Source organism: Flavobacterium sp. GNP010 (assembly GCF_056428945.1).
The window spans coordinates 1-57,671 of sequence record NZ_JBWJVK010000007.1; the positions used below are offsets into that span (position 1 = coordinate 1).

Sequence of the window (57,671 nt, forward strand, 5' to 3'; positions counted from 1 at the left end):
ATTGACGTTAATAGCCTTGAGCAACTCTTTTCAAGTTTTTAAAATAATTATTTTACTGTTTAAAATAAGCTATTCCAAAATGAAATTATCGACTTATTTACTTCTTTTTCTAAACATTACTTTTTCGACTACATGTTTCGCTCAAGAGGAAAAACTCAAATTCTTGCAAGACACAATTGTACCCGTAACCACACTAAAAAATAAGAATAATTTATTATTTGTCCCGCTTCAAATACAAACCAAAACACACTATCTTCCATTTTCTTTTTGGAATAAAAAAATAGTCTCGGATTTGATATTTCCGAAGTTGCCTTTGTGAACTGGAGTGCAGGAGGTACAAGTTCGATTTCAGGATTGTTTAAAGGTAAATTTCATCGAGTGTATACTCGAAGTAATTACAATTGGTCCAATGAATTGATTGTTAAATATGGTTTGAATAAACAAGACGGGATTGCCATCCGAAAAACAGAAGATGCCATTCAGTTCAATTCGACTTTTGGATATCGAAAAGACACGATTTCGACATGGTATCATTCAGCAAAATTAAGTTTCAACACTCAATTTACCAATGGTTTTGCGTATCCAAATACTGAAAAAGCAATCTCAAAACCCTTTGCTCCAGCTTATATTTTTATGGGAGTAGGTGCTGAAAATATCGATAAAGAAAAAAGAAGAGTATTTTATGTATCGCCTTTTACATTAAAAACAACTTTAGTTTTAGATCAACAATTGGCAGATCAAGGCGCTTTTGGTGTTGCAAAAGCAACTTATGACGAAGCAGGAAATCTAATCACCAAGGGACAACAATCAAAGATGGAACTTGGCTTTTTAATCACAAATAAATATAAAAAAGAAATTTTCAAGAATATTAATCTAGAGAATCGCCTCAGCCTATATTCTGATTATATCAACCGTTTTGGAAATATAGATGTAGACTGCGATTTACAAGTAGAGCTTATAGTAAATCAATATGTAAAGGCAAATATAGGCGCACATGTTATTTATGACGATGACATTAAATCCAAAAGAGAAATAGAGGGCGTTCAGGTAACCGAAGGTCCAAAAACTCAATTAAGACAAGCGATTGGAGTAGGGATTGAGTATTTATTCTAAATAAAAAGACCTGAAATATTTGTTATATTTCAGGTCTTTTTTTGTTAACTAATTATTTTAGTTTATAATTATTTTGTCTACATATTTCAAACCTTCTCCCGCAATATCAATCATGTATATACCAGCGCTAAGTTGACTTAAATCAAATGATTTTTCATTACTAAAGGTTACTTTATCCTCGCTATATACTACTCTACCATTAAGATCAACTACTTTTACAGCCACTAATCCGTTATAGTTGTTAATTCGAACTGTTATATTCCCAGTTGATGGATTTGGATACACACGCATCACATTTTCTTGATTAATATCTACTATTCCTAGTGTACAATTTGCTCCTGCAGCAGGTCTGGTAAAGTCTTCCGCTTGATCATTCCCTACATTATTGTCTCCTGCAGATGCGTTTACTCCTAGTCCTCTTGCAGCAAAAACCTCCCAAATCAAACAGAAATCCTTACCCCCGGTAGTAGCTTGATCTGCCGCAATAATAGCATCTCTAGCATCTACAAATGTTGGACTACAAGGTTGTAATTTAAGTCCATCAAGTACAAGTCGCATAATTTTATTGTTCCCTCCAACTCCCGTATATTTGTTATCATCATATCCGTATTTATTGATATACGCCCAAGTTAAATCCCATAACATAGTAGCCCATACCGAACCAACACCGTGAACAGAAGTTTGCACTACGCCTTTGTCGTCTGTAAATTGATAGTCATTTGTATTTATGTAGGTCATTGGGTTCAAAGTCCGATCTGTAGAGTAAACGTAATCTCTAATACCAAGTCCATTTATTGGCTGCGAAGAAACGAAAGTACCAATTCCTCTTTTAGCACCTGGAACATCACCTGGTTTTAATTGCATCATTAATGCGAACCAGTCAGACCAACCCTCACCCATCTGATCCTTATTATCCAAACAAGAAGAGATATTTCTTCCTCCTGCTAAACGAATCGAAATACCATGACCGTATTCGTGAGCAATGATTCCATTATCAAAATCTCCATCAGAATTTATAAACGGCGAACTTCCAATTTGTAATTTAACATTTACAGCAGTACTTTGCATCTGCACAATAATTGAGTCTCCTATTAATTTTGAAACACTTATTGCAGGGATAGTAATTGTAGCATCACTTCCGGACATGGTAAATTCACCATCAGCGTTATTGACAATAATAACTGCAATTGCACCTGCATCTTGAGCCGCTTTGGCCTTAACCACAAAAGTACAAGTCCCTCTCTTCAAAATGACAATTTTTCCATTCATAGCTGCAGAATTCGTAGGAACAGAGCAACCTAGGGAAGTAGAGCCAACATTATCTTGGTATAACACTAAATCAGACTGTAGAAAGGCTGGTGCCACTGGCAAGTCAACTCTCCCTGGGTTGAATGCATTTTGAGTAGCAGCGTAACTCCCCACTAAACTTTCTGGTGAATTAATAATAATTGGCTTAATACTCGGGCTACTATTCCATAAATACATTTGCATTCGTGGTCTTGTACCGTCTTCTGTTTTTGAAAAATTCGCATTATTTAACTTCATTTCAGTAGCCAAAGAACCATCTTGAGCATCGCCTAACACATAATCTAAAGGGGTACCGCCCCGCCCATAATTATTGTTTTGAAAATTTCCATTTACTTCGTCAAAACCATATTGGTACCAAACATCATGCATTATATTATTCATATAAAATAAATTGGTATTTGCAGCATCGATATAACTTGAAGCACTAACACCCGTTCCTCCATACGGAAAATCAAATAATAAATCGGAACCGCCATCTGGACTTAATCCAGAAGTAGAATTATTCCCAAAAAAATCATCTTTAGCCCAAACATTGTTGCCTCTTGTAATCGTATACTCTACACCAGCGGAGCCATTTGTATCATGCCATCCATGAGGCGATGCTTTAGCGTTTGATGGATTCGTAATTAATTGAAACGAACTGTGATCGGGACTAGTCGCATTAAACGGTATAACACGGTATGATCCATTCTGTACTTGAGGAGCGACTGGTGAAAATATTTGCTTGTACGCGACATTAGAAACAACAGAAGATACAGTATTCTCAGCTTTATAACTCTTGTTGTGATCAAAACTACAAGAAATGACTTGGTTATTTTTTTCTAACATTTTACCATTCAAAGCATCTATTCGAACACTCCAAATTGCATCATGTGTGCTTGTATGTATTGTAAAATTCCAAGCTAACCTTAAAGTACCATCATTGGCTTGGTGGTAAACTAAATTGGTTGCAACTGGATCTTCTATCCCCAACCCATTACTAAGCTTGAATTTATTTCCACTTGATTTTTCTAGAATTGTAGGTGGACTTTTTGCCGTTATTCCTAGTTGAAAATATGCTTTTCCTAATGCATCTGTTGCCGACAATACAGGTGAAATTGCATTGACCTTTTTACTAACATCACTTACTAACTGCTTTTGAACATTGATGACTTTCCCTTGTTTGATTAAGAAATTAGATACTCTTCTAAATATCTCTATCCCATTATACCTTTGTACTACGAAACAATTATCAATATTGGTAGTAGATGAGGAATTCTCACTTTGAATCTCCCAATCACTTAATTCGCGATTCAAATTACTACTTCTGGCCTCAGGACCATTTAAATAATTTTGAATTATTTGCTTATTCGATTGCGAAAAAACTAATAATGGAGCTATAAAAACAAGGAAAAGTAAAATTTTTTTCATAAAAAACCATAGATAAGTGAATAGTTTACAAATCTAAGTGATTTATCCAGAATAACAAATATTTTAATAGCGCACAATTGTTAATTTTTAGCTGCAGTGATCGTTTTGTAATACAATAGTGCATTTCCGTCTGTCAATAGCGAGATAAAATGGCAAATGTGTAATAATCTACTATACAAGTCCTCTTTCTCTAAATGATGTTTCTCAGGCAGTATTTTTAAAATGAGAGCATCGTAATTTGATGCATTCTCGTTGTATTTATTATTAAAAGCGGTAATAAATTTATCTAACAACGTTTGTATAATTTGATAGCCTACAATTTCTTTTTCGACGACTTCGCGACTCTGATAAATATTATTCACACTAATCTTTATAATATCGTCCATTTGTGCTTTGTACTTGCTTTTATCCATAATTGCAAAAGGAAATTTCCCTTCCAGAATTAATGCTTCATTTTCGACAAATACTTTTACAGCATCATTAATTAAACTTCCTATTGCTAAGGCGCGCAAATAGCTAATTCGATCTTCTTTAGTCTCAAGTGTTTTGTACTTGGAAGTGTCAATACTGTCTTTGACAAGTTTTATCAAATATTCTAAAGCAAAATCTTCAGAAACGAGTCCTAAATTGATACCATCTTCAAAATCGATGATGGTATAACAAATATCATCTGCCGCCTCAACGAGATACGCCAAAGGATGGCGTTCATACCCCATATCTAAGCCTGATTTATTCGGAATCAAGCCCATGTCCTGTGCTACTTCTTGAAAAAAAGCTTTGTCTGTTTGAAAAAAACCATATTTTTTGTCCGCAATATTTTTGGTTGGTTTTTTAGGCAAACTCTCTTTTGGATATTTCATAAAAGCACCAAGAGTAGCATACGAAATACGAAGTCCTCCTTCAATTCCAGGACGACTTGCGGTAAGTACCGAAAAACCATTAGCATTGCCTTCAAAATCAATTAAATCTTGCCACTCTTTTGCCGTAAGTTGATCTTTGTATTTTTGTCCGTTTCCTATCGAAAAATACTCTCCAATAGCTTTTTCACCCGAATGTCCAAAAGGCGGATTCCCAATATCGTGCGCCAATGATGCTGCAGCTACAATTGCCCCAAAATCATTCATGTGATAACCGTGTACTTCTTTTAAATGAGGGTATTTTGCAATGATTTTTTTTCCTACCAAACGACCCAGAGAACGGCCAACGACTGATACTTCCAGACTATGTGTTAATCTAGTATGCACAAAATCAGTTTTGGATAATGGAATAACTTGTGTTTTATCTTGTAAACTTCTAAACGCCGAAGAAAAAATGATTCGATCATAATCTACCTCAAAACCCAAACGGGTATCGTCTTGTTCTACGCGTAATCGTTTGCCTTTGTCGCCTTGACGTTTAAGTGATAAAAGTTGTTCCCAGTTCATCATTGCTACTGTAATTTTCTAGTTTTTAAGGAGCGAATATAAAGAAAAAGAACCCAGTAGAAACAAAAAAAGCAGTCTAAAATAACTGCTTATATGCCCTAAGAACAACATTACAGGTTTACAATTTCGCCTTTGCTAAAAATTCATGCTTATTGACCACATAAGTTACGGATAGTGTATCATGCCAACCTCTTGAATTGCTGTTAAAAAATGAGAATATTTCAACAGGAATAAATCGCACTAAGGTTCTAATAAGTGTACTTTTTAGATTTGGTTTGCCGCCATTATGCTTTACAACTAGTGTTTTAGTAAAGTACTTCCCAAAAGTTCTGGATAAATAAAACTCCATAATGAAATAGTAAAAAAACATCACTATCAGTCCAAACAAGGCGTTTTCTGTGGGTGACAAACTGACAATCCAATCTGCTACTTGATAATTCCCTGTTACAACTCCTATCCCGTTTATGAGCGCTCCAATTCCTATTGTGAACAAGTAAACAATAAACAAATCAATGAGCACGTTTAAAAATCGCTTGGTTTTGGAAGCTAATAAATCCGCCGAAATAGTTAGTTCTGTAGTTTCCATGGTTATTTTTTTAAGGGTATTTTGCTACTTCGTAAAGTAATGTGGCAGTTTTGCAGTTAAATATGTGTTATATATGTACAAAGGTACACCTACATACAACTCATGAAGTTACACTATTTTAAGAGAGTGTTTCGAAATTCGCACTTTAAGGTTCTAAAACCAATCCTTTTGCGAGACTCCAACTCAAAACACGTATCACTATAACTATCAAAGGCCTTTTCAAAATCCTCAATTCTTAGCCCTGATAGCAGTGGAAATCCTTATATGCCGGTCCCGAAACCTCGGGATGGCGTATAAGATTGTAACGAATAGCAGGAAATAGCTCCAAAAAAAAATCGCCCTCCTTACATATTAAGGAGAACGATTTTATTAAAACTTTGACAACAGTACTATGTCTTGGTTTAGTATTTAACTACGATCCACACATTTCACAATCTTCTGGACCTGCATTTTTAGCTAGTTCGATCATGGCTCTGTATTCCGCTGCAGTCATTTCTACAGGTTCGGCTACAACAGGGATAGCAATGGGTTGTTCTTTAATAACAATAGGTTCTACTTTTTTATCGTTGTTTAAGGTAAATTTAATAGCATCAACGGCAGCTTTTGTTCTTAAATAATACATTCCGGTTTTAAGACCTGATTGCCAAGCATAAAAGTGCATGGAAGTTAATTTTGCATAATTAGCATTTTGCATGAACAAGTTCAATGATTGCGACTGATCTACAAAATACCCACGCTGGCGTGACATGTCAATGATATCCTTCATAGACATTTCCCAAACGGTTTTGTAAAGGTCTTTTAAATCCTGAGGAATATCAAGCGCTTGCACCGATCCGTTATTACGCATTAACTCTTGTTTCAGGGTTTCGTTCCACAAGCCACGCTCTACTAAATCGTGAAGCAAGTGTTTGTTTACCACAATAAACTCACCCGAAAGTACACGTCTGGTATAAATATTTGAAGTATAAGGCTCGAATGCTTCGTTGTTACCCAAAATTTGAGATGTAGATGCGGTTGGCATTGGCGCTACCAATAAAGAGTTACGAACACCGTGCTCCATAACTTCTTTACGAAGCGAAGCCCAATCCCAACGTCCTGATAAATCACCATCGGTTAATCCCCATAAATTGTACTGAAATTCTCCTTGCGAAATAGGCGATCCTTCATAACTTGAATATGGTCCTTCTTCTTTAGCCATTTCCATTGATGCTGTTACTGCTGCAAAGTACATGGTTTCAAAAATCTCTTGATTCAGTTTTTTAGCCTCGTCACTTGTAAATGGCATACGCAACATGATAAATGCGTCTGCAAGTCCTTGCACACCTAAACCAATTGGACGGTGGCGTTTATTAGAGTTTTCTCCTTCTTTAACCGGATAATAATTCCTGTCAATTACTTTATTTAAGTTACGCGTTACACGCTTAGTTACTGTATAAAACAAATCGTGATTGAATGCTCCGTTTTCAACAAACATCGGCAATGACAACGAAGCCAAGTTACATACTGCAATTTCATCTTTAGAAGTAAACTCCATAATCTCAGTACACAAATTCGACGAACGAATAGTACCTAGATTTTTTTGGTTTGATTTGCGGTTGGCTGCATCTTTATACAACATGTAAGGTGTTCCGGTCTCAATTTGCGACTCTAGGATTTTCTCCCACAATTCATGCGCTTTGATGGTTTTTCTACCTTTACCTGCTTTTTCATAATCAGTGTACATTTTTTCAAACTCTTCTCCATGCACATCATACAAGCCCGGACATTCGTTAGGACACATTAAGGTCCATAATCCATCTTCTTGCACACGTTTCATGAATAAATCCGAAGTCCACATCGCAAAAAACAAATCTCTTGCACGCATTTCTTCTTTTCCTGTATTCTTTTTCAAGTCTAAGAAATCAAAGATATCAGCATGCCAGGTTTCTATATAAATAGCAAAACTTCCTTTACGTTTTCCGCCTCCTTGATCTACGTAACGAGCCGTATCATTAAACACACGCAACATCGGAACAATCCCGTTTGAGGTTCCGTTAGTTCCACGAATGTACGATCCTGTAGCTCTTACGTTGTGAATTGAAAGTCCAATTCCACCTGCTGATTGCGAAATTTTAGCCGTTTGTTTCAACGTATCATAAATCCCATCAATACTGTCATCTTGCATTGCCAATAGGAAACAGCTCGACATTTGAGGTTTTGGAGTACCCGCATTAAATAAGGTAGGCGTAGCATGGGTAAAGAATTTTTTCGACATTAAGTCGTAAGTTTCAATAACCGATTTCAAGTCATCTAAATGGATTCCCACCGATACACGCATCAACATATGCTGCGGACGCTCTACAATTTTACCGTTTATTTTAAGCAAATACGATCTTTCTAGTGTTTTAAAACCAAAATAATCGTAGTTGAAATCTCTGTTGTATATAATGTGCGAGTCTAAAAACTCAGCGTTATCCATAATCACTTTATGCACTTCCTCAGATAGTAACGGAGCGTATTGACCGTTTCTTGGGTTTACATAATTAAACATATCATTCATCGTCTCAGAGAATGATTTCTTAGTATTCGAATGTAAATTTGAGATCGCAATACGAGCCGCCAACTGTGCGTAATCTGGGTGCGCAATGGTCATTGAGGCAGCAGTTTCGGCAGCAAGATTATCTAATTCTGATGTTGAAACCCCATCATAAAGCCCTTCAATAACACGCATTGCTACTTTTACAGCATCTACTAAATCATTCAAACCATAGCATAGTTTTTTAATCCTATCTGTGATTTTGTCAAACATCACTGGCTCTTTGTGCCCGTCTCTTTTTACTACGTACATACTTTTTCTTTTTTTTAAAACAGAAAATCCCTTCGCTGTTTTTAGTTATTTGTTTATTATTTCGCAGCATGACCACCACAACTTTTGTGGCAGCAACTACTATTGGTGGGTACTGATTTGGCATAAAGTTCAGTTTCTTTATTTTCGGGAGCTTATCCCGCTGTCATTCCAATCTTTTTAGTCCTGAGAAAAATCAGGACTAGAAAGGATTTTCCCTTCCATCGGGGCTAGGAAGGTAGTAGGTATATTCAAAACCGATTAAAAATCGGCGTCGAAGGTAATTTTTTGTGCTTCTTCATCGGTATTCATTACACCTGCTTTTTGGTATTCAGCTACTTTTTTCTCGAAGAAATTGGTTTTTCCTTGCAATGAAATCATATCCATAAAATCAAAAGGATTCGCTGTGTTGTATTCTCTGTCGCAACCTAATTCTACTAATAAACGATCCGCCACAAACTCCAAGTACTGTGTCATCAATCCTGCGTTCATTCCTATTAAAGAAACCGGAAGAGACTCCGTGATAAACTCTCTTTCAATATTCAAAGCATCCACAATAATTTCTCTAATTCTATCTTTTGGCACTTTGTTAACCAAGTGGTGGTTGTGCAAGTGCACGGCAAAGTCACAATGCACCCCTTCATCACGAGAAATCAACTCATTCGAAAAGGTGAGTCCTGGCATTAAGCCACGTTTTTTCAACCAGTAAATAGAACAAAATGCACCTGAGAAAAAGATACCTTCTACCGCTGCAAAAGCAATCAAACGCTCTGCAAACGAATCCGATTCAATCCATTTCAAAGCCCAGTCTGCTTTTTTCTTAATAGCAGGAAAAACTTCAAGTGCATTGAACAACTCATCTTTCTCTGCTTCGTCTTTCACGTAAGTATCAATTAATAACGAGTACGTTTCGCTATGAATGTTTTCCATCATGATTTGAAAGCCATAAAAAAACTTTGCCTCAGCATATTGTACCTCGTTTACAAAATTCTCTGCCAAATTTTCGTTTACAATCCCATCCGAAGCAGCAAAAAATGCTAATATGTGTTTTACAAAATAACGCTCCTCATCCGAAAGTTTGTTATTCCAGTCATTCAAATCTTGTGATAAATCGATCTCCTCCGCAGTCCAAAAACTAGCTTCCATCTTTTTATACCACTCCCAAATATCATGATGTTTGATCGGAAAAATCACGAAACGATTCTTATTCTCTTGCAATATTGGTTCCACTTGTGTCATTTTATTTTTTTATTTTGTTGTGATTTTAACGAAATTTTATGCTTTCTGGGGATTACAAAGGTTGTAAAATATTGCCGGAATTGAAAGCCAAACTTATCCACAATCGCCACTAGTTTTTAACAAAGAGAAAAAAAAGTCAGCGAAATTTTATAAATTATAAAAAACTGAAAATCAGTATTTTATAATTCACAAAGGGCTCTTAAGTACTGTAAAATATAGGATTTTAAAATAGAAAACAAGAACTTTTTTATCTATTTTGAATTGTTTTTATACTCTTCTGCAACCGTTTCTAACTCCGCGTACCAGTCCTCACCAAATTTTCTAACCAACGCTTCTTTGACAAATTTATAAACAGGTACTTCCAACTCCTGACCTAAGGAACAGGCCGGATCACAAATATCCCATTTGTCATAATTAACGGCAGCAAACTCCGTGAAATCTTTTACACGTATTGGATACAAATGACAGGAAACCGGTTTTTTCCAATCGATTATCCCTTGATTGTAGGCTTGCTCGATCCCACACAAAGCGGTTTTGCCATCAAAAATGACATAAGCACAATCTTTATTATCAATAAGTGGCGTTTCAAGATCACCATCGGTACCTACGGTCCAAGTTCCTTGCGCTTCGATAGCAGCAATTCCTTGTTTGCGTAAAAATGGTTTTACCTTAGGATAAATTTCTTCTAAGATCTTGGTTTCCTCCACGCTCAAAGGAGCACCCGCATCCCCATCAACGCAACAAGCACCTTTACAGGCCGACAAATTGCAAACAAAATCTTTTCCGAGTATGTCTTCTGAGACGATGGTTTTTCCTAATTGAAACATTCTTTTGGGGGAGTGAGATTATAAAGTGCAAAGGTAATCAAAGTAACTTGTAAATTTCTGGGAACAAACCAACTTTAACTTTTAAAAAAACCAGAGAAAAAATTAAATTACAATAGGACACAACCCAATAATAGTACCCATTACAAGAATTCTAAAGCCCCGATTTGTCCAAAAAAAAGTCTCTAAAAAAAGGAATCAGAATTAGTGTAATAAAATATAATTGTTGTCAAAAATCTAGTGAAAATCGTAACTTTGCAAACAAAAAAGCTATGTTTAACATCGATTTTAGAGAAATAATTACAGTTGGAATGGTGCTTTTTGCAGTAATTGATATCGTAGGAACTATTCCTATTATTGTTGATTTAAGATCAAAGCATGGGCATATTGAATCTGAAAAAGCGTCTATCGTAGCTGGTATTATTATGATTGTTTTCCTTTTTGTGGGAGAAGAATTATTGAACTTAATAGGAATTGATGTGAACTCATTTGCCGTTGCTGGTTCTTTTGTGTTGTTCTTTTTGGCACTCGAAATGATTTTAGGTATTCGTATTTACCGTGATGAGGAAGCGAGCTCTGCCTCTATTGTGCCATTAGCATTCCCACTTATTGCTGGAGCAGGAACAATGACAACTTTACTTTCCTTACGATCTCAGTTTTCGACTATAAACATTGTTATTGCCATATTTTTAAATATTATCCTCGTTTACATTGTATTGAAATCATCTTCTAAAATCGAAAAAATACTTGGAGAGAATGGGCTTGGAGTGATCCGAAAAACATTTGGAGTAGTACTTCTGGCAATAGCTGTTAAATTATTCGCCGCGAATGTTAAAGGTTTGTTCGTATAAGATAAATTTTTATAAATTTACTCCCTAAAATATTTTCAAAAGAAAATTCAATTTTCGATTCAAAACTTTTTTACATCAAAAAAACAAAACATATTATGAAAATTTTCACTAACATCTTGGTGTTATTAGCAGTAGCGCTAATCATATTTAATGTTACTTTATTGGATTATAGAAATCCATTTCAAGGAGATAGCGTAGTTGCTTTTATTGGAATTGCAGCTTCTTTATGTGCTGTTTTGATTCTTTTAATTTTAAAAACAGCCAAAAAGATTGAAGAGAAATCAAATGAGCAACTGTAACACTATTTGATGTTCTTCTAATCAACACAGGCATTTTAGAAATAGTGTACACACTGGTATTGGGCTCTATAAAAACAGATCCTTTATCACGCACAAAAGGTTTGGCCTATTCAATTATCAAAAAATTTCTTCGATTTAAGACACACTTTTTGATATTTCGAAACTTGGGGTTTCGTTGTTAATCATTATCAAAAACCCAACAGCATAGTAAAGGCACCATACAACCCCTTCGAACTTACTATATTTCTTTCTGAGAAAAATAAGGCGGACAATTATTTGACAGTTGCCTTAACCATCGCGTCTTCTTTTAAAATAATTTGATAATAATAGCTTTCCCCGTATAATTGTCGAGCAAATTCAGCAGCCAAATATCTTTTGACCAACGACTTGCTTTTTCCAAAATTCAAATCCAAGCCGTTTCCTGAAATAAATTTCTGAAACAAATTAAAATACACATCGGTTTGATTCATTTTTACTTTGAATTGCTCAAAGCTAAGACCATTAAAAGCGCTTCTATTTTTATCTAATTGTACAAAAACAAAATTACCCAGAATTCCTGACTGCAGTAAGTAAGCCGTACTTTCATTACCATGCTCTACTTCAAGCGGTACAAAAACATCAGGCACTATTCCTCCGCCGCCGTATACAATTTTACCTTTTTTTGTCTTGAATTTTAATGTATCAGCAACTTTAATGCTATCTTTTTCATACAATTCTCCATTTCCAAAACGAGACTCTGATTCCTTAAAGTAAGCCTCATTGCCTTTCGAATAGGGCTTTTGAATAGAACGTCCCGTTGGTGTGTAATACCTTGCAATGGTCAATCGAACCGCTGAACCATCCGCAAAATCCATTTCTCGCTGTACCAATCCTTTTCCAAAAGAACGACGACCCACTATGGTTCCTCGATCATTATCCTGAATGGCTCCTGCAAGAATTTCACTGGCCGAAGCGCTATTTTCGTTTATTAAAACAAATACATTTCCGTTTTCAAAACTGCCTTTTTTGGTTGCAAATGTCTTGTCTATCTTCCCATTTTTATTTTTGGTGAAAACTATCAATTGCTTATCCATTAATAGCTCATCGGCAATAGCAATCGCTTCTTCCATGTAACCACCACCATTATCTCGCACATCAATTACAAGTGATTTTGCCCCTTGCTTTTTGAGTTTAGCCAAACCTGCCATAAACTCTCTGTAGGTAGTTTCTGCAAATCTATTTATTTTTATATATCCCGTTTGATTGCTCAACAGTAAGGCTGCATCTACACTTTTCAGCGGAATAACATCTCTTTTTATTTTTATTTTAAGTTTTTTGCCTTCTGATTTTCTGAAGATCGTAAGTTCAATATCTGAACCTACCGTTCCTTTTAGTTTAGAAAACAAACTATCACTTGGCAGTTTACGCCCAAATAATTTCGTTTTATCAGCATACAAAATACGGTCTCCAGCTTTTATTCCAGCTTTTGCCGAAGGGCCATTCTCTACTGGTTTGATAACTGCAACAGAGTCGTTGTACATGTAAAAGTTTACGCCTATTCCCACGAAATTTCCTTGCATACTCTCCACCACTTCTAGTTGGTCACTCGGCGGAATATAAACAGAATGGGGATCAAGCTGCGCCAAAATATTATCTACGGTCAAATTGACAATCGAATCTGTGTTGACATTATCTACATATTCATTATCTATAAAATCGATGAGTTTATTGAGCTTGCTTCTCGAATTATTTCTATTTGAAAAGTCAGCAACATTAGGAAAATTCAACATTCCACCCAATACAAAACCCAGAGCGAGTGTTGCAAAAATAAGAATGGGCAAATATTTTAGATTATTTTTCATGTAAAGTCACCATTTTACTCTTCTAATACTGGAATATGCTCCACCTCTACTCCTGCTTTTATTAAGAACTGAATCCCAGAATCATCGCGATACCCATTGTGATACACCACTCTTTTTATTCCAGATTGATGAATTAATTTGCTGCATTCTTTACAAGGCGAAAGTGTGATATATAACGTTGCTCCCTCACAGGACTGGGTAGATCGTGCAACTTTCAGGATGGCATTTGCTTCAGCATGCAAAACATCCCAACGCGTTAATCCTTCTTCATCTTCACAGCAATTTTCAAAACCGCTTGGAGTTCCATTATACCCATCAGAAATTATCATACGATCCCGCACAATAATTGCTCCCACTTGCTTGCGCTTGCAATACGATAATAAACTCCATTCTTTTGCAATCCTTAAATACGCTTTATCGTATTTATTCAATTTTTTTTCACTCATTTTATCTGATCCAGATTTCACTTTGTATTATTAAAGGAATTACTAATCCTATTATAAAGGCTGACATTACTAGAGTCCAATCGCGTTTGGAGAATCTAAAAATGGTTTGAACTATATAGGACACTATCAAAACTACAAAAACAACAACAATTTGTGCTGCTTCAATACCCAATGCAAACTCAGATAGCGGTAGTATTTTTGAGGTTGCATCACCTCCCAATATCGATTTGAAATAATTTGAAAAACCCAACCCATGAATTATTCCAAAAAAAAGCGTAATAAAAAAAACCAAATTTATACTCTCTTTTTTACTGGATTTTCCCGCTGTAAAAAGGTTGAACAAGGCTGTTATTAGAATTGTTATCGGAATTAATAATTCTACAACATTTACTTTAATCGCAATTATTCCAAAAACAGAAAGCAACAAAGCCATCGTGTGTCCAATAGTAAATAGTGTTACTAGTAGGACTATTCTTTTCCAATCTTTAAAAGTAAAAGGAATTGCTAATGCTATCAAAAACAAAACATGATCATACGCGTGAATGTCTAAAACGTGTTTTAATCCAATTTGAAAGTAAATCCAAAACTCTGACATGATTACAATATTAGGTTGCTATAGGGTTTGTAAACTTACGATTAATTTTGAAAATGAGTGATTTCATTATTTAAAATAAATGCACTTCAAGTGAGATCAATTCCAAAAAAAATATAAAAAATTTAAAATCATTAATTTAAAAATAGATTTATCTTTGTAAGATAAAAAAACAACAACTATGTCATTTTCAGATTTATTTGATAGCGAATTCAAACAAAGGAATAAAGGTCATTTTTCAGCTATTGTTCGTGTAGCTCTTGCTGACGATACGTTTACTCCAGAAGAGAAATTATTTTTAGACAAACTGGCTGTTCGATTGGAAATTTCTCCAGCAGAATATGAAGAAATTTTAGAAAATCCTTTAAAATATCCTATAAACCCTCCTTATTTGCACGAGCAAAAACTAGAACGTTTATTTGATTTAGCACGAATGGTGCATGTAGATCATCATCTTGGTGATATACAAGAATTATTGTTAAGAAAATTTGGAGTGGCACTTGGTTTCAATGCTGAAAATGTAAATTATATTGTACACAAAGCCCTCACGCTCGTGGACAAAAAAGTAGATTTAGACACGTTCCTTTTCGAAATGCAAAACATGAATAAGTAATTCTAAAGCATAAAAATACCCCAAATAGCATCAGCTTTTTGGGGTACTTTTTTTACATTTCGAAAGTTTTTGTATTAAAATCTTTTTTAGTACTTGCTTAGTTTTGCTTTGTACATGAATTCTTCTGCTTTTTCAACCATGTTGTAACTTCCGCAAAAGAACGGCACTCTTTCATGCAATTCTGTAGGCTCAATCTCCATGATTCTATTAAAACCGTCTGAAGCTTTTCCTCCTGCTTGTTCTGTAATAAATGCTAGTGGATTGCACTCATATAGCAAACGCAATTTTCCTTTTGGTGCTTTAGAACTGGTAGGATATAAATAAATTCCACCTTTAATCATATTTCTGTGAATATCTGAAACCAGACTTCCAATATATCTCGAAGTATACGGTCTGTCTCCTTCCTCAAACTGACAATATTTTATGTAATCTTTTACCCCTTGCGGAAAATGAACATAATTCCCTTCATTTATAGAATAAATATGACCGTCTGTTGGGAATTTCATTTTAGGATGCGATAAATAAAAAGTTCCAATGGCAGGATTCAATGTAAATCCATTAACTCCATGACCAGTAGTATAGACTAACATCGTAGAGGTTCCGTAAATTACATATCCCGCAGCAACCTGATTGATTCCCGGCTGTAGAAAATCTTCAAGAGTAACTGGAGTTCCTATTGGAGTAACTCTTCTATAAACTGAAAATATAGTTCCAACAGAAACATTAACATCAATATTTGAAGAGCCGTCAAGCGGATCCATCAAGACCACATATTTGTTGTTATGACTGTTATCGCTTCCTTCTACTGTGATAAAATCATCATTTTCTTCAGAGGCAATCCCACATACAATTTCACGATTTATAAGCGTTTGAATAAACACTTCATTAGCGTAAACATCCAATTTTTGTTGGTCTTCCCCTTGTATGTTTTGTTCTCCAGCTGCCCCAACAATATCAACCAGTCCAGCTTTATTTACTTTGTAATTGACTACTTTGGCGGCCAAACGAATAGAGTTAATAATTCGGGATAATTCGCCTGATGAATATTGAAAAGCATTTTGATTCTCAATGATAAATTCTCCTAGTGTTTTGTTGCGTTCTTCCATTACGAAATCGATGTAGTTATTTTGAAGTCACAAATATCGTTTTTTTTGTGAAAACAATTTGAATACTATTTATTTACTTTGGCACTATTGTATATTTGCTGAATAAAACTCAAAATAAATAAGTAAAAATGTAATAAAAATGCATTTATGAATCATTAAAATAAAATTTTATGAATATTAGAAAGGGCAAACCCGAGGATATGCACGCAGTTTTGGGACTTATTCAAGAATTAGCGGTATTTGAAAAGGAACCTGATGCTGTTCTAGTTACTGTTGATGATTTAATTCGCGATGGTTTTGGTCCTGTTCCTCTATTTCATGTTTTTGTTGCCGAAATTGAAAATGACCCTACTGATGCGGAACAAGGAATGCAAATTGTAGGTATCGCGCTTTACTATTATCGCTTTTCGACTTGGAAAGGAAAAACAATTCATCTAGAAGATTTAGTAGTAAAAGACAAAATGCGTGGTACTGGTTTGGGCTACGCGTTGTATTCTGAAATTATAAAACAAGGTAAAAAAGACCAAGTACGCCGTGTGGAATGGAATGTGCTAGACTGGAATACTCCCGCAATCGAATTTTATGAAAAGTCAGGAGCCAAAGTACTTCGTGATTGGTATGTAGTGCAAATGGATGAAATAGGAATCAACAATTTTACTGAAAATAAGTTAAAAAAATAAAATTACGGTTGCATTTAAAAGCTGGAAATTAGAATTATATAATTGGAATTTATAGTAGTATGAGAGTATTCAAATTTGGAGGAGCCTCTGTCAAGGATGCTGCAGGAATCAAGAACGTATATGACGTTTTACAAAAAGTAGGCTACGAAGATGTATTGTTGGTCGTTTCTGCAATGGGCAAAACGACGAATGCACTAGAGATTGTCATAAAAAACTATTTTGACAAATCAGCAGAGTTAAATTCGTCGGTTCAAGAAGTAAAAAAATACCACAATCAAATTTTGATGGATTTATTTGAAGATGACAAAAATGATGTTTTTGTCGCTGTCAATACCCAATTTGCTGATTTAGAATATTTTTTGGCACACAATAAATCGCCCAATTACAATTTCGTATACGACCAAATTGTAAGTTACGGTGAATTAATTTCGACAACCATTCTTAGTCATTTCATGAATTTCATGGGCATAAAAACACAATGGCTGGATGTTCGCAATTTCATAAAAACGGATGCCAATTATAGAGATGCGGAAGTCGATTGGGAATTGACACAAAAAAATATTTCTAAAACTGTAAAGCGTAAAATATTAAATATTACACAAGGTTTCTTAGGTTCTGATGAGAATAATTTCACCACTACTTTAGGACGTGAAGGCTCCGATTATACTGCCGCAATTTTTGCTTATTGCTTAAATGCGCAAAGTGTAACCATCTGGAAAGATGTTCCCGGTGTTATGAATGCCGATCCAAGATATTTTGAAAACGCGAGTTTATTGAATCAGATTTCTTATCGTGAAGCAATAGAACTGGCTTTTTATGGCGCAACGGTCATTCATCCAAAAACGCTGCAGCCGCTTCAAAAAAAGGAAATTCCTTTGTATGTAAAATCATTTATAAACCCTTTACTAACGGGAACTAGTGTTTCTAAAGGAGTCGACTTAGAACCATATTTACCCTGTTTTATTGTTAAAAGAAACCAACTTTTAATTTCACTTTCTTCTATCGATTTTTCCTTTATTATGGAAGAGAACATTAGCGAAATTTTTGCCTTGTTTCATCAATTTAAAATAAAAGTAAACTTAATCCAAAATTCAGCCATAAGTTTCTCTGTCTGTGTTGAAGATAAATTTGATAATTTTAAAGCTTTGAATGCCATTTTATCCAAAAAATTCAAAGTAGAATTTGACGAAAATGTAACCTTATATACCATTAGACACTTTAACGAAAATGCGGCACAAACTGTTGAAGAAAACAAAGTTGTTTTATTGAAACAAGTGAGTCGTGAAACCATGCAAGTGGTAACAAAAGAAGTTTAGCATATTATTTTCGACTTCTTAAAAATGGGAATCAAGTGCATTGATTCCCATTTTTTTTTATTTTTTTAGAGGTGAATCCAAACACTCCAAACGAGAATCCATACATTTCATTTTCTCATTGTAACATGCTCTAAATATCAAATTATAAATACTACTTTTGATACTTTCGAGTTATAGTATTTATGTTGAAAAAATTACTTTTTTGGATTGTAATCAGCTGTTTTTCTGGGCTCCATGCTCAGGAGATTAATTCGCTCTACAAAAACAAAAAAATTCTCCCTTCCCGCGACACTATTTTTATTGAAAAAGAAAGTATAAACTCCAGTTTTTTCAAGTTGCTTGACGCCAAAGGAAAACGCATTGACAGCACTTACTTTGTAGTAAATTTCAAGAAAGGAACATTGATTTTCAAAGAAAATTGGGTTGTAAATTCTGATTCGCTGACTATTCAATATTTAAAATTCCCCGAAATACTCACTAAAGAATACCGCATTTACGACCCGAGTAAAGTGGTAAGTAATGAAGCAGGCAAAGACAATTTATACACAATAGAGAATAAAAACCCCAAAAAAAATATTCCATTTGATGGATTGAATACTTCTGGAAGCATTACCCGTGGCATAACCATTGGGAACAATCAAAATGCGGTTTTAAATTCGAATTTAGATCTACAAATCACCGGTAAAATATCTGAGAAAGTAAGCTTAAGAGCTTCTATTCAAGACAGTAATATTCCGCTGCAAGATGGCGGATATTCCCAGAAATTAGATCAATTTGACAATGTATTCATGGAGCTATTTAGTGATCAATGGAACATTCGTGCGGGTGATATTTTTCTCGAAAATAAGAAAACGCAATTCTTAAATTTTAATAAAAAAGTACAGGGACTGGCCACAAATTTCAACTTTGGAACCGAAACTAACAAAACCAATGTATTTGCATCTGCAGCACTGGTTCGCGGCCAATATGCCAAAAGTAATTTTGTAGGACAAGAAGGCAACCAAGGCCCTTACAAATTAAAAGGCCAAAATGGAGAATTATATGTACTCGTTGTGTCTGGTTCTGAGCGTGTTTACGTCAACGGAACTTTATTAAAACGTGGCGAAAATAATGATTATACGATCGATTACAATGCAGGTGAAATTGTATTTACACCGCTTTTCACCATCACTTCTGAAATGCGAATTGCTATAGAATACCAATTTTCTGATCGCAATTACACCCGTTTTGTCACCTATGCAGGAGCAACGCACGACTCTAAGAAATGGAGTTTTGGAGGTTATTTGTATTCAGAAAATGATGTCAAAAACCAACCCTTGCAACAAAATTTATCACAGGAACAAGCACAAATATTAGTAAATGCAGGAGATAATCCTAGATTGATGACAGCACCTTCGGCGTACAGTGACACCTATTCAGAAAACAAAGTACTGTATCGGAAAACAGTGTTTAATGCCGTCGAAATTTTCGAATATTCGAATGATGCGCAACAAGAATTATTTAATGTACGATTTACATTAGTTGGCACCAATATTGGAAATTACATAATAACGAATTCTGCAACAATTTCTCGGGTTTATGAATACATCCCGCCCGTAAATGGTATTCCACAAGGAAATTATGAGCCCATAATTCAGCTTATTGCGCCAACAAAAGTTCAAGTCGCCACCTTTTTAGGAAAATACAAACCAACGGAAAAAACTGCTGTCGATTTTGAGTTTGGCATTAGCAATGCTGATCAAAATTTATTTTCTTCGATTGATGACGCCAATAATAAAGGTATAGCTGGAAAAATAAATACCAAGCAGCGACTTTATTCAAAGAAATGGCAAATCGATGCTTTTGCTAATTATCAGTTGATACAAAAAAACTTCAGATCAGTCGAACGGTTGTTCAACATCGAATTTGATCGAGACTGGAATATAGGAACTGCGGGTGTTGGCAATCAAAGTTTACTCATTTCCGGACTACAATTTGACTTAAAACCAAAACCCAAATCAATTACAGCAGGACTTTTACTGTATCAGTTTGAAAAACTTGATTTTTCTGAAAATTTTTCGGGTAATAGGCATCTATTAAGTGGGGTGTTTCGGGTAAAAGGTTGGTCTTTTCAAAACCAAGGTAGCTTTCTAAAAAGTGATGGCGCCATTTCATCATCGAAGTTTTTAAGAAACCAATCACAAATGCGTTTCCATTTCAAAAAAAACTGGATTGGCTCCAGCCTTCGATTAGAAGACAACCAAGAGAAAAGCAAAACAACCAACCAGTTTTCGGCTTTAAGCCAAAAATTTACCGAGTATGGCATTTTTTCAGGACGAGGCGATAGCACCAAGATTTTTGTTGAAATAGGATACTTGAGAAGAACCAATGACAGTTTGCACTCTCAAAGTGCTGGAAATAGGATTCAACGCGTGAACTCGTCGCAAGCCTTTCAACTGAAGTCAAAATTAATACAAACCAATAAAAACGATTTATCTGTTTATGCAAATTATAGAGTCCTAGATTTTGTAGACCCAACCCGAAAAAAAGAACCTACCTTAAATTCGAGAATAGTGTACACCGATCGTTTTTTCAATCAATTAATTCTAAGCACTTCGGTTTACGAAACGAACTCAGGAAGTATTCCACAACAAGAATTTACCTACCTTAAAGTTGCCGCAGGACAAGGCGTTTATACGTGGAATGATTATAACGGCAATGGTGCTCAAGAATTACAGGAGTTTGAAGTCGCACCATTTATAGATCAAGCAGCATTTATTCGGATCTTTTTACCCAATCGAATTTACATTAAAACACATCAAAATAAGTTTTCACAATCAGTGACAATAAACCCCAATCAATGGCAAAATGAAAAAGGATTAAAAAAACTACTTTCCTATTTTTATAATCAAACTGCGTTTATCATCGACCGAAAAACGAGAAGTAACGGCGCAAATTTCGAATTAAATCCGTTCAGCAACTCGAATGAAAATGTACTCGGATTGAATTCTAGTTTTAGAAATAGTTTGTTTTACAATCGAGGAAAGCAAAACCATTCAATGACCTATTCGTATTTACAAAATAAAACAAAAAACTTACTCTCAATAGGTTCTCAGGAAGCAACAAATAATTCCCATCAATTGCAATACAACCATTTGTATCAAAAAAGTTGGTTGTTTGGTCTTTTTGCCAAAACAATTCAGACTGCTATTCAATCTGAGAATTTTCCAGAAAAAAATTATGAAATAAACGGATTTCAATTGGCACCAAAAATCAGTTATTTATTCTCTAAAAATACCAGTTGGGATATTTTTTATGAATTACAAAGTAAAAAAAACCAAATTGGAGTCTTCGAAATATTATTGCAAAACCGTTTTGGAACCGCTTTTTCCTACGCTAGTACTAAAAAAATAACACTGAACGGTGAAGTTTCTTTTTACCAAAATAAATTTGAAGGAAATGAGTTTTCTGCAGTTGGGTTTCAAATGCTCGAGGGATTACAAACCGGACAAAACTTGACTTGGAGATTGCTTTTGCAAAAAAAAATTACACAATTCTTAGACATCAACTTGAATTACCAAGGGCGTAAAAGCGAAACGAGCCAGGCCATTCATACTGGAAATGTGCAACTGAGAGCTTATTTTTAAGAAGAATTGCAAGAATAATTTATTCAAATACCAATTTATTTCTTATTTTTATTAAACAACCTTAAAATGAAACGATTATGAAAAAATTATTTTTATTCTTCTTTGCGATTATTATATCGGCAAATATGAATGCGCAAGAAACTGCTGCTGAAAAAAAAGCTGCAAATGCTAGAACTGAAAAATTAGCAAATGCTAAAAAAGAAAGAGCCGCCGCAGCAAAAGAAAGAGCCACTGTAGCCAAAGAGAAAGCAGATGTGGCAAAAGAAAAAGCAAACAAAGCAAAAGAATCTATTACTGAAAGAACAACAAAAGCAAAAGCTACAGCTACCAAAAAAAAATCAGAAGCTTTGAAAGACAAAGCCTCTGTTGCTAAAGAAAAGGCGACAACTGCGAGAAAAGAGGCAGCAACTACAAGAAAAACAGCTACCAAAACGAGAGTTAAAAACACTACTGAAAAAGTAAACACCGCAAATGAAAAAGCTGAAAATGCAAATGAAAAAGCAACAGCTAATAAAGTAACAGCGAAAGAAAAAGCAGCGGCAGCAAGAACCAAAGTTGAATCAGCTAAAGTGAAAGTTGCAGCATCAAAAAAAATCAGAGAAACAACTGAAAAAGCACCTAAAGTAGCCGACAAAATTACCGGCGAATACAATGGCAAAAAAGTGTACACCGGTCCTAGAGGGGGGAAATATTATATTAATGCTAACGGAAATAAAACGTACATTCAGGAGTAATAATTTACAGACAAATGTTACAGAAAACTGTTCTAAATAGACTGCTACAAAATAGTGTTACACTTTTTTAGGGTAGTTTAAAAAGGGCAGTTTTTTTTATTAGACAACTAAAAAAAACATATTAATTTAATAGTTTAGTAATAGTTTACAAATATTATAACGCCTGAACAACTGTATCTTTCCCCAAAAGAAATATTAGATACCTTTACAAATGAATATAAAAACTGAGCCTAAAACTATTTTAATAGCACCTTTAAATTGGGGTTTAGGTCATGCAACTCGCTGCATCCCTATCATAAGAGCTTTGCTTAAGAACAACTATATTCCTATAATTGCATCAGATGGAATTGCACTTGCATTACTACGAAAAGAGTTTCCGGCAGTTCAAACACTCGAACTCCCATCCTACCATGTTGAATATGCTGAGAATGGGGCCAATTTTAAATGGAAACTAATACAAAATGGCCCAAAAATGATAAGAGCCATTCAGCAAGAAAAAAAAATAATTCAAGATTGGGTTGAGAAATATGCGATAGACGGTATCATTTCTGATAATAGATTGGGTGTTTTAAGCAAAAAAATCCCGTCTGTTTTTATCACGCATCAATTGAATGTGATAACCGGTAACACCACTTGGATCACCAGTAAAATACATCAAACTATCATAAAAAAATATTCGGAATGCTGGGTGCCCGATCTTGACGGAACTATAAATCTAACAGGTAAACTAGGTCATGTGAATCATCCCAATCTCAAAACAAAATACATTGGGCCTTTGAGCCGACTCCAAAAGAAATTAGTACCAAAAAAATACGATTTACTTGTAATTCTGTCAGGTCCGGAACCACAGCGTGGTATGTTAGAAAAGCACTTAAAAGCAGAAATAGTTAAATACAATGGCACTGTAATTTTCATTGAAGGAAATATCGAAAAAGAACAAAAAATAACAACGATTGGTACTGTTATCTATTACAACTTTATGAATTCAACTGAGTTAGAACAAGCTTTTAACGAAAGTGAAATGGTGCTTTGCCGTTCTGGTTATACGACCATTATGGATCTGGCTCAATTGAGAAAAAAAGCCTTCTTTATTCCCACACCCGGACAGTACGAGCAAGAATACTTAGCTGAAAAGTTCCAAACTGAAAGATTGGTGCCTTATGCCACACAAACTGATTTCAAAATGGAAGATCTTGCAAAAATAGAAGACTATAGAGGTTTGCCTCAAATGAATTCTAAAATAGATTGGGAGAATTTGTTCCAAGTTTTTGAAAAATAATCAAACTTTGATTCGCAGAAATAAAAAAAACCGATTCACAAGAATCGGTTTTTAAATTGTTATAATCTTTGATTTTATGCTATTTTTTTACTTGATTTGTTTTCTCAAGTGTGAATGAAAATTCAGAACCTACACCGTACGTACTGTCTACATAAATTTTCTCATCATGTGCTTCAATAATATGTTTCACGATAGACAATCCTAAACCTGAACCTCCTTCTGTTCTGGCTCCACTCTTATCCACTCTATAAAATCGCTCAAAAAGTCTAGGAATATTTTTCTTTTCTATTCCTTCACCATTATCTGTAATGCGTACAATAACTTTTTCATTGGTTAAATCCTCGATACTAACCTCGGTAGAACCTTTCTCTTTTCCATATTTAATAGAGTTTACAACGAGATTCATGACTACTTGTTGAATTTTTTCCTGATCTCCAACCACCATAACGGGTTTGTTGTATCGCATATCAAACATGAGCAGTATGTCTTTTTTTGAGGCTTTCATTTCTAGCAAATCAAAAACATTTTGTACGAGCTTTACGATATCAAATTCGGCTATTTCTAAATTCAGATCTCCTATTTCAAGTTTCGAAATCATGTCTAAATCCTGTACAATGTAAATCAATCTTTCGACTCCTTTTTCGGCGCGTTCCAAGTATTTTTTTCGAATGGTTTTATCGTTCATAGCACCATCCAGCAAAGTCGACAAATAACCCTGTACTGTAAATAAAGGAGTTTTCAGCTCATGGGAAACGTTGCCAAGAAATTCTCTTCGATATTCCTCACGGACTTTTAACGTTTCTATTTCTAGTTTTTTATCTGTTGCAAACTTTTTTACTTCTCGAGTAAGCGTTGCCATATCTGTGGTTATAGGCTGGTTTCTAAAAGTACTTGACTCGAGTAAAGAAACATCATCGTAAATTTTCTTTACTTTTTTATAAATAAAACGCTCTACTCGATATTGAATAACAAGAAAAGAAAATGTACCAATAGCGATAGCAAAAATCAAACTAAATTGATACGAAAATTTGAAAAACAAATAGGTCAAAAAGCTAACTAATCCAGTAGAAAAAAGGGTAATATAAAGCGCAGACTTTACAGCGAAGCGATATGTTTTTTTAAAATTTATTGTCATTTACACTTCAAACTTGTATCCTACTCCTTTTATGGTTTTAAACAATTCCTCTCCAATTTTTTCGCGCAGTTTACGAATATGCACATCAATAGTTCTGCCACCAACAACAACTTCGTTGCCCCAAACTTTGTCTAAAATTTCATCGCGTTTAAAAACTTTCCCTGGCTTTGAAGCCAATAAATAAAACAATTCAAACTCTTTTCTAGGTAAAGCAATTTCAATGTTGTCCTTTACAATTTTATACTCTTCGCGATTAATTTCGATACCACCTACATTAAGTGTTTCGCTATTAATCTCTTTGTCTTTTAAGCGTCGTAGTAGCGCTTTTACTTTGCTAACTAATAATTTAGGCTTAATTGGTTTTGTGATATAATCATCCGCACCGGCATCAAAACCAGCAACTTGAGAATAATCTTCACTTCTTGCTGTTAGGAACGTAATCAAAACATTACTCAGTTCAGGAATTTTTCGAATATTTTCGCAAGCTTCCATTCCATCCATTTCTGGCATCATAACATCCATAATAATAAGGTCTGGAAGTTCTTTTTTAGCTTTGACTATCGCGTCTTTACCATTTACCGCCGTAACAATTTGATACCCCTCCAGAGAAAGGTTGTATCCTACGATTTCTAGAATATCTGGCTCATCGTCAACTAATAGAATCTTGGTGTGTTTTTTCTTCATAAAGCGCCAAAAATTGTTTTTGATTGGTAAATGTAATCATAAATGAGGTATCGAAAAGCTGTTAACCGTAATTTAATATTGGATGGTTTTTAGGAACGAAAACACAACACAAGCATAACAAGTCAGTAACTCAAATTTTACATTTTGACCGTTACTTTGCAAAAAATTTAAACAAATGAAATTCAAGTTACTATTTTTCACGTTATTACTTACAGCTATTTCTTTTTCGCAAAGTAAAGGAACCATTACTGGAACGTTAACAGACAAAGAGGCTAACAATCAGTCATTACCTTTTGCAAACGTTCTTATTAAAGGAACAAGTATAGGAACAAACACTGACATTGATGGTAAATATACCCTAACTATACTTCCAGGATCATACACATTACAGTTAAGTTTTGTAGGGTATGAAACTATAGAAGTTCCTGTAACAGTAGTTGCTGATCAAACAGTAACGATAGATAAAGCATTGGGTTCAGGAAGCTATACATTGAAAGATGTAATTGTTAAAAATACGGCAAATAGAGAAAAGGAAACCGCAATCCTTTTAGATCAAAAAAAAGCTATCGTTTTTAAACAAAGTATTGGAGCTCAAGAAATGGCTCGTAAAGGCGTAAGTGATGTTGAGGAAGGTTTGACAAAAATTACCGGAATTACAAAAGTAGAATCTAGAGGTTTATTCGTAAGAGGTTTAGAAGACCGTTACAACAATTTATTGATTAACGAATTACAAGCTCCATCCAACAGTCCTTTCACTAAAATCATACCACTAGATTTATTCCCAACAGATATAGTAGGAGTTTTAAACGTATACAAAACATTTAATCCAAATATTTCTGGAGATTTTGCTGGGGCAACCGTAAATATTGAAACTGTCCAAGCTAAAAGTATAACTAAAATTTCTTTAGGTGCTGGTTTTACTACTGAAAACAACGGTTCTGACTTTTTGATTCATAGCGATGCAAACAATACCCAAGGTTTTTTTGGGTTAAACGGCAGCGATCGCCAACTAAGCCCCGCTTTTGGTAGCGTACCACAGGGTAAAAAACTTACTCCAGATGAATACAATGCCGCTTACAAAAAAAATACTTGGGACGTAGATCAAACTTCTAGTCCTTTGAATACCAGTTTTGGATTTATCCATTCTGAAAAATTTAATGTAGACAATGGGGACAAGATTAATTACACTTTCTCTATTAATGGAGATAATAAATATTTAATACGTAAAGGAGTTGATCGTACTTTTATTCTTGGTGCTGGTGATTATGATAACAATTTACAAAGAGAAAGTTATAGTTATCAAACTAATTCATCTGCTCTAGCAGCGATTAACTATAAATCAAAACGTTTTGACATAGGTTTAAATTCTTTCTACTTACGTTCAACTGATAGCAGAATAATTGATCAATTAGGTTATACTAACAATCAAGCTAGCAACCCAAATATTTTGATTCGCACAAACCAATTTGACCAATCTGATTACATCAATACTCAATTGTTAGGAAATGTAAAACTTACTTCTGACGAAAAACACACTTTAAAAGTAGGTGGGTCATTTGTAAGAACTGCTTATGAGCAACCTGATCGAAAATTTATCATTGGTGAGAAAGTATCCCCAACAGAAATCAATACTTCTTATGGTGGAAATCATTTAAATAGACAATACTTAGACATCAAAGGAAATTACTATTTCTCAGGTTTAGCAGAATACAATCTTAAATTTGATGAAAAAGAAAACGGAAAATCAAATCGTCTAACAATAGGTTATAATGTATTCGAAAATGATTTGAAATCAACATATCGTATCTTCTCAGGGTTACGTTCCGTAAATAAAAACTATACTACTCCTGTAAACACAATCAATTCTTTCATAGTTGATGATATTAATAACGGTATTATTTCAGTTCGCGAGGAATCAAATGCAGATTATAAAGTAAAATTAAACCAAATTGTAAACGCTGGATACGTTAATTACTTGTATAATTTTGGCGAAAAATTAGAGGTTAACGCAGGTGTTCGTATTGAAAATTCAGATAGAACGATCCAATTTAGATCTATAGGTCAAATTATTAATGGCCCTTACAAAAACATCATTGATAAAAAATTAGATTTCTTACCAGTTATTAATGCAAAATATGAACTAACTGAAAATAGTAATTTGCGTTTTAATGGTTCTAAAACCATCACTAGACCAGTTACAATGGAATTATTGCCTCTTCAATATATAAGTCCAGATGGAAAATCTCTTTTAGGTAATCCAAATTTAAAGAATAGCGACAATTACAATTTTGATACAAAATATGAATTGTTCCCAAAAAGCAATGAATTATTTGCTGTTGGTTTGTTTGCCAAACAAATTCAAAACCCTATTGAAAGAATATTCATTGCAGGAGCTGGAGGTAGTGGTCAATTAATGACTTACCAAAATTCTAAAGAAGCATTGTTATATGGAGCAGAAATTGAATTGTTATTGCAATTAGAGAGATTATCTCCAACACTAGCTGATTTTTCATTCGGATTGAATACTTCACTAATGAAGACCGATGTAAAAGTTAACTTTGGCAACACTTCATTAGAGAACAATCCAAGCCGAAAATTACAAGGAGCATCTGAGTGGATTATCAACTCGGATTTAAAGTACGATTTTGAATTCAATGAAATTATGAAAAACTCTATTTCATTAGTTTATGGCGTGTATGGTCCAAGAATTTTTGCAGTAGGTTCTGCTGGAATGGATAACATTTATGAAAGGCCGTTTCACAAGTTAGATTTTGTGTTGACAAGTAAAATAACCAAGAATATTGATGCTAAATTTGCAATAGACAATTTACTAAATCCATTGTATAAAATGGAATTAGGTAGTGAAAACCGATTTACTATAAACGAAAATTCATTGTTGCTAGAAAGCTTCAAAAGAGGTAGGGGAATTTCTCTTAATTTATCTTATACATTCTAATTCAAAAACTGCCTTTTAAGGCAGTTTTTTTTTGAATAAAAATTCTTAAAAACTAAAAAATGAGTTTACATAAAATTTACATAATGTTTAAATTTTAGCAATAGTATTATAATGTTACGTTAACTTTATTCTAAAATATCGTAGCTACATTTGTATCAAATAATCACAACAAACAAACAGTAAAAAAATGAAAAAATTAGTTTTAAGCTTATCAATCGTAGCTTTATCTTTAGGTAGTTGTTCATCTGATAATGAAGAAATCACTACACAACCAATACCTACGGGCACTATTACAGGGGATATTACTACTGCAAAAACATATCCACTAGGTAACTACACTATACAAGGAACTGTGAAAATTAAAAGTGGAGGTTCGTTAACTATCGAAGCAGGTTCAACAATTACTGCTACTATTTCTGACGGAACAGCTGATGCTCTTTTAGTAGAAAATGGTGGTAAATTGTTTTTAAACGGAACTTCTGCATTACCAGTTGTATTTACAGAAACTTCTAAAACTCCAGGATCTTGGGGAGGAATAATAATGTTCGGAGACGCTCCTATTGTTGGTGCAAATGGAGTGACAACTGCTACATCTGAAGACGGAAACAACCTAGCTTATGGAGGAACAAATGTTGCTCACAATGGTGGTTCTTTGAAATATGTAAGAGTAGAATATGCTGGAAAAAAATTAACTGACAATACTAGTGAAATGAATGGATTTTCATTCTATTCTGTAGGATCAGGAACAATATTAGAGAACTTAGTAGCTTACAAAGGAGCTGATGATGGTTTTGAATTTTACGGTGGAACTGTAAGCGCTAAAAACTTAATTTCATTTGGTAATTTCGATGATTCTTTTGACTGGCAAGATGGATGGAGAGGTGATGCTAACACTAACTGGTTGGCTTACCAAGTAGCCACAGGAAACTATGGTATGGAAATCGAAGCTAAGTCATTTAACAATGCTTTCGGACCAAAAGTAAGCAACATTACATTAACAAGAGCTCCAGGTACTGTAACCGAAGGAGGGTCGTCAGCCGCTGAATATGATGCTATACAATTTAAAAAGGAAGGAAATGGTGAATATTCAAATGTAGTTATATCAGGATATACAACTGCTAATTCTACTGCAGTGAGAATTCAAGATAAAGCAACATTTGACAACCAAGTAACTGGTGGCAAAATCAAATTATTAAATGTAAAAATCAATGATGGTACTTCTCAATTTGCTGGAGTAGGAACTACTTTTACGGTTGTTTTTCCTGCAGGAAACTACACAACAAGTACCACAGCTACTGGCGCTACCTTGACTCCAGGTGCATGGGCAATTGTTGATGGAGTAAGCTTGATAAAATAATTTAAAATTATTTCTAGTAAGTCTAAATGCCTTTCATAACGAAAGGCATTTTTTTTGGTATACTTTTTGAAATATTTTTTGTATATTTACTTTTCAAATAAATCTGATGGCAAAAAACTACTTTTATAGTATCATTTTATTGGTTTTTTTAATCACCTTAAGCGCAAGTGCTCAAGATAATAAGCAACAACCAAAAACGCAAGAAACCGCCGCAATCGAGGGTTTAAGCTTGTACCCAAACCCTGTGAGTAATGGTAAAGTATACATCACTACAAAAAACGACTTGGATAAAGAAATTATTATCTTTGATGTTTTAGGAAAAAAAGTGATGCAAACCATGCTCAACTCTAGAGAACTTAATGTTTCCAACTTAACATCTGGTGTTTACATCATTAAAATAAATGAAAAAGACGCTTCAGCTACTAGAAAACTAATTATCAGATAATACTTCCTCATTTAAATACTAAGCTCCAATTTCTATTGGGGCTTTTTTTACGCATAATTCTAATAGAATGAATTCCAAAAAAACACACTATTGCTGTTTTGCTAATGGGTTTCCATTCAAAAATTTGATTACTTTTGCAAAAAAAATTCTTGATTACATACTCTGATATATTTGCCATTTCCAGTCAAAAACAGTTTGAGAAAATCGCCTTGAAAGTGTTTCGTTTCCAATATGAAAACAACTTGGTCTATCAAGAATTTTGTAATTTTTTAAAAACAGATCCTCAAAAAGTAAAATCATTACAACAGATTCCGTTTTTTCCCATACAGTTTTTTAAAAGCCATAAAGTGGTTTCCACTAGCGATGCTATTCAAGAAACCTTTACCAGCAGCGGAACGACCGGAATGATAACCAGCAAACATCTAGTTACTGATGTTACGTTATATGAGGAAAGCTACCGCAAAGGATTTTCAGAATTTTATGGAAATATTGAAGATTACGTTGTTTTAGCTTTGCTTCCCTCCTATCTGGAACGGGAAGGCTCTTCGTTAATTTACATGGTGAAGGATTTGATTAAGCTTTCCAATCATTCCGAAAGTGGTTTTTACCTCAACAATCACGACGAATTAATTGAAACGTTACTTGCTTTAGACCAAGCGGGTCAAAACGTTATTCTGATTGGAGTTACTTTTGCTTTATTGGATTTGATAGAAAAACGCAGGTTTCAATTGCAACATACCATAATTATGGAAACCGGTGGTATGAAAGGTAGGCGCAAAGAAATGATTCGGGAGGAATTACATGAGCAACTTTGTGCAGGTTTTGGCGTTTCAGCCATCCATTCTGAATACGGCATGACAGAGTTGCTTTCGCAAGCCTATTCTTTAGGAAATGGCGTATTTGAGTGCCCTGCTTGGATGCAAATCCTGGTTCGCGATACCGAAGATGCTTTGACCTATATTCCAGAAGGAAAAACAGGCGGAATCAACGTAATAGATTTGGCTAATATTAATTCTTGTTCCTTTATTGCTACGCAAGATTTAGGCAAAAAAAATCCCAACAACTCTTTTGAGGTATTGGGACGTTTTGATAATTCGGATATTCGAGGTTGTAATTTGATGGTTCTTTAATCTTTAATTATTGTGAGCATACGTACTTTATTTTTTAAACTTTTTTTATTCATTAGTTTATGTAGCAATGCGCAAAACACCGATATAGAAGTTCAAATAGACTCTATAACGTACAAAGATCCATCTACTAGCGAACGAATATTTACGGTACATTACCACATCAAAAACAAAACAAAAAGTCTTATTTCATTAGTTTTAAATACTAATGAGTTACGATCTAACATGTACAACAGTTCGTCTTGGATTCCCTCCTACCGGCTGTTTCAAGAAAAAAACATGATAGAAACGAATTCTGTATTCGATTCTAAAAAAAGTGATGCTATTCTTAAAAAAATGATGCATGACCTAGAAAATAATCGTAAAGGTTTAGCTGATTATTTACTGAAGAAGCAAAAAGAATTAGAAATTAAAACCAGTAAAAAAATCATAGAAAGTACTGTTAAGTTTCAAGCCAATGAAACCAAAACCTTTTCTGCAACATTGTCTTGGGATAAAAACAGGTATCAAAAATTTGAAGACAATGAATATTTTTTAGATCACAACACAAAACATTATCTTGACTTGTTTTTATATTTCAACAAAGAAGAATTAACCTCTTCTCTGCTCCCCGAAGATTTAAAAATCATACTGGATGACCCCACAATCGCTAGAGGATGGATATACACTAATAAAGTAGAAATCAATTTTAAAGATTAAACCGCATAAAAAATCCCAACAACTAATTGAGTTATTGGGAAGTTTTTATAATTAGAATAGAGAATAATTCGTTTGTCTCCTTAAACCACTCTCACCACAAAATAATTTTTCTTACCACTTTGCAACAACACAAATTGATGGTTGATTAAATCTTTGGTCGAAAGCAAAAAATCCTCAGTAACTTTTTCTTTGTTTACTGAAATAGAATTAGCTGTCAATGCACGTCTTGCTTCGCCATTAGACTTAAAAAATCCTGTTTTCTCGTTTAAAATATCTACAATATTAATCCCAATTTCGATTTCATTTCTGCTGATTTCAGCTTGGGGAACACCATCAAAAACCTCTAAGAAAGTGGCTTCGTCTAATTCCTTTAAATCAGCTGCAGTTGCATTTCCAAAAAGAATTGCTGATGCTTTTATAGCTTTTTCAAGTGCTGCAGCAGAATGAACAAAAGTGGTTAATTCTTCTGCCAATTTCTTTTGCAAAACTCTTAAATGTGGTGCCACTTTATGCTCTTCAATTAAAGCCTCGATAGTTTCTTTATCTAAGAAAGTAAAGATTTTGATATATTTTTCGGCATCTACATCAGTCGTGTTCAACCAAAATTGGTAGAATTTATAAACCGAAGTTTTATCAGCTGTTAACCAAACATTGCCTCCTTCTGATTTTCCAAATTTAGAACCGTCCGCTTTTGTAATCAACGGGCACGTCATGGCATATGCTTTTGCCTCTTCACCTACGTTCATTCTTCGCACTAGTTCAGTTCCAGTGGTAATATTCCCCCATTGGTCTGAACCACCCATTTGCAACAAGCAATTGTATTCTTTGTGCAAATGATAAAAATCATATCCTTGAATTAATTGGTAGGTAAACTCTGTAAACGACATTCCTTCGCCTTCACCTGACAATCTTTTCTTTACAGAATCCTTTGCCATCATATAATTAACCGTGATACGTTTTCCTACATCACGAGCAAAATTGATGAATGACAAATCTTTCATCCAATCGTAATTGTTTACTAAAACGGCCGCATTAGCAGTTGTTGCATTAAAATCTAAAAAGCGCGACAAAACACTTTTTATTCCTTCTACATTATGATTTAAAGTAGCTTCGTCAAGCAAATTTCTTTCATCAGACTTACCAGATGGATCACCAATCATTCCTGTTGCACCACCTACTAAGGCAATGGGTTTATGTCCGAAATTTTTTAAGTGTACCAAAAGAATAATGGGCACTAAACTCCCAATATGTAAAGAATCAGATGTTGGATCAAACCCTATATAAGTAGCGGTCATCTCTTTTAAAAGTTGTTCTTCGGTCCCAGGCATGATGTCGTGAACCAATCCGCGCCACTGTAATTCGGAAATAATATTTTTCATTCTTGTAGATATAATTTTTAGACAAATATAAAACTTAATGTCGAATCGCTTATTTGTTTGACCGCTTAATCTGAAAAAAACACATTTCATAACTGATTATTCGTAAATTTACCAGATGATATTAGTAACAGGAGGAACCGGTTTAGTCGGCGCACATTTATTGCTTCATTTAATTGAATCCCAAAGTATGGGAAACAAAAAAGTGAGCGCTATTTATCGATCTAAAACTTCGCTAGAAAAAACCAAAGCTTTATTTACCTTGTATAAAAAGGAAGCTCTTTTGGAACAAATCGAATGGATTTGTGCAGATATTACAGATGTTCCCTCCTTAGAAATTGCTTTTCAAAATATTAATATGGTCTACCATTGCGCCGCTTTGATTTCTTTTGATCCAAAAGAAGAAGAACGTTTGCGAAAAACAAATATTGAAGGCACAGCGAATATTGTAAACTTTTGTCTCGCTTTTGGAATACAAAAATTATGTTTTGTCAGTTCTATTGCTACTTTGGGTGATTTACCGCCTCATGAAAAATTCATCACTGAGGAAACGGAATGGAATCCAGAACTTCCGCATAATGATTATGCTATTTCTAAATATGGTGCCGAAATGGAAGTGTGGCGCGGACAACAAGAAGGTTTAACCGTAATTATCATCAATCCCGGTGTTATTATTGGCCCTGTACTTGCGCATACGGATTGGGAAAAAGGAAGTGGCCAACTTTTGACAAAAGTTAAAAACGGCTTACAATTTTATACGATAGGCGCAACAGGATTTGTTGCTGTTATAGATGTAGTGCGTATTGCAGTTCAGTTAATGCAAAGCGAAATAAAAAATGAACGCTTCACTTTAATTTCAGAAAACAGTGTCTTTCGTGATATTCTGAATGCTATGGCTGATGGATTGGGGGTTAAAAAGCCTACAATTCATGCAAAGCCCTTTTTTATGGAAATCCTCTGGAGATTGGATTGGTTTGTTTCAAATGTGTTTCAACAGGAGAGAAAATTGACTCAAACTTTAGCCAAAGCTTCCTATACCAATACTTTGTATTCCAATCAAAAAATTAAAGAGGCATTAAATACCGATTTTATAAACATTCACAAGTACATCAAAGAAATAACCCGTTTATAACTTAATATACTTTTGGAGTATCACTGTCTATACTTGATTTTTGCCGCACCTTTTTAACCGATTTTTTCTTTTTTTGTTTTTTAATCAAGGAATCTACACTTTGAGTCTTGACTTCTAATCGCTTACTAATTTGCTCAAACATGCTCTTATACTCGTTGTAATCAGAAGCGTAATAAATATTGCTTTTGGCATATTGAATACTGTCAATTTTATATTTCTTAAAGATATACGCTCTAGAATTTATTTTAAAAGTATCCAAGGAAGCTGGATTTTGATTTTTTATAGCTTCTAAAATAGTCAAATCATACATAATATCGATCATAACATCTTGTGCAATCAATCGATCTGGCTTAGGTATAACCTCCTCTTTACAGCTCACAAATGTTATGGCAATCGCTAAAAATAATATGATTTTTCTCATTTATGAAATTTTATCTTTCAAATAGCAAACGTTTTCCTGCACGAATATCTTTTACTTTAAAAGCAGTATAAACCAACTGTCCGTTTACAAAGGTATGGGTAATTCTAGATTTAAAAGTATATCCTTCAAATGGAGACCAACCACATTTGGCAATAATATTTTCTTTTTTTACGCTCCAAGGCAAACCTGCATTTACAATAACTAAATCTGCGTAATAGCCTTCTCTAATAAAGCCTCGCTTTTCTATTTTGAAAATTTTAGCCGGATTATGGCACATTTTTTCCACTATTTTCTCTACGCTAATTTTTCCTTCATAATGTGCTTCAAACATAGCCACAACCGCGTGCTGCACTAATGGACCTCCAGAGGGCGCTTTTAAGTAAGACTGATTTTTTTCTTCTAAAGTGTGTGGCGCATGATCTGTAGCAATAACATCAATTCGATCGTCTAACAAAGCTTCCCACAAAACTTTTCTATCATGGGCTGTTTTTACAGCTGGATTCCATTTAATCAAATTGCCTTTAGTAGCATAATCATCATTGGTAAACCAAAGATGGTGAATACAAACTTCGGCAGTAATTTTTTTATCTTCTAATGGAATTTTGTTAGTAAACAAATCCATTTCTTTGGCAGTCGAAAGATGAAAAACATGCAAACGTGCTCCTGTTTTCTTAGCCAGCGCTATCGCTTTTGAAGAGGAAATATAACAGGCCTCTTCACTTCGGATAAGATGGTGCGCTGTAACGGGAATGTCTTCTCCAAACTCTGCTTTGTATTTTTCTAAATTTTTTTGGATGGTCGTTTCGTCCTCACAATGCACCGCAATTAATAATGGTGTACTGGAGAATATTTTCTCTAAAGTGACTTCATTATCCACCAACATATTTCCTGTTGAGGAACCTAAAAATATTTTTATTCCGGCAACATTCTTTGGATTTGTTTTTAAAACTTCCTCTAAATTGTCATTAGTCGCCCCCATCATAAAGGAATAATTCGCGTATGATTTTTGGGCAGCCAACTCGTATTTTTGTTCTAATATTTCTTGGGTAACCGCATTTGGGATTGTGTTGGGTTGTTCAATAAAAGAAGTAATTCCTCCAGCAATTGCTGCTTTCGATTCTGATTCTATATCGCCTTTGTGCGTAAGTCCAGGTTCTCTAAAATGCACTTGATCATCAATAGCTCCAGGAATCAAATAATTTCCTTCGGCATCAATAATTATGCATTGAGAGGATTTTGCACTAATACTGTCTGCAATCTCAACAATTAAGTCATTTTCAATTAATACATCGCCTTCAAAAATGACTCCTTCATTTACAATTTTGGCATTCTTAATTAAAATCCTGTTCATCTTATCTTTTTCTTATAATGTGTTGACTAATCTTTTTAATCTAAGTGCAATTACTCCAAAAACAGCTTCAACAATTATAGAATTACTCATTTTGGACTGCCCTTTTGTTCTATCAGTAAAAATAATGGGCACCTCAACAATTTGAAATTTTTTGCAATAGGTTCTGTATTTCATTTCAATTTGAAACGCATAACCCACAAATCGTATTTTATCCAAATTGATTTCCTCTAATACTTTTCTCTTATAGCAAATAAATCCTGCTGTGGCATCGTGTATCTTCATACCAGTAATGAATTTTACATATATTGATGCAAAATACGACAACAACACACGACTCAATGGCCAATTGACCACATTTACTCCTGTAACATACCGAGATCCAACAGCTAAATCTGCATCGCCTAAGTAACAGGCATTGTATAATTTTTCTAAATCATTTGGATTATGAGAGAAGTCGGCATCCATTTCAAAAATGAAATCATAACTACGCGCTAATGCCCATTTAAATCCATGAACATAAGCTGTTCCCAAACCCGATTTTTTGGTTCTTTTTTCTAAAAACAATTTCCCAGCAAATTCAGATTGAAGTAAAACAACCTTGTCAGCAGTGTGATCCGGTGAATTATCATCAATAATAAGAATATGAAAGGATTTATGCTGCGAAAACACGGATCGAATAATGCTTTCTATATTTTCAATTTCGTTATAGGTAGGAATTATAACAATACAATCATTCATGTTTTTTGACTAATTTCAACGCAAAAGTAAACTTTTTATGCCATTTGATCCTTAATAAAATTATAATAAAAAGAATGATATAAAAATTACTAATTTTGTTGCGTTATGATCGAAAATATACTTCTACCAAGAATAACTGAAAACAAAGACTGGGCAACAGTGCTTTTTGTTCTGTCATTTGCTGTAATAGCAATCACAAAATCGGTTTTCGAAAACAGATTTGGAGACTTTGCCAATTTAATTTTTTCGAACAAATACAACAAGGTTTACCGTGACAGTAGCCACCTAAGAAGTAGTTTCACCATTGCTTTATTTTTTGTTCAAGTCATTTCATTTGCTTTCTTCATCCAGATTTCGCTCAGCTATTTCGGCTATGCTTCTAAGACCGACTGGATCCTTTATATTCAAATAGTTACTTTTTTAACTTTTTTTATCCTAGCTAAATATTTAATTGAAAAAATAATTGCCACATCGTTTGAAATCGAAGAATTCTTGGAACAATTCAGTCTTCAAAAAGTAACATACCGAACTTATATTGGGTTATTCATGCTGCCATTTAATATTATTTTGTTTTATTACGACTCATTTTCAAGAAATATTCCTTTGGCAATGCTTGCTATTGTTTTAATATATAATGTGTTGACCTATTTCATTTCAATTAAAAACTATCAAAATATAATATTCGGTAAGTTGTTTTATTTTATTTTATATCTTTGCGCTCTTGAAATAGCACCCTATTATTTTATGTATTATTGGTTTACCAAAGGGACTGCTTAGAAACCGTTAAAATATGAAAGTGAAAACAATTTTGGTGTCACAGCCCGAGCCTAAAGTGGAAAATTCCCCTTACTTTGAACTTCAACAAAAGCATAAAGTAAAAATTGATTTCAGACCTTTTATTCACGTAGAAGGAGTTAATGCCAAAGAGATCCGACTTCAAAAAATAGATCTTAATCATTACACCGCAATAATTTTAACGAGTAAAAATGCTGTTGATCATTTTTTTAGAGTAGCTGATGAAATGCGCTACAAGGTCCCAGAAAGCTTAAAATATTTCTGTCAATCTGAAGCTATCGCCTTTTACTTGCAAAAATACGTAGTCTATAGAAAACGTAAAATCTACGTTGGTCCAAAAGATTTTGCTGATTTATCCCCGCTAATTAAAAAATACAAAGACGAAAAATTTCTATTACCCGCTTCAGATCAATTGAATGCCGATGCACCAATCACACTAAACGCTTTAAAAGTAGACTGGACTCCTGCCGTTTTTTACAAAACAGTTATGAGTGATTTATCTGATCTAGCCGATGTTTATTATGATGTTTTGGCTTTCTTTAGTCCAACTGGAATAAAATCGTTGTTTATGAATTTTCCAGACTTTGAACAAAACAATACACGAATCGCTGTTTTTGGTAGCACCACACAAAAAGAAGCACTAGATCATGGTTTAAGAGTTGATATTCTTGCTCCTACACCAGCAACACCGTCTATGACAATGGCTTTAGAAAAATACATTACCGAAGCTAATAAAGGAAAATAATTTTTTACACTATACGCATAAAAGCCATTCGATTACGAATGGCTTTTTTTATGTCAAAACATCATCTAGTGCATTTCTTTAATTAACATTGCTCCTACTACTTATTGTTGTAAATTTGATTTTGAATTCAAACTAAATTCCATATTTTAGTTTACAATAATAACTTATGAAAATAAATTCCTTGATCGTAGAAATTGACGGTATTGACAAAGAAATTTTACGCGACTTGATGGAAGATGCCCGAAAGCCCATTCTGCAGATCGCCAATAAAATAGGAATTTCAGGAGCTGCAATTCATCAGCGTTTGCGAAAGCTAGAACAATCGGGTGTTATTTCAGGATCCAAATTTACCGTAAACAATAAAGTACTTGGTTACAATACAATGGCCTTTGTTGGCGTATATTTAGACAAAGCAGCTAGAAATGCCGAAGCTGTTCGTGATTTAAAGAAAATTCCTGAAGTTTTAGAATGCCATTACACCACCGGAAACTGGTCGATTCTAATCAAAATTATTTGTCGCGACAACGAACATTTAATGCACTTACTCAACACTAAAATCCAAGCGATTGAAGGCGTATCAAGGACAGAAACTTTTATTTCCTTAGACCAACAAATTGACCGACAGATTCAACTTTGAGAAAAGTGAAGGGCAAGATGTGAGTTGTGAAAAGTGAGTTGCGAAAAGTGAGTTGTGAGATGTGAAGGGTAAGTTATGAGATATAAAAAAAATCCAAACTCCATTAAAATTGGAATTTGGATTTGATACGTAATTATATAAAAGTTAGAGAATTAGTCTCTTCTTCCTCCCATATAAATTGAAATATAATAAAGCAACGTTGCAATTGATCCTAAAGCAGCTACAACATACGTTCTGGCAGCCCATTTTAGAGAATCTTTGGCTCCAGCTTGTTCTTGAGGCGTAAGCATTCTTTTGTTTTCTAACCAAGCCAAAGCACGATTACTAGCGTCATATTCGACTGGTAAAGTCACAATCGAAAACAAAGTAGTAGCTGCAAAAATGATAATTCCAATCAACAACAATTGCGGAAAAGTATTTAACAGTAGAATTCCGCCAAGCAAAATCCACTGCATGTAACTAGAGGCTACATTTACAACTGGAACTAATTTAGAACGCATCGTAAGCCATTGATAGCCAACTGCATGTTGTACGGCGTGACCACATTCGTGAGCTGCAACAGCAGCAGCTGCGGCATTTCGCTGGTTATAAACCGCCTCACTTAAGTTTACGGTTTTATCTGATGGATTGTAATGATCTGTCAATCTTCCTGGAGTTGAAATTACTCTTACATCACGAATTCCGTTATCCGCAAGCATCTTTTCGGCAATTTCAGCACCTGACATGCCATTCTGCAAATGCAACTTTGAATAGTGTTCAAACTTGCTTTTTAATCTTGAGCTAACTAACCAACTTGCTAGCATAATACCGCCCATTAATATCATTGATGGTAAACTGAATCCTAACATATCTTGTTATTTTAATTTTTTATAAAGTTATAAAACTAACAACAAAATTTGAACCAATTTTTAAAAATGTCAATGTGGCATTTGTTAAATAAAAAATCTAGCAAGATATGGTAACAAATTAATTTTCCACAGTGAAGCTACGCCTCTATCTCTAATTGATCATTAATCCTTTGAAATTTATCAATCAAATTATCTATTTTCAAATTTTCCTTAACTATTTGCCTAGGACGTAAGTAAAACCAAACAAACCCACCCCAAAATAATGTAATTGTATAAGCAAAAATCCCCCAGAACATGGTCATCATAGAAGTGTATTCATACATATATAAACACAATCCTAATCCTAGAACTATAAAATAGTAACTCAACATTTTCGACTGTAAGAACTTTTGCTTTGTTTTAATTGCTATTAATTTTTGCAAATATGCAGCATTACTATCTGTATTGTCCAATTCTTTATACGCACCAAACAATCTATTATAAACAAATAAGTAGATAGCCATTATGGCGACGTTCAAAACAATTCCTATTTTGGTTGAAAGAAATTGCGGTTGGTAGTAATACCAAATTAAAAGTATTAAAACGCAAGTTGCGATCAACATGGCATTTGTAAGTATTAATCTTCGCAAACTAGTTTTTTTGAAATGTTTAAGTTTAGCAAGCAATTCTTCTATATTTGGCGGACTTACAGCCTGCTGTTTCCATAAATTTTTGAAGTCTATATTATTCTCCATTTTCTTTAAATTTGTGTGTCAGTTTTTCTTTAATTCTATGAATTTTTACTCTGATATTGGCTTCAGAAAGCCCGACAATCTTGGCTATTTCTGCCTGCTTTACCTCTTCGAGTTCGAGTGAGATAATAATACGGTCGGTTTCCGGAAGTTCGGCAATGCATTTGTACAAAAACTGAATCTGTGGTTCCAATGACTTGTGCTTTTCCTCGGTAATGTTTATGGGAAGTTCTGCTTTTGGAAACCGATTTTCTTTTTCGATCTGCCTCAGACAATTGTTCGATGCTATTCGGAAAATCCAAGTCCCAATGCTGGATTCATTTCTAAATGTTTCCAGTTTTTGCCAAACAATAATAAATGTTTCCTGAGCAAGATCCTGCGCAAGGTCATAATCATTTACATAACCCATACACAAACGAAATATCTTTTGCCAATAGATTTTATATACTTCTTCAAACTCCATTTTTATGATTTTATAAAGTTATTCAGCTGAGCCAAATACCATACTGCATCATCATACATAATAAAGTGTAGGCCTTTGTTTGAATACTGAAAACTTGCAGTTTTCAAGTTTTTATACTGCGCTTCAATAGGTTCTTTGAAATTAGAAAAACCAAATTCTAATACTATCAATGAAGGACATCTTATAGTCGCAATTTTCTCTCTCAAATCAGTATTAGAAAAATCACAATACATTCGACTAAATGTTTTTCTATCAGATTTCATACTCCAGCTTATTGCTTCCTCTTGCTTGGAAGGATTAGCCATCAGCATTGCCATATTTCTTTTTTGCATTTGAAGAAACTCATCTTCAGACATAGCTCCTATCTGATTGAGCATTGGACTGCAGTCGTTATTTTCTTGTGATTTAAAAGAAGGATCTCTCAAAGCGGCCAAACAAGGAAGTGCATCGACAACAACAATTTTATCTATCAGCTCTGGATAATCAGATGCTATTGCAAGTGCAAGTCCGCCACCCATGCTATGACCCACTATAATTGGTTTTTCAATTTTATAGGCTTTTATATAATTGACAATCTCTGTTTCCCAATTTGTAAATGAAGCATTCGGCTGTGGTTTAACTCCCGCAAAACCTGCCATAGTAAACGTATAACAAGTAAAATCTTTTTCGAAATTAGATTTTGTTTCATTCCAGACGTCTCCAGAACTGGCAAAACCAGGCAGGAAGATTATAGCTTGTTTTCCTTTTCCTGTTTTTATAACTTCAAACGGATACGATTTTGTCTGCCCAAATACATTTAAACATAATGCTGGAAATAATAGTGCGGCAACTACGAAGATATACTTTTTCATTTTTAATAGTTTTAAGTTGATAATTAATCGGATCCGCCCTTTGGATACGAGAACTATTAAAATGTTACAACAGAAATAAAAATTTTAATAAAAAAATTAATTGACTGATTTCAATGGCAATAGCAATAAAAAATTCCAAACTCCAAATAACATATGTCATTAGAGTTTGGAATTTTTTACTTATTCTTCTATTCATTATTTTCATTGACATTGTCATTGCCATTGAAATTGATTCCTTTTACTACCCCACCAAGTTAATTATTTTCCCCGGAACGATAATCACCTTGTTTGGGGTTTTACCGTCTAGTTGTTTGATGGTTCTTTCGTCTTTCATGACGATTTCCTCGATTTGTGCTGCGGTTAAATCCAAAGGTAAAACCATCGTAAAACGCATTTTCCCGTTGAAAGAAACCGGATATTCTTTCTCACTTTCTACCAAATGTTTTGGATCAAAAACTGGAAAAGGCACCGTTGCAATAGAACCTGTATTTCCTAATAAAGACCATAATTCCTCAGCGATATGCGGTGCATACGGCGAAATCACAATCGCTAATGGCTCTAAGATGGCACGAGAATGACAATTTTGTGTAGACAATTCATTCACACAAATCATAAACTGTGAAACCGAAGTATTGAAAGAGAACCCTTCAATATCCTCAGCTACTTTCTTGATGGTTTTGTGTAATGATTTTAAGTTGTCTTTCGTTGGTACGTCATTGGTAACAATCAAACCATTATCATCAAAATACAAACGCCATAGTTTTTTCAAGAAACCAAAAACTCCTGAAATTCCTGCTGTGTTCCAAGGTTTCGCTTGTTCTAAAGGCCCTAAGAACATTTCATACAAACGTAAGGTGTCGGCTCCGTATTCTTCACAAATAGCATCTGGAGTTACAACATTGTATTTGGATTTCGACATTTTTTCGATTTCTCTATTTGTAGTAAATTTTTGATTTTCATTATTAACAATTAGACCTTCATTATCAAGATAAATTGCGTTTTTTGTTTCAGGATGAAAAGTTTTTAATCTATTTAAATCAACTTCATCTGTTGTGCCTTTTAAAAATTCTATTGGTAAATGAATTTTAGTAAACCCATTATATTGGATATATACTTTTTCTAATTTTATAGAAAAGTGCTTTTCAACTAATGATTTCCACTCTTCACTTAAATCTTTTAAAATATCAATTTTGTTTAAAGATTCGGCAATATGTCTATGTCCTTTATTTATAAGATCAAAGGAAAGGAAAATAGATTCGCAATTTTTAATCAACTTATTTTCTTCGTCAGCAAATTCATTTGTTAAGCCAACGCTTAATTCTGATCCAAAAGAAAATGAAGTTCGGTTTAAAAACGCACTCATTCCCAAAATCATTCCCTGATTAATCAATTTCTTGAATGGTTCTTCGGTTGGAGCAAAACCTTTATCTTTTAAGAATTTGTTCCAAAAACGAGAGTACAACAAGTGACCGGTTGCGTGTTCGCTTCCGCCAATGTATAAATCTACGCTTTCCCAATAGGCTAGCGCTTCTTTGCTTGCAAATTCGGTTTCGTTATGCGCATCCATATAACGCATCCAATAGTATGAACTTCCCGCCCAACCTGGCATGGTGTTCAATTCAAGAGGAAAAATAGTTTCCTCCCCCAACCCCTCCGAAGGAGGGGAGAGAAGCTCGTTTGAAACCACTTTATTATTTACACTGTCCCAAGCCCAAACTGCAGCGTTTCCTAAAGGCGGTAAGCCGTCTTCGGTTGGTAAATATTTCTCCACTTCAGGCAAAATGATTGGCAAATGTTGCGCATCAATCATTTGCGGCAAGCCATTCACATAATACACCGGGAAAGGCTCTCCCCAATAACGCTGGCGAGAGAAAACCGCATCACGCAAACGATAATTGATTTTCCCTTTTCCTTGGTTTATTTTTTCTAGTTCCTCAATTACTTTTTGAGTTCCTTTTTTATAATCTAAACCATTTAAAAAATCAGAAGCTACTAATTTAAATCCTTCTTTGGCGCCATAAGCTGCTTCAGAAATGTCTTGATCAAAGATGTTCTTGATGGCTGGCATTCCGTTTTGTCCTTTAAAGAAATTCGCAAAAGCATAATCTCTTTCGTCGCCACAAGGAACCGCCATAACCGCACCTGTTCCGTAACCTGCCAAAACATAATCACCAATCCAAACTGGAATTGGCTCTTTGGTAAACGGATGTTCTGCAAAAGCTCCTGTAAATACTCCCGAAATTGTTTTTACGTCGGCCATACGTTCGCGCTCAGAACGTTTTGACGTTTTTTCGATATAGGCATCTATTTCAGCTTTTTGTTCGGCAGTGGTAATTTGAGAAACCAATTCGTGTTCCGGTGCCAAGGTCATAAACGTAACTCCAAAAATAGTATCAGGTCTTGTTGTGAAAATCCCCACCCCAACCCTCCCCAAAGGTGAGGGAGTTGAGCCCTGATTAATTGTGCCTAAAGTTTTCCTACTATTTAATTCTGTTTTAATTTTTGATAAAACAGAATCAATATCATTTTTTACTTCTTCATTCGTAAATCGGATAACTTTAAAAAGATGTTTTTGTTCTAGTTCTAAAGTTCTTGCGTTGTCAAGTTCAATTTGTTCAGGTGTATTGTGATAATCTCCATCAACTTCAACAACTAATCTACTTTCTAAGCAAACAAAATCGACAATATAATTTCCAATTAAATGTTGTCTTCTAAACTTTCCATCTAATTTTTTATTTCGAACAGCATCCCACAACATCGCTTCAGCAAATGTTGGTTCTTTTCGCATTTCCTTGGCATTTGCCAATAAGTTTTTTGCGTTTTGAAAATCACCCGTCATATAACCCGGCTCAACTCCCACTCCTTTGGAGGGGGCTGGGGGGAGGATATAAAATGTAATTGATGCACCAACTGATTTCCCTATCCAGTTTCTTTGACTTTCTTTAATACTTTCGCTCCAGTCGATATCATTTAAACCTTGCAACAAACGTTCCGCATAAGCTGAAATTCGCATGCTCCACTGAGTCATTTTCTTGCGAACTACTGTAAATCCGCCACGTTCTGAAACACCATTTACAATTTCATCATTGGCCAAAACCGTTCCTAATCCCGGACACCAGTTTACTTCTGTCTCCGCTAAATACGTCAATCGGTATTGCAGGAGGATTTTCTCCTGAGTCTCTTTTGCGTAAGCGTTCCATTCATTGGCTGTAAAAGGATCTATATTTTCATCGCAAACTGCATTGACAGTCGCATTTCCCTCTTTTTCAAACAAGGCAATTAGGGTTGAAATATCCTCCGCTTTATCGCTGTTTTTATTGTACCAAGAATTGAATAATTGGATAAAAATCCATTGTGTGTGCTTGTAATAATCAGGATTTGAAGTACGAACTTCACGACTCCAATCAAAAGAGAATCCTATTTTATCCAACTGTTTACGGTACCCTGCAATTTGGTTTCCTTCTTTGTCTACTCCACCGTCAATATTGACCGATGTTGTATCTTCAGGACGCTGACCGGTTTGAATGGCGTATTGCTCTGCAGGCAACCCAAAACTGTCGTAACCCATAGGGTGCAATACATTAAACCCTTGGTGTCTTTTGTACCTAGCAAACACATCGGAGGCTATATACCCTAGCGGATGCCCTACGTGTAAGCCCGCTCCAGATGGATAAGGAAACATGTCTAGAACGTAATATTTAGGCTTATCAGCGTTGTTTTCGGCTTTGAACGTTTGGTTTTCTTGCCAGTATTTTTGCCATTTGGCATCAATTTCATTTGGATTGTATTTCATTCTAATTTTTATCGTTTTATGTCGTCATGTTATCGCATGCTCCAGTCCTATTATTGGTTTAGCGGAACTGACAAAATCAGTTGCTTTAATTTTTTCCTAAAAGGATTATTTTACGGTGCCAAATTTACGTTTATTGTACGAAAGTTAAAACTTTGAGCGTTATTAACTTTAAATAAAGAAATTCTTTATTATTTTTACCCAATAATTTCAGTAAACTATGAGTTCTTCCTTTGATAATTTTCAAAAACGCCGTTTAATTTCCTCTTATTTTTCAGTAGTATTAAGTGTATTTTTAGTTTTATTTCTACTAGGAATATTGGGGCTTTTTATCATTAATTCTAAAAAATTGGCTAACGATTTTAAAGAGAATATTGCCATGACTGTTTTTTTTAAAAATGAAGCGAATGACAGTATTATGAAAAATTTTGGCACAGAACTTAAATCAAGCCTTTTTGTAAAAAACTGCAAATACGTTACTAAAGAAGCTGCTGCCAAAGAACATACCGATATTATAGGTGAAGATTTCATGACTTTCCTAGGCGAAAATCCATTGCAAAACTCCTATGACATTCACTTAAAAGGAGATTATGTAATTAAAGATAGTATTGCAAAAATTGAAACTGGGTTGCGTAAAAACACCATGATCTCAGATATTGTGTATGACAAACAACTGGTTAATCTAGTAAACGACAACATCAAAAAAGTAAGTATGTGGATTTTAATCATCAGCGGTTTTCTTGCTGTGATTGCCGTATTACTTATCAATAGTTCATTGCGATTATCGATTCATTCCAACCGATTCATCATAAAAACGATGCAAATGGTAGGAGCTACTAAATCTTTTATTAGAAAACCTTTCGTGATGCGCAGCATAAAACTAGGGATGATTGGTGCAGGACTGGCTGTTTTAGCGTTAATTGGTGTATTGATTTATGTGGAAACCAGCTTTCCAAATTTGGGAATATTAGAAGACAAAGCTTTGATAGGATTAGTGTTAGTAGCGGTTTTAGGAATTGGAATATTGATTACTTGGTTAAGTACCTACTTTGCCACACAACGTTTCTTGAACTTAAGAACAGACGATCTTTATTAATCTAAGATTAAAAAAAACAGTATCATTCAGCATTTTAAAATGTTGAACTAAATTCAGCATATATGAAAGACAACGAACAAAAACCCGAATTCCTTTTTGATAAAATAAATTATAAAATTCTTTTAATTGGGATTGGAGTAATTACCTTGGGATTTATCCTCATGGCTGGCGGAGGAAGTGAAGATTCGAATGTTTTTAATGAAGATATCTTTAACTTTCGAAGAATTCGATTGGCGCCAACAACAGTTTTAATCGGGTTTGGCATTACCGTTTATGCCATTCTTAAGAATCCCAAAAAAGGATAAATGAACACATTACAAGCCTTTTTAATTGCTATAATCGAAGGATTAACAGAATACCTTCCTGTTTCCTCCACGGCACACATGGTTTTTTTAAGCTCTTATTTTGGAATTCAAGAGGATGATTTTGTGAAACTGTTTCAAGTTTCGATTCAATTTGGAGCTATATTGGCGGTTGTCGCACTGTATTGGAAGAAATTTTTCGATTTCTCTACAAAAAATGTTGCGATTACTTTTTACATCAAACTGATTTGTGCTGTCATTCCTGCTCTCGTTTTAGGGAAATTATTCGACGATAAAATTGAAGCCGTTCTTGGCAATCCTATTCCTATTGCGATAGTATTAATCTTGGGTGGAATTGTTTTGTTATTTATTGATAATTACTTTCAAAATCCAACTATCATCAAAGAAGAAGATATTACTGTTAAAAAAGCAGTAACTATTGGTTTTTGGCAATGTTTGGCCATGATGCCTGGAACGAGCCGGTCAGCAGCTTCCATTATTGGTGGCATGCAACAAGGATTAACGCGGCATGCTGCGGCTGAATTCTCTTTCTTTTTAGCGGTTCCAACTATGATGGCAGTTACATGCTATTCTGTATTCTTGAAAACCTACGAAACATCTCAACTGAAAGGTTACGAATTGATTTTGAAATCTAATGAAAACATTCAATTGTTCTTGATAGGGAACGTAGTCGCTTTTATTGTTGCCATTATAGCTATTAAATTCTTTATCGAAATTATTAAAAAATACGGTTTCAAACCATGGGGCTGGTATCGCATAATAGTGGGGACTTTTTTGTTGATTTACTTTATTTACTTAAAATAATCTCTATTGAAAACAGCTGATGAGTACCTAGAAGGTCAAATTTTATTAATTGACAAACCTTTGCATTTTACTTCTTTTCAAGCGGTAAACAAGCTTAAATATGCTTTGATCAACAAAGTAGGTTTGCCAAAAAAATTTAAGATTGGCCACGCAGGAACGTTAGATCCATTGGCAACAGGATTATTATTAGTATGCACCGGAAAATTTACCAAAAGAATTACAGAGCTTCAAGGTCAAGCCAAAGAGTATACGGGAACTTTCTATATAGGAGCTACGACACCTTCGTATGATTTAGAAACCGAAATCGATCAGACTTTCCCCGTTGCACATATCAACGAAGCCTTAATTCATGAGACTGTGAAACAATTTTTAGGCGAAATAGATCAAGTACCTCCTATTTTTTCGGCGATTAAGAAAGATGGCGTTCGCTTGTATGAGCATGCCAGAGCCGGAGAAAGCGTTGAAATTGCGAGCAGAAAAACAACGATACACGAATTTGAGATTACTCGAATAGCGCTTCCTGAAATAGATTTTAGAGTCGTTTGCAGTAAAGGGACTTACATTCGTTCCCTTGCTTTTGATTTTGGTAAAGCCATGCAATCCGGTTCTCATTTAACCGCTTTACGCCGAACCAAAATAGGCGATTATAATGTAATAAATGGTGTAGATGTCCTTGCATTTGAAGAAAGTCTATCCCAAAGTAAAGAATAATTTGAGGTATTGACTAGTAATATCCCTATTTCTATTTAGTGCTTTTTCGGAATCTGATCTTGCGCTACCGCTAAAATGTTATGGATCGTGATAAAGTTAATGCAAATAGCAACGGCAGTATATTTTGTTTCTTACCTGATGGATTGAATAGTAAAGTAGGGCTAAGCATACATAATAAAAGCTCACTGTTCTTGGGATTCATACTGAATAAACTGGGGATGGCAAGACAAACTAATAGTTGCTCACATTCTTTCTAATTTAAAATTAAGTCCAAGCATCATTTACGAAATCACGCCTGCTTCTGATTAAGTCCTTGAAAACCAATTGCTATAACCCAAAGTAATTTAATCACTGACTACAAAAAAAACAAGCTTGGGTTTTGAATCAGCTGACGATTTCATATTATTTATTTGATTGAGCGTACATGAGACACTTTTGAAAGCTCAAGGAGAAATAGAGACCGTAAGACAGGAATTTAATGAGACCTTTTCTACTGTACGATCTGCCATCAAAAAACAATATTTCAAATATATATTTTTATTTGATTTCTGTAAAAGCAAAAACACATGACGAATTCAATTGTAAAATGAATTTGCGATGTGTTTTCTCTAATGTTAAAGTAGCTTTAAACCATACTTTATTTGCCTACTAAGCTTTCGCTCTTAATTTAATAATTAGCTACCCTTTTTCCTCCAAAAAGGAAATGTGACAAATAATCATAAATTTTTTCAAATCGATTTTTCATAATGATGTTTTTTAAGTTGTTAAACAATAATGAAACACCAATAAAAAAAGTAAATTAACAATAGACCTGGCTGGCAATGAGCAATTTACGAATTATTTTTCAATCTACAAGAAAAAGAAATGAAAAATATAAAACCATATTTGACCTCAATAAAATCAACACTTCCTCCCTAATAATTATTATAAATCTAGTCCTACAACAATCATTTTCTCTACTATTCTAAAACTATGTACCTCGATTTGGACCAAAAAAAAGTTCTGACATCTATCTATTTGAAAAGTTATTGCTCTAAATCGAACATCAAGTTAATCAACTCATCTTGAGTACTTAATCCCTTATTGTGTAAGTACCATAATTGCAAATTAGCTTTTGCAGTTTCATCAATGGTGCCAAACTCATTTTTATAATCTGTAATTAAATCGGTAGCGCCTTTCGGTCTTGGGCCCCATTTTCCAAGCACACCTCCCGTTGCTTTATCGACCACAATCACTATTGGAATTGATTTCTTTTTATTCGTTAAAAACAATTTCATCAACTCCTCATTTTCATCCCGCAGCACAATTTTTAACTCTATTTTGCCAGAATCAACAGCCATTTTGTTTATAATCGGCAAGAGTTGCGCAGCATCACCACACCATCCCTCCGAGATAACTAACCAAATATATTCTCCTCTTAAATTCTTTAGTTGCTGGATGTTTTCATCCGTAATTATCATTGTTTTATCCAGACGATTCATCCGGGTATCATTCAACTCACTGTAATGGGTTAAGTCATCTGATTGTTCGCTACCTGTTGATTTTCCTTCAAGCAACAAATCGGAAACTAATTTTCTATATTCTAGATAGGAGTGACTATTAAACAAGGCTTTAGCTACTGGAGTTTTCATAATGAATTATTATTTTAAACAAAGTTACCATAAAAATAACGTAGTAATCGAAGGGATGACGCTTTCAATTCAGCAAAAAGAGTAATTTTATAACAAATATTAAAAATGGATTTAAAAACAAAATCGATAGGGTTAGTACTTTCAGGCGGGGGATCGAAAGGCATAGCCCATGCCGGAGTGATTAAATTTTTAGAAGAACAGAACATTCGTCCATCTCAAATTGCTGGCACCAGTGCAGGTTCGATTGTAGGAACGATGTATGCTTGGGGAAAAACTCCCGAAGAAATTTTAGAATTTTTCAAATCGATATATCTTTTTCATTGGAAACATTTAACCTTTAAAAAAGCAGGATTAATAGATTCTGAATCCTTCAAGCCCTATTTTCATACTATTTTTAAAGATGCCACATTAGCTGATTTGAAAATCCCAATTCACATTACTGCAACTGATATGGTGCGAGGGAAATTAAAAATATTTGATAATCAAACAAAAATTATCGACGCTATTTTAGCTTCTTCAGCATTTCCTGGAATATTATCTCCTTATGAAATTAATGGAAAAGTATACAGTGACGGTGGGATATTGAATCACTTTCCTACTGATATTCTTCAAGGACAATGTGAGACTGTCATAGGCGTTTATGTGAGTCCGATTCAAAAAATTGAAGCCAAAGACTTAAGCTCCATTAAAGCAGTAACTACCCGAGCGTTTGATATACTTTCAGCAAATTCAAACGTTCAAAAATTTAATATTTGCGACTGGGTTATTGAACCAAAAGATTTATGCTTATACAGCACTTTCGAGACCAATAAAACAAAGATGGATGCTGTTTTTAATATTGGGTATGAAGCCGCAAAAAAAACGTTCGAAAAACTAAGTTTATAAAATTTATGCAACAGTATTTTAGAAAAAAAGAAAATTCTATATTTGCACAAATCAACGCAACACACACATGAAATATAAAAGAATTCTTCTAAAATTAAGTGGAGAGGCTTTAATGGGCGACTTACAATACGGAATCGATCCAAAAAGACTTGCCGAATATGCTGACGAAATAAAGCAAATCCATGATAAAGGAGTAGAAATAGCCATTGTTATAGGTGGTGGAAATATTTTTAGAGGAGTTGCGGGAGCTAGTGCAGGAATGGATCGCGTGCAAGGCGATTATATGGGAATGTTAGCTACCGTTATCAACGGAATGGCATTACAAGGTTCATTAGAAGAAAAGGGAATGAAAACGCGTTTGCAAACGGCCTTAAAAATGGAATCTATCGCAGAACCATACATTAAGAGAAGAGCCGATCGTCATCTTGAAAAGGGCAGAATTGTAATTTTTGGAGCCGGAACCGGAAATCCTTATTTTACTACCGATACCGCCGCTGTATTGCGCGGAATAGAAATTAATGCGGATGTTATTTTAAAAGGAACACGCGTAGACGGTGTGTATGATTGTGATCCAGAAAAAAATGAATCGGCAGTGAAATTCGATTTTATTTCTTTTGAAGATGTACTCAAAAAAGGTTTAAATGTAATGGACACCACAGCGTTTACATTGAGCCAAGAAAACAAATTACCGATAGTAGTTTTTGATATGAATAAAACAGGAAACTTACTGAAAATTTGTGAAGGAGAAAATATAGGAACAGTAGTAAATATATAATAGAATTGTTAGACTGTCTGACAGTTTAATATCTGATAATACAAAGATCTAAATTATGACTGAAGAAATTGAATTTATATTAGATAGTACTAAAGAATCCATGACGGGTTCTATTGCGCATTTAGAAAAAGAATTTTTGAATATTCGTGCCGGAAAAGCATCACCAGCAATGCTTGGAAGCGTTTTTGTTGATTATTACGGATCTGCAACACCACTTTCGCAAGTATCGAAAATTAGTGTTCCTGATGCGAGAACAATTACGCTACAGCCTTTTGAGAAAAACATGTTACAAGTAATTGAAAAAGCAATTATGGTTGCCAATATTGGCTTTAACCCAATGAATAACGGCGATGTAATTATCATTAGTGTTCCTGCCTTGACAGAAGAACGACGTCGCGACCTTGCCAAACAAGCCAAAGTAGAAGCTGAAGATGCAAAAGTAGGTATTCGAAATGCGCGTAAAGATGCCAATACAGAAATTAAAAAACTTGAAAAAGACGGAACATCTGAGGATATTTGCAAAACTGCCGAGGATGAAGTGCAAAACTTAACCAACGCTTTCATCCGTAAAATAGATGAACTTTTGGTGGTGAAAGAAGCCGAAATTATGAAGGTCTAAAACAACCTCAACTTCTATTTGAAACCCGTTCCGTTAGTATAATGGGACGGGTTTTTTATGGTTGAATGTAATTAAAAACTAGTATTATAATGACTAATCTCTAATTAATAAAAATAGAACTGAAACCAGCAACTCTCGTAAAAAAACAATTTGCTTTTAATTACCGTTTTACAATACTAACTGCAGTTCCAGTTATCATTACTGCAATTAATCCTTCACTACTTTTAAGCTCTACATCAACTTGGATTCCGACAACTGCATTGGCGTTCAACTTTGTTGCGTTTTCTTTTAAATTAGTAAAAGCCTGCTCTTTTATCTCTAAGATGCTTTCACTAATTCCTGCGTAGTATTTTTGCATGTTAAATGTCAATCCCATTTTTTGCATATTTACAGCAGTTCCAGAAACTATTCCGTTGTATTCAAGGATTTTATAATCTTCGATAGAGTTGGTTGTGGTTAAAATCATGATTTTATTAGTATTATTTATTTATTGGTTATAAAACGAAGCATAGCACAAATGGACATTCATGCAGTCCAAATTATCAAAACATAAAAGCACTACTAAATTAAAACAATACACTAAAGCGACTGAGAATCTTTAGCTTATAGCCTTTTTTTAAAACCTTCTGATTTCCTATCTCACTACTGACTCGACACGAATTTCAACCCAATAATAGAACTGATTAATGTGGTTATAAAAAATATCCGCCAAAAATCAGCTGGTTCTTTGAATACAAAAATTCCAACTAGCACAGTTCCCACTGCGCCAATTCCTGTCCAAACTGCATAAGCGGTTCCTATGGGCAAGGTTTGTGTCGCTTTGTACAGCAAAAACATACTGATTGTCAAACACACTAAAAAACCTGCTAACCACAAGCTTGCTGTCATACCAGTACTCTCTTTGGCTTTGCCTAAACAAGTAGCAAAACCTATTTCAAAAAGACCTCCAATAATCAACAAAATCCAGTTCATACTACTGTTTTAATATTAATACAGATGGAACACCACTCAGCCAAATACTTCTAGAATCTACTAATGCTTTCCAACTTTCGAGACTAATCAACATTAAATCTTGTTGGGCTAGGAATTCTTTTTTGATAATTTTATCGGTGATTAAACTGATGTTGTTCGGGTATTTTTGCTCTAAAGAATCAATGGCACTTTTCATTACGAAATTAGTGTCGACATGCCTATTGACATCCAAAATAACGATTTTTGAATTATTGTTATAGACTAATTTCTGAATATAATCAATTACAAAAGAGTCTTCAGGACTGAAAATTGGAATAAAAACATGATTGACTTGTTGCAAATCTTTATCAATCAAAATACCAATTGGCATCTTGGTTTTAGAAATAATTTGTCTGGTTCTTTCATCAAAAGGAGAATTCTCAAACAAGCCCTCTTTACCGGTAAACTTATCAATTAAACGATCTGGATTGATGATGCGGGTTGTAAAACCAATTACTTTCCCTAGAATGGTACCTTCGAAAATTGATTTTCCTAAACCTACTAATAGCAAATCATAATCGCCTTGATTGGCTACATCTGCAATTTCAGTTTCAATATCCATTGTGGCTTTAAAAATAGTCGTAATATCTTGCTTTAACAACTGTGATTCTTCGACAATAGGATAAAAACTATTTTTTTCTTTGTCTTCCAAATTAAAAGTATGCACCTCATCACTCAAGGACAAGTGCATCACGGTAATACTCGAGGTGTTTTTTTGCTTTTTAATAAAACTATGAGCCAATCGCAGCAGAGATTTTCCTTTTTCGTTATTTCCAAACGAAATTAAAATGCGGTATTTATTTGCATTTGATGCTTCCAATATTTCAACACCGTCTTTTGTTTTGAAAATATAATTGATTAAATCTAAGGCAGGACCAGTCATAAAAGTGGTTACCAACGCCATAATGACCATCATGGTAAACACCTCTGGAGTCAATACTTTGAGTTCTAAACCTATGTTCAAAACGATTAATTCCATTAAACCTCTCGTATTCATCAAAGCGCCAATTGTTAAACTATCGCGCCAGCTTTGACCCACAAATCGGGCCGCCAGAGCACTTCCTAAAAATTTCCCCACTACTGCAACCAAAATAATAAACCCAGTAACTTTCCATAAATACGGATCGTTAATAAGACCAATTTCTGTTTTTAAACCGGTAAATACAAAAAACAGAGGCAGTAAAAGTATCAAAGCCACATCCTCTACTTTTTCAATGAATATGGTTCTGAATTTTGGAACGTCGGGCATAATAGCTCCAGCCATAAAAGCTCCAAACAACGCGTGAATTCCAATCACTTCTGTAGCATAGGACGAAACAATGAGCACCAAAAAAAAGATGGCAACAACGGGTTTTACGATGCTGTCTTTTGATCCATATAAATCTCCAATCCTTTTTAGAAATGGTTTTACAATATAAATCATCGCTGCAACGTACAGGATAGCAAGCATGATTATATACAACGAGCTCACAAATGTCCCCGCTTTTACAATGGCAATTACCACTGCCAGAATACACCAAGCCGTAATATCATCTGCCGCAGCGCAAGTAATTACTATTGCTCCTAATTTTGTTTTATGAATGCCGCGTTCCTGCACAATTCTTGCCAAAACTGGAAAAGCAGTGATGCTCAAAGCAATCCCCATGAACAAACTGAACGACAAAAATTTCACTCCCTCTGGTGCAAACTGATTGTACACATAATACGCCAAGCCAATACCAAGCGCAAACGGAATCACTATACTCGCATGGCTAATCACTACGGCTTCATTAGCTTTATTTTTTAAAACTTTTAAATCGAGTTCCATTCCTATCACAAACATAAAAAGGATAAGCCCAATCTGACTCAAAAATTTCAAATTTCCCAAGGATGCCGCAGGAAACAAAACTCCCGAAAATTCTGGAAAATAGAGACCCAATAAGGAAGGCCCAAGCACAATACCAGCGATTATCTCACCAATTACTGAGGGCTGACCAATTTTTTTGAAAATCCAACCAAAAACCCGAGCAACAAGAATAATAGTGATTATTTGTGCTAAAAGTATGGCTAACGGATCTTGAAAATTATGTTGCATGGAGGTTATAAAATCGCCCCAAGACCCTTTTCCACTTTCTGGCGTTACTATGATTTCGCTCGCCTCTAACTTTTTCCCTTTGGTGATAATCCAGTACATTAGAGCGGTAAAACCACCCGTAATCAATAAGTAAAATACTGTATTTTTATAATTTTTCATATTTATTGTAGTCTATTCGATCCCTTTTCTAATCTAACAAAGATGCAGATTCCAAATGTATAATTTATATACCACAAAATTATTTAATTGTAAAATAAAAAACGCCAGCAAATTCCATTGGTACACAACAAAAACTTAAACTTAAAATCGATGATTTATAGCGGTTTTAATTACCTTTACCACCGATAAATAGGAAATATGATCAAGTGGTTTAGTTTAGGATTTTGGGAGTTAATAGCCCGTGTTGTCCTTAGAAATAGAATATTAATGTTATCCATAATTATTGCGATAACAGCTCTTTTAGCTTTACAATGGAAAAATATCCATTTTACTTTTACAGAAGCTAATTTATTACCCGATGATAATAGTGTCAATATTGAGTATAATGCCTTTTTGAATAAATTTGGTGAAGAAGGAAATTTAGTTATAATTGGGGTGAAAGACAACGCCATTTTTACTCCAAAAGCCTTCGCCTCTTGGAGCAAGCTAATGAACTCCATCAAAGGAGACCTTGCTGTTGATTTAGTTGTATCGCTTAATGATTTAAAGAAATTACAAAAAAACGACTCACTTGAAACCTTTGAATTGGTTCCTTTCGTAGACCAAAGCAAAATCGTTAACGAAGCGTATCTCCAAAAAATAAGAAAAGAACTTTTTAATGACCTGCCTTTTTACGAAGGATTGCTTTTTAATAAAAAATCAGGAAGCATTCGATCTGCGGTGTACATGGACAAGGAAATTGTCAATACAGCTGCACGTAAGGATTTCATTTTAGACAAACTCGTTCCAGCGGTTGAAACATTCGAAAAAGAAACTGGAATCGACCTGCGTGTTTCCGGAATGCCATACATTCGAACGCTAAATGCAAAAACCATCACAGACGAAATTAGCATCTTTATTGGCGCGTCACTTTTAGTCACCTCCTTGCTTTTCTTTTTCTTTTTTAGAAGTTTTAGAGCTACTTTAATTTCATTGATTATTGTCATTATTGGTGTCATGTGGTCCTTTGGGTTTTTAGGATTACTGAATTATGAAATTACCGTTTTAACAGCTTTAGTGCCTTCTTTAATCATTGTTATTGGAATTCCAAATTGTATTTTCTTGACCAATAAATACCATCAGGAATATAAAATTCACCACAATAAAGCCAAAGCTTTGCAGCGCGTTACTACAAAAGTGGGTATGGCAACC

General features: G+C 34.4%; 52 protein-coding genes (1 of these 52 running past the window's edge). 27 read left to right on the forward strand and 25 right to left on the reverse strand.

Annotation, left to right across the window (positions count from 1 at the left end):
* Both AC061C_RS03935 and AC061C_RS03940 read left to right on the forward strand, forming a co-directional pair.
* Positions 1-319 (forward strand): hypothetical protein (locus AC061C_RS03935; RefSeq protein WP_478290127.1); only part of this gene is annotated, 319 nt, incomplete at its 5' end.
* Positions 316-1,113 (forward strand): DUF3078 domain-containing protein, encoded by a 798-nt coding sequence (locus AC061C_RS03940; RefSeq protein WP_478290128.1) that lies wholly within the window; start codon positions 316-318, stop codon positions 1,111-1,113. The genes AC061C_RS03935 and AC061C_RS03940, both read left to right, overlap by 4 nt.
* A 57-nt stretch (positions 1,114-1,170) precedes the next feature.
* Here AC061C_RS03940 and AC061C_RS03945 read toward each other — a convergent pair whose 3' ends face one another.
* The 6 genes from AC061C_RS03945 to AC061C_RS03970 form a co-directional block, all read right to left on the reverse strand.
* Entirely contained in the window at positions 1,171-3,831 is a 2,661-nt protein-coding gene (locus AC061C_RS03945) for a T9SS-dependent M36 family metallopeptidase (protein WP_478290129.1), read from the reverse strand.
* A gap of 80 nt (positions 3,832-3,911) precedes the next feature.
* Positions 3,912-5,255, reverse strand: coding sequence for a deoxyguanosinetriphosphate triphosphohydrolase (locus AC061C_RS03950; protein WP_478290217.1), 1,344 nt, complete (start codon positions 5,253-5,255; stop codon positions 3,912-3,914).
* 118 nt (positions 5,256-5,373) lie between these two features.
* Positions 5,374-5,841 (reverse strand): RDD family protein, encoded by a 468-nt coding sequence (locus AC061C_RS03955; protein WP_478290130.1) that lies wholly within the window; start codon positions 5,839-5,841, stop codon positions 5,374-5,376.
* Between the two features lie 412 nt (positions 5,842-6,253).
* A complete protein-coding gene (locus tag AC061C_RS03960) occupies positions 6,254-8,668 on the reverse strand; it encodes a ribonucleoside-diphosphate reductase subunit alpha (RefSeq protein WP_478290131.1) in 2,415 nt (804 codons plus the stop codon).
* A 258-nt stretch (positions 8,669-8,926) separates the two neighbouring features.
* Entirely contained in the window at positions 8,927-9,904 is a 978-nt protein-coding gene (locus AC061C_RS03965; protein WP_144889710.1) for a ribonucleotide-diphosphate reductase subunit beta, read from the reverse strand.
* Positions 9,905-10,155: 251 nt separating this feature from the next.
* Positions 10,156-10,731 (reverse strand): DUF3109 family protein, encoded by a 576-nt coding sequence (locus AC061C_RS03970; RefSeq protein WP_309758476.1) that lies wholly within the window; start codon positions 10,729-10,731, stop codon positions 10,156-10,158.
* 269 nt (positions 10,732-11,000) lie between these two features.
* Between AC061C_RS03970 and AC061C_RS03975 the strand changes: the two genes are divergently transcribed.
* The gene (locus AC061C_RS03975) at positions 11,001-11,579 is read left to right on the forward strand and encodes a MarC family protein (RefSeq protein WP_417945467.1); all 579 of its coding nucleotides are present in this window, start codon (positions 11,001-11,003) and stop codon (positions 11,577-11,579) included.
* 95 nt (positions 11,580-11,674) lie between these two features.
* The gene (locus AC061C_RS03980; protein WP_309758472.1) at positions 11,675-11,878 is read left to right on the forward strand and encodes a hypothetical protein; all 204 of its coding nucleotides are present in this window, start codon (positions 11,675-11,677) and stop codon (positions 11,876-11,878) included.
* A 272-nt stretch (positions 11,879-12,150) separates the two neighbouring features.
* Here the strand turns inward: AC061C_RS03980 and AC061C_RS03985 are convergent, their stop codons facing one another.
* From AC061C_RS03985 to AC061C_RS03995, 3 genes are read right to left on the reverse strand one after another with little or no spacing between them, the layout of a single operon-like run.
* The gene (locus AC061C_RS03985) at positions 12,151-13,719 is read right to left on the reverse strand and encodes a S41 family peptidase (RefSeq protein ID WP_478290132.1); all 1,569 of its coding nucleotides are present in this window, start codon (positions 13,717-13,719) and stop codon (positions 12,151-12,153) included.
* 14 nt (positions 13,720-13,733) lie between these two features.
* Entirely contained in the window at positions 13,734-14,165 is a 432-nt protein-coding gene (locus AC061C_RS03990; RefSeq protein WP_417969831.1) for a deoxycytidylate deaminase, read from the reverse strand.
* A 1-nt stretch (position 14,166) separates the two neighbouring features.
* The gene (locus tag AC061C_RS03995) at positions 14,167-14,760 is read right to left on the reverse strand and encodes a HupE/UreJ family protein (RefSeq protein WP_478290133.1); all 594 of its coding nucleotides are present in this window, start codon (positions 14,758-14,760) and stop codon (positions 14,167-14,169) included.
* Positions 14,761-14,938: 178 nt separating this feature from the next.
* Here AC061C_RS03995 and AC061C_RS04000 point away from each other — a divergent pair, with 178 nt between their 5' ends.
* Positions 14,939-15,370 (forward strand): TerB family tellurite resistance protein, encoded by a 432-nt coding sequence (locus AC061C_RS04000; protein ID WP_309757407.1) that lies wholly within the window; start codon positions 14,939-14,941, stop codon positions 15,368-15,370.
* An 86-nt stretch (positions 15,371-15,456) separates the two neighbouring features.
* On the opposite strand, the gene fbp is transcribed toward AC061C_RS04000, so the two are convergent.
* On the reverse strand, positions 15,457-16,476 hold the full coding sequence (fbp, locus tag AC061C_RS04005; RefSeq protein WP_309757409.1) for a class 1 fructose-bisphosphatase: 1,020 nt from the start codon (positions 16,474-16,476) through the stop codon (positions 15,457-15,459).
* Between the two features lie 170 nt (positions 16,477-16,646).
* On the opposite strand from fbp, the gene AC061C_RS04010 reads away from it, so the two are divergent.
* The 5 genes from AC061C_RS04010 to AC061C_RS04030 all read left to right on the forward strand — a co-directional run bounded on the left by AC061C_RS04010 (position 16,647) and on the right by AC061C_RS04030 (position 24,111).
* On the forward strand, positions 16,647-17,156 hold the full coding sequence (locus AC061C_RS04010; RefSeq protein WP_478290134.1) for a GNAT family N-acetyltransferase: 510 nt from the start codon (positions 16,647-16,649) through the stop codon (positions 17,154-17,156).
* 59 nt (positions 17,157-17,215) lie between these two features.
* Positions 17,216-18,472: an aspartate kinase gene (locus tag AC061C_RS04015; protein WP_478290135.1), complete on the forward strand. Its 1,257-nt coding sequence runs from the start codon at positions 17,216-17,218 to the stop codon at positions 18,470-18,472.
* A 182-nt stretch (positions 18,473-18,654) separates the two neighbouring features.
* On the forward strand, positions 18,655-22,098 hold the full coding sequence (locus AC061C_RS04020; RefSeq protein WP_478290136.1) for a DUF8818 domain-containing protein: 3,444 nt from the start codon (positions 18,655-18,657) through the stop codon (positions 22,096-22,098).
* Between the two features lie 77 nt (positions 22,099-22,175).
* A complete protein-coding gene (locus AC061C_RS04025; RefSeq protein ID WP_478290137.1) occupies positions 22,176-22,832 on the forward strand; it encodes a hypothetical protein in 657 nt (218 codons plus the stop codon).
* 211 nt (positions 22,833-23,043) lie between these two features.
* The gene (locus AC061C_RS04030; RefSeq protein WP_478290138.1) at positions 23,044-24,111 is read left to right on the forward strand and encodes a glycosyltransferase; all 1,068 of its coding nucleotides are present in this window, start codon (positions 23,044-23,046) and stop codon (positions 24,109-24,111) included.
* Between the two features lie 79 nt (positions 24,112-24,190).
* Here the strand turns inward: AC061C_RS04030 and AC061C_RS04035 are convergent, their stop codons facing one another.
* Positions 24,191-25,246 (reverse strand): sensor histidine kinase, encoded by a 1,056-nt coding sequence (locus AC061C_RS04035; RefSeq protein WP_417945431.1) that lies wholly within the window; start codon positions 25,244-25,246, stop codon positions 24,191-24,193.
* Positions 25,247-25,930 (reverse strand): response regulator transcription factor, encoded by a 684-nt coding sequence (locus AC061C_RS04040; protein ID WP_309759283.1) that lies wholly within the window; start codon positions 25,928-25,930, stop codon positions 25,247-25,249.
* Positions 25,931-26,105: 175 nt separating this feature from the next.
* On the opposite strand from AC061C_RS04040, the gene AC061C_RS04045 reads away from it, so the two are divergent.
* The 5 genes from AC061C_RS04045 to AC061C_RS04065 all read left to right on the forward strand — a co-directional run bounded on the left by AC061C_RS04045 (position 26,106) and on the right by AC061C_RS04065 (position 32,514).
* The gene (locus tag AC061C_RS04045; RefSeq protein WP_478290139.1) at positions 26,106-28,886 is read left to right on the forward strand and encodes a TonB-dependent receptor; all 2,781 of its coding nucleotides are present in this window, start codon (positions 26,106-26,108) and stop codon (positions 28,884-28,886) included.
* 187 nt (positions 28,887-29,073) lie between these two features.
* A complete protein-coding gene (locus AC061C_RS04050) occupies positions 29,074-30,243 on the forward strand; it encodes a beta-helix domain-containing protein (protein ID WP_478290140.1) in 1,170 nt (389 codons plus the stop codon).
* Positions 30,244-30,349: 106 nt separating this feature from the next.
* Positions 30,350-30,688 (forward strand): T9SS type A sorting domain-containing protein, encoded by a 339-nt coding sequence (locus AC061C_RS04055; protein ID WP_478290141.1) that lies wholly within the window; start codon positions 30,350-30,352, stop codon positions 30,686-30,688.
* Positions 30,689-30,837: 149 nt separating this feature from the next.
* Positions 30,838-31,818, forward strand: coding sequence for a LuxE/PaaK family acyltransferase (locus AC061C_RS04060; protein WP_478290218.1), 981 nt, complete (start codon positions 30,838-30,840; stop codon positions 31,816-31,818).
* 12 nt (positions 31,819-31,830) lie between these two features.
* Positions 31,831-32,514, forward strand: coding sequence for a hypothetical protein (locus AC061C_RS04065; RefSeq protein WP_478290142.1), 684 nt, complete (start codon positions 31,831-31,833; stop codon positions 32,512-32,514).
* Positions 32,515-32,594: 80 nt separating this feature from the next.
* Here the strand turns inward: AC061C_RS04065 and tyrS are convergent, their stop codons facing one another.
* The gene (gene tyrS / locus AC061C_RS04070) at positions 32,595-33,893 is read right to left on the reverse strand and encodes a tyrosine--tRNA ligase (RefSeq protein WP_478290143.1); all 1,299 of its coding nucleotides are present in this window, start codon (positions 33,891-33,893) and stop codon (positions 32,595-32,597) included.
* Between the two features lie 115 nt (positions 33,894-34,008).
* Here tyrS and AC061C_RS04075 point away from each other — a divergent pair, with 115 nt between their 5' ends.
* Positions 34,009-35,022, forward strand: a complete 1,014-nt coding sequence (locus tag AC061C_RS04075; RefSeq protein ID WP_478290144.1) for an NAD-dependent epimerase/dehydratase family protein — start codon at positions 34,009-34,011, stop codon at positions 35,020-35,022.
* A gap of 1 nt (position 35,023) precedes the next feature.
* Here the strand turns inward: AC061C_RS04075 and AC061C_RS04080 are convergent, their stop codons facing one another.
* Genes AC061C_RS04080 through AC061C_RS04090 form a run of 3 tightly spaced genes read right to left on the reverse strand, consistent with a single transcriptional unit; the run spans position 35,024 to position 37,532 of the window.
* On the reverse strand, positions 35,024-35,443 hold the full coding sequence (locus AC061C_RS04080) for a DUF4296 domain-containing protein (RefSeq protein ID WP_478290145.1): 420 nt from the start codon (positions 35,441-35,443) through the stop codon (positions 35,024-35,026).
* Positions 35,444-35,453: 10 nt separating this feature from the next.
* Entirely contained in the window at positions 35,454-36,794 is a 1,341-nt protein-coding gene (locus tag AC061C_RS04085) for a dihydroorotase (RefSeq protein ID WP_478290146.1), read from the reverse strand.
* A gap of 12 nt (positions 36,795-36,806) precedes the next feature.
* Positions 36,807-37,532, reverse strand: a complete 726-nt coding sequence (locus AC061C_RS04090) for a polyprenol monophosphomannose synthase (protein ID WP_478290147.1) — start codon at positions 37,530-37,532, stop codon at positions 36,807-36,809.
* A gap of 105 nt (positions 37,533-37,637) precedes the next feature.
* Here AC061C_RS04090 and AC061C_RS04095 point away from each other — a divergent pair, with 105 nt between their 5' ends.
* From AC061C_RS04095 to AC061C_RS04105, 3 genes are all read left to right on the forward strand, one after another.
* Positions 37,638-38,309, forward strand: coding sequence for a DUF4271 domain-containing protein (locus AC061C_RS04095; RefSeq protein WP_478290148.1), 672 nt, complete (start codon positions 37,638-37,640; stop codon positions 38,307-38,309).
* A 13-nt stretch (positions 38,310-38,322) separates the two neighbouring features.
* Positions 38,323-39,072, forward strand: a complete 750-nt coding sequence (locus AC061C_RS04100) for a uroporphyrinogen-III synthase (RefSeq protein WP_478290149.1) — start codon at positions 38,323-38,325, stop codon at positions 39,070-39,072.
* 166 nt (positions 39,073-39,238) lie between these two features.
* The gene (locus AC061C_RS04105) at positions 39,239-39,709 is read left to right on the forward strand and encodes an Lrp/AsnC family transcriptional regulator (RefSeq protein WP_309756523.1); all 471 of its coding nucleotides are present in this window, start codon (positions 39,239-39,241) and stop codon (positions 39,707-39,709) included.
* A gap of 152 nt (positions 39,710-39,861) precedes the next feature.
* Here the strand turns inward: AC061C_RS04105 and AC061C_RS04110 are convergent, their stop codons facing one another.
* From AC061C_RS04110 to AC061C_RS04130, 5 genes are all read right to left on the reverse strand, one after another.
* On the reverse strand, positions 39,862-40,557 hold the full coding sequence (locus AC061C_RS04110) for a zinc metallopeptidase (protein WP_417945410.1): 696 nt from the start codon (positions 40,555-40,557) through the stop codon (positions 39,862-39,864).
* A 137-nt stretch (positions 40,558-40,694) separates the two neighbouring features.
* A complete protein-coding gene (locus AC061C_RS04115) occupies positions 40,695-41,291 on the reverse strand; it encodes a hypothetical protein (RefSeq protein ID WP_417983832.1) in 597 nt (198 codons plus the stop codon).
* Positions 41,281-41,751, reverse strand: a complete 471-nt coding sequence (locus AC061C_RS04120; RefSeq protein ID WP_478290150.1) for an RNA polymerase sigma factor — start codon at positions 41,749-41,751, stop codon at positions 41,281-41,283. Before AC061C_RS04120 ends, AC061C_RS04115 begins: the two co-directional genes overlap by 11 nt.
* Before the next feature lie 2 nt (positions 41,752-41,753).
* Entirely contained in the window at positions 41,754-42,602 is an 849-nt protein-coding gene (locus tag AC061C_RS04125) for an alpha/beta fold hydrolase (RefSeq protein WP_478290151.1), read from the reverse strand.
* Between the two features lie 241 nt (positions 42,603-42,843).
* A complete protein-coding gene (locus AC061C_RS04130; RefSeq protein WP_478290152.1) occupies positions 42,844-46,395 on the reverse strand; it encodes a leucine--tRNA ligase in 3,552 nt (1,183 codons plus the stop codon).
* 217 nt (positions 46,396-46,612) lie between these two features.
* On the opposite strand from AC061C_RS04130, the gene AC061C_RS04135 reads away from it, so the two are divergent.
* The 4 genes from AC061C_RS04135 to truB all read left to right on the forward strand — a co-directional run bounded on the left by AC061C_RS04135 (position 46,613) and on the right by truB (position 49,326).
* Positions 46,613-47,488, forward strand: a complete 876-nt coding sequence (locus tag AC061C_RS04135) for a cell division protein FtsX (protein WP_478290153.1) — start codon at positions 46,613-46,615, stop codon at positions 47,486-47,488.
* A gap of 62 nt (positions 47,489-47,550) precedes the next feature.
* Complete coding sequence (locus AC061C_RS04140) at positions 47,551-47,793, forward strand: DUF3098 domain-containing protein (protein WP_478290154.1); 243 nt, start codon at positions 47,551-47,553, stop codon at positions 47,791-47,793.
* Positions 47,794-48,615, forward strand: coding sequence for an undecaprenyl-diphosphate phosphatase (locus AC061C_RS04145; RefSeq protein WP_417975658.1), 822 nt, complete (start codon positions 47,794-47,796; stop codon positions 48,613-48,615).
* 6 nt (positions 48,616-48,621) lie between these two features.
* Positions 48,622-49,326: a tRNA pseudouridine(55) synthase TruB gene (truB, locus tag AC061C_RS04150; RefSeq protein ID WP_478290155.1), complete on the forward strand. Its 705-nt coding sequence runs from the start codon at positions 48,622-48,624 to the stop codon at positions 49,324-49,326.
* Positions 49,327-50,351: 1,025 nt separating this feature from the next.
* Here the strand turns inward: truB and AC061C_RS04155 are convergent.
* A complete protein-coding gene (locus AC061C_RS04155) occupies positions 50,352-50,957 on the reverse strand; it encodes a thioredoxin family protein (protein ID WP_478290156.1) in 606 nt (201 codons plus the stop codon).
* 105 nt (positions 50,958-51,062) lie between these two features.
* Here AC061C_RS04155 and AC061C_RS04160 point away from each other — a divergent pair, with 105 nt between their 5' ends.
* From AC061C_RS04160 to frr, 3 genes are all read left to right on the forward strand, one after another.
* On the forward strand, positions 51,063-51,842 hold the full coding sequence (locus tag AC061C_RS04160) for a patatin-like phospholipase family protein (RefSeq protein ID WP_478290157.1): 780 nt from the start codon (positions 51,063-51,065) through the stop codon (positions 51,840-51,842).
* 67 nt (positions 51,843-51,909) lie between these two features.
* Positions 51,910-52,617 (forward strand): UMP kinase, encoded by a 708-nt coding sequence (pyrH, locus tag AC061C_RS04165; protein WP_478290158.1) that lies wholly within the window; start codon positions 51,910-51,912, stop codon positions 52,615-52,617.
* A gap of 55 nt (positions 52,618-52,672) precedes the next feature.
* A complete protein-coding gene (gene frr, locus AC061C_RS04170) occupies positions 52,673-53,236 on the forward strand; it encodes a ribosome recycling factor (RefSeq protein WP_309757782.1) in 564 nt (187 codons plus the stop codon).
* A gap of 160 nt (positions 53,237-53,396) precedes the next feature.
* Here frr and AC061C_RS04175 read toward each other — a convergent pair whose 3' ends face one another.
* The 3 genes from AC061C_RS04175 to AC061C_RS04185 form a co-directional block, all read right to left on the reverse strand.
* A complete protein-coding gene (locus AC061C_RS04175) occupies positions 53,397-53,702 on the reverse strand; it encodes a YbjQ family protein (RefSeq protein ID WP_417975665.1) in 306 nt (101 codons plus the stop codon).
* Between the two features lie 176 nt (positions 53,703-53,878).
* A complete protein-coding gene (locus AC061C_RS04180; protein WP_478290159.1) occupies positions 53,879-54,208 on the reverse strand; it encodes a DMT family transporter in 330 nt (109 codons plus the stop codon).
* Between the two features lies 1 nt (position 54,209).
* The gene (locus AC061C_RS04185; RefSeq protein WP_478290160.1) at positions 54,210-56,480 is read right to left on the reverse strand and encodes a cation:proton antiporter; all 2,271 of its coding nucleotides are present in this window, start codon (positions 56,478-56,480) and stop codon (positions 54,210-54,212) included.
* A 198-nt stretch (positions 56,481-56,678) separates the two neighbouring features.
* On the opposite strand from AC061C_RS04185, the gene AC061C_RS04190 reads away from it, so the two are divergent.
* Positions 56,679-57,671, forward strand: the beginning of a protein-coding gene (locus AC061C_RS04190; RefSeq protein WP_478290161.1) for an efflux RND transporter permease subunit. 1,425 nt of this gene lie beyond the right edge of the window; 993 of the gene's 2,418 nt are visible here — the first part of the coding sequence; the start codon lies at positions 56,679-56,681; its stop codon lies off the right edge, out of view.

Coding starts and splice junctions, on each gene's coding strand:
- pyrH (WP_478290158.1), top strand. CDS start 51,910: ATGAAATATAAAAGAATTCTTCTAAAATTAAGTGGAGAGGCTTTAATG.
- AC061C_RS04105 (WP_309756523.1), top strand. CDS start 39,239: ATGAAAATAAATTCCTTGATCGTAGAAATTGACGGTATTGACAAAGAA.
- AC061C_RS04000 (WP_309757407.1), top strand. CDS start 14,939: ATGTCATTTTCAGATTTATTTGATAGCGAATTCAAACAAAGGAATAAA.
- AC061C_RS04020 (WP_478290136.1), top strand. CDS start 18,655: ATGTTGAAAAAATTACTTTTTTGGATTGTAATCAGCTGTTTTTCTGGG.
- AC061C_RS04035 (WP_417945431.1), bottom strand. CDS start 25,246: ATGACAATAAATTTTAAAAAAACATATCGCTTCGCTGTAAAGTCTGCG.
- frr (WP_309757782.1), top strand. CDS start 52,673: ATGACTGAAGAAATTGAATTTATATTAGATAGTACTAAAGAATCCATG.
- AC061C_RS04045 (WP_478290139.1), top strand. CDS start 26,106: ATGAAATTCAAGTTACTATTTTTCACGTTATTACTTACAGCTATTTCT.
- AC061C_RS04185 (WP_478290160.1), bottom strand. CDS start 56,480: ATGAAAAATTATAAAAATACAGTATTTTACTTATTGATTACGGGTGGT.
- AC061C_RS04095 (WP_478290148.1), top strand. CDS start 37,638: ATGATCGAAAATATACTTCTACCAAGAATAACTGAAAACAAAGACTGG.
- AC061C_RS03975 (WP_417945467.1), top strand. CDS start 11,001: ATGTTTAACATCGATTTTAGAGAAATAATTACAGTTGGAATGGTGCTT.
- AC061C_RS04085 (WP_478290146.1), bottom strand. CDS start 36,794: ATGAACAGGATTTTAATTAAGAATGCCAAAATTGTAAATGAAGGAGTC.
- AC061C_RS04125 (WP_478290151.1), bottom strand. CDS start 42,602: ATGAAAAAGTATATCTTCGTAGTTGCCGCACTATTATTTCCAGCATTA.
- AC061C_RS04140 (WP_478290154.1), top strand. CDS start 47,551: ATGAAAGACAACGAACAAAAACCCGAATTCCTTTTTGATAAAATAAAT.
- AC061C_RS04040 (WP_309759283.1), bottom strand. CDS start 25,930: ATGAAGAAAAAACACACCAAGATTCTATTAGTTGACGATGAGCCAGAT.
- tyrS (WP_478290143.1), bottom strand. CDS start 33,893: ATGAAAAATATTATTTCCGAATTACAGTGGCGCGGATTGGTTCACGAC.
- AC061C_RS04180 (WP_478290159.1), bottom strand. CDS start 54,208: ATGAACTGGATTTTGTTGATTATTGGAGGTCTTTTTGAAATAGGTTTT.
- AC061C_RS03955 (WP_478290130.1), bottom strand. CDS start 5,841: ATGGAAACTACAGAACTAACTATTTCGGCGGATTTATTAGCTTCCAAA.
- AC061C_RS04135 (WP_478290153.1), top strand. CDS start 46,613: ATGAGTTCTTCCTTTGATAATTTTCAAAAACGCCGTTTAATTTCCTCT.
- AC061C_RS04030 (WP_478290138.1), top strand. CDS start 23,044: ATGAATATAAAAACTGAGCCTAAAACTATTTTAATAGCACCTTTAAAT.
- AC061C_RS04115 (WP_417983832.1), bottom strand. CDS start 41,291: ATGGAGAATAATATAGACTTCAAAAATTTATGGAAACAGCAGGCTGTA.
- AC061C_RS04120 (WP_478290150.1), bottom strand. CDS start 41,751: ATGGAGTTTGAAGAAGTATATAAAATCTATTGGCAAAAGATATTTCGT.
- AC061C_RS04130 (WP_478290152.1), bottom strand. CDS start 46,395: ATGAAATACAATCCAAATGAAATTGATGCCAAATGGCAAAAATACTGG.
- AC061C_RS04145 (WP_417975658.1), top strand. CDS start 47,794: ATGAACACATTACAAGCCTTTTTAATTGCTATAATCGAAGGATTAACA.
- AC061C_RS04100 (WP_478290149.1), top strand. CDS start 38,323: ATGAAAGTGAAAACAATTTTGGTGTCACAGCCCGAGCCTAAAGTGGAA.
- AC061C_RS04110 (WP_417945410.1), bottom strand. CDS start 40,557: ATGTTAGGATTCAGTTTACCATCAATGATATTAATGGGCGGTATTATG.
- AC061C_RS04090 (WP_478290147.1), bottom strand. CDS start 37,532: ATGAATGATTGTATTGTTATAATTCCTACCTATAACGAAATTGAAAAT.
- AC061C_RS03990 (WP_417969831.1), bottom strand. CDS start 14,165: ATGAGTGAAAAAAAATTGAATAAATACGATAAAGCGTATTTAAGGATT.
- AC061C_RS03960 (WP_478290131.1), bottom strand. CDS start 8,668: ATGTACGTAGTAAAAAGAGACGGGCACAAAGAGCCAGTGATGTTTGAC.
- fbp (WP_309757409.1), bottom strand. CDS start 16,476: ATGGAAGAACGCAACAAAACACTAGGAGAATTTATCATTGAGAATCAA.
- AC061C_RS04025 (WP_478290137.1), top strand. CDS start 22,176: ATGAAAAAATTATTTTTATTCTTCTTTGCGATTATTATATCGGCAAAT.
- AC061C_RS04075 (WP_478290144.1), top strand. CDS start 34,009: ATGATATTAGTAACAGGAGGAACCGGTTTAGTCGGCGCACATTTATTG.
- AC061C_RS04155 (WP_478290156.1), bottom strand. CDS start 50,957: ATGAAAACTCCAGTAGCTAAAGCCTTGTTTAATAGTCACTCCTATCTA.
- AC061C_RS04010 (WP_478290134.1), top strand. CDS start 16,647: ATGAATATTAGAAAGGGCAAACCCGAGGATATGCACGCAGTTTTGGGA.
- AC061C_RS04175 (WP_417975665.1), bottom strand. CDS start 53,702: ATGATTTTAACCACAACCAACTCTATCGAAGATTATAAAATCCTTGAA.
- AC061C_RS04080 (WP_478290145.1), bottom strand. CDS start 35,443: ATGAGAAAAATCATATTATTTTTAGCGATTGCCATAACATTTGTGAGC.
- AC061C_RS04055 (WP_478290141.1), top strand. CDS start 30,350: ATGGCAAAAAACTACTTTTATAGTATCATTTTATTGGTTTTTTTAATC.
- AC061C_RS03985 (WP_478290132.1), bottom strand. CDS start 13,719: ATGAAAAATAATCTAAAATATTTGCCCATTCTTATTTTTGCAACACTC.
- AC061C_RS03970 (WP_309758476.1), bottom strand. CDS start 10,731: ATGTTTCAATTAGGAAAAACCATCGTCTCAGAAGACATACTCGGAAAA.
- AC061C_RS03965 (WP_144889710.1), bottom strand. CDS start 9,904: ATGACACAAGTGGAACCAATATTGCAAGAGAATAAGAATCGTTTCGTG.
- AC061C_RS04160 (WP_478290157.1), top strand. CDS start 51,063: ATGGATTTAAAAACAAAATCGATAGGGTTAGTACTTTCAGGCGGGGGA.
- AC061C_RS03980 (WP_309758472.1), top strand. CDS start 11,675: ATGAAAATTTTCACTAACATCTTGGTGTTATTAGCAGTAGCGCTAATC.
- AC061C_RS03945 (WP_478290129.1), bottom strand. CDS start 3,831: ATGAAAAAAATTTTACTTTTCCTTGTTTTTATAGCTCCATTATTAGTT.
- AC061C_RS03950 (WP_478290217.1), bottom strand. CDS start 5,255: ATGAACTGGGAACAACTTTTATCACTTAAACGTCAAGGCGACAAAGGC.
- AC061C_RS04050 (WP_478290140.1), top strand. CDS start 29,074: ATGAAAAAATTAGTTTTAAGCTTATCAATCGTAGCTTTATCTTTAGGT.
- AC061C_RS04015 (WP_478290135.1), top strand. CDS start 17,216: ATGAGAGTATTCAAATTTGGAGGAGCCTCTGTCAAGGATGCTGCAGGA.
- AC061C_RS03995 (WP_478290133.1), bottom strand. CDS start 14,760: ATGTCAGAGTTTTGGATTTACTTTCAAATTGGATTAAAACACGTTTTA.